This is a genomic window from Micromonospora sp. NPDC051300 (assembly GCF_044455315.1).
GTDB lineage: Bacteria > Actinomycetota > Actinomycetes > Mycobacteriales > Micromonosporaceae > Micromonospora > Micromonospora robiginosa.
This window is the reverse complement of the sequence record NZ_JBITEP010000036.1, coordinates 1-55,227: the sequence shown is the minus strand read 5'-3', so window position 1 is coordinate 55,227 and position 55,227 is coordinate 1. Positions and strand designations below refer to the sequence as shown.

At 73.7% G+C, this 55,227-nt stretch carries 56 protein-coding genes (1 of these 56 only partly in view); 27 read left to right on the top strand and 29 right to left on the bottom strand.

Annotation, left to right across the window (positions count from 1 at the left end):
• Positions 1-189, top strand: the 3' end of a protein-coding gene (locus ACIA5A_RS27725) for a helix-turn-helix transcriptional regulator (protein ID WP_396767370.1). It extends 726 nt beyond the left edge of the window; 189 of the gene's 915 nt are visible here — the last part of the coding sequence; its start codon lies off the left edge, out of view; the stop codon is at positions 187-189.
• A 7-nt stretch (positions 190-196) separates the two neighbouring features.
• Positions 197-652: an Rrf2 family transcriptional regulator gene (locus ACIA5A_RS27720; protein ID WP_278106867.1), complete on the top strand. Its 456-nt coding sequence runs from the start codon at positions 197-199 to the stop codon at positions 650-652.
• Here the strand turns inward: ACIA5A_RS27720 and ACIA5A_RS27715 are convergent, their stop codons facing one another.
• From ACIA5A_RS27715 to ACIA5A_RS27680, 8 genes are all read right to left on the bottom strand, one after another.
• Positions 653-847 (bottom strand): hypothetical protein, encoded by a 195-nt coding sequence (locus ACIA5A_RS27715; RefSeq protein WP_396767369.1) that lies wholly within the window; start codon positions 845-847, stop codon positions 653-655. It abuts the gene before it with no gap.
• Positions 848-889: 42 nt separating this feature from the next.
• Positions 890-1,267 (bottom strand): nitroreductase family protein, encoded by a 378-nt coding sequence (locus tag ACIA5A_RS27710; RefSeq protein ID WP_396767368.1) that lies wholly within the window; start codon positions 1,265-1,267, stop codon positions 890-892.
• Positions 1,261-1,824, bottom strand: a complete 564-nt coding sequence (locus tag ACIA5A_RS27705; RefSeq protein WP_396767367.1) for a flavin reductase family protein — start codon at positions 1,822-1,824, stop codon at positions 1,261-1,263. Before ACIA5A_RS27705 ends, ACIA5A_RS27710 begins: the two co-directional genes overlap by 7 nt.
• The gene (locus ACIA5A_RS27700) at positions 1,821-3,155 is read right to left on the bottom strand and encodes an LLM class flavin-dependent oxidoreductase (RefSeq protein WP_396767366.1); all 1,335 of its coding nucleotides are present in this window, start codon (positions 3,153-3,155) and stop codon (positions 1,821-1,823) included. Before ACIA5A_RS27700 ends, ACIA5A_RS27705 begins: the two co-directional genes overlap by 4 nt.
• Before the next feature lie 11 nt (positions 3,156-3,166).
• Positions 3,167-4,018 carry an ABC transporter permease gene (locus tag ACIA5A_RS27695; RefSeq protein ID WP_396767365.1) on the bottom strand — a complete coding sequence of 284 codons (852 nt, stop codon included), beginning with the start codon at positions 4,016-4,018 and terminating at the stop codon, positions 3,167-3,169.
• Complete coding sequence (locus tag ACIA5A_RS27690; RefSeq protein WP_396767364.1) at positions 4,011-4,826, bottom strand: ABC transporter ATP-binding protein; 816 nt, start codon at positions 4,824-4,826, stop codon at positions 4,011-4,013. The genes ACIA5A_RS27695 and ACIA5A_RS27690 overlap by 8 nt, the downstream gene beginning before the upstream one ends.
• Positions 4,823-5,854, bottom strand: coding sequence for an ABC transporter substrate-binding protein (locus tag ACIA5A_RS27685; RefSeq protein ID WP_396767363.1), 1,032 nt, complete (start codon positions 5,852-5,854; stop codon positions 4,823-4,825). Before ACIA5A_RS27685 ends, ACIA5A_RS27690 begins: the two co-directional genes overlap by 4 nt.
• Before the next feature lie 138 nt (positions 5,855-5,992).
• A complete protein-coding gene (locus ACIA5A_RS27680; protein WP_396767362.1) occupies positions 5,993-6,133 on the bottom strand; it encodes a putative leader peptide in 141 nt (46 codons plus the stop codon).
• 181 nt (positions 6,134-6,314) lie between these two features.
• On the opposite strand from ACIA5A_RS27680, the gene ACIA5A_RS27675 reads away from it, so the two are divergent.
• The gene (locus tag ACIA5A_RS27675; RefSeq protein ID WP_064498970.1) at positions 6,315-6,488 is read left to right on the top strand and encodes a DUF4236 domain-containing protein; all 174 of its coding nucleotides are present in this window, start codon (positions 6,315-6,317) and stop codon (positions 6,486-6,488) included.
• Positions 6,489-6,604: 116 nt separating this feature from the next.
• Entirely contained in the window at positions 6,605-7,123 is a 519-nt protein-coding gene (locus ACIA5A_RS27670; protein WP_396767361.1) for a potassium channel family protein, read from the top strand.
• Here the strand turns inward: ACIA5A_RS27670 and ACIA5A_RS27665 are convergent.
• Positions 7,089-7,988 (bottom strand): hypothetical protein, encoded by a 900-nt coding sequence (locus ACIA5A_RS27665; protein ID WP_396767360.1) that lies wholly within the window; start codon positions 7,986-7,988, stop codon positions 7,089-7,091. The genes ACIA5A_RS27670 and ACIA5A_RS27665 overlap by 35 nt on opposite strands.
• Before the next feature lie 48 nt (positions 7,989-8,036).
• Positions 8,037-8,558 (bottom strand): VOC family protein, encoded by a 522-nt coding sequence (locus tag ACIA5A_RS27660; RefSeq protein ID WP_396767359.1) that lies wholly within the window; start codon positions 8,556-8,558, stop codon positions 8,037-8,039.
• A gap of 50 nt (positions 8,559-8,608) precedes the next feature.
• Here ACIA5A_RS27660 and ACIA5A_RS27655 point away from each other — a divergent pair, with 50 nt between their 5' ends.
• Together ACIA5A_RS27655 and ACIA5A_RS27650 are read left to right on the top strand one after the other, a co-directional pair.
• Positions 8,609-9,079, top strand: a complete 471-nt coding sequence (locus tag ACIA5A_RS27655) for a MarR family winged helix-turn-helix transcriptional regulator (protein ID WP_396767358.1) — start codon at positions 8,609-8,611, stop codon at positions 9,077-9,079.
• Positions 9,080-9,127: 48 nt separating this feature from the next.
• On the top strand, positions 9,128-10,684 hold the full coding sequence (locus ACIA5A_RS27650) for a tetratricopeptide repeat protein (protein ID WP_396767357.1): 1,557 nt from the start codon (positions 9,128-9,130) through the stop codon (positions 10,682-10,684).
• Positions 10,685-10,688: 4 nt separating this feature from the next.
• Here the strand turns inward: ACIA5A_RS27650 and ACIA5A_RS27645 are convergent, their stop codons facing one another.
• Together ACIA5A_RS27645 and ACIA5A_RS27640 are read right to left on the bottom strand one after the other, a co-directional pair.
• Positions 10,689-12,110, bottom strand: a complete 1,422-nt coding sequence (locus ACIA5A_RS27645; protein WP_396767356.1) for a sensor histidine kinase — start codon at positions 12,108-12,110, stop codon at positions 10,689-10,691.
• Positions 12,107-12,763, bottom strand: a complete 657-nt coding sequence (locus ACIA5A_RS27640; RefSeq protein WP_181572466.1) for a response regulator transcription factor — start codon at positions 12,761-12,763, stop codon at positions 12,107-12,109. Before ACIA5A_RS27640 ends, ACIA5A_RS27645 begins: the two co-directional genes overlap by 4 nt.
• A 95-nt stretch (positions 12,764-12,858) precedes the next feature.
• Between ACIA5A_RS27640 and ACIA5A_RS27635 the strand changes: the two genes are divergently transcribed.
• Positions 12,859-14,004, top strand: a complete 1,146-nt coding sequence (locus ACIA5A_RS27635; RefSeq protein ID WP_396767355.1) for an outer membrane lipoprotein carrier protein LolA — start codon at positions 12,859-12,861, stop codon at positions 14,002-14,004.
• 241 nt (positions 14,005-14,245) lie between these two features.
• Positions 14,246-16,462, top strand: a complete 2,217-nt coding sequence (locus ACIA5A_RS27630; protein ID WP_396767376.1) for a HelD family protein — start codon at positions 14,246-14,248, stop codon at positions 16,460-16,462.
• Between the two features lie 56 nt (positions 16,463-16,518).
• Here ACIA5A_RS27630 and ACIA5A_RS27625 read toward each other — a convergent pair whose 3' ends face one another.
• Positions 16,519-16,941, bottom strand: coding sequence for a hypothetical protein (locus ACIA5A_RS27625; RefSeq protein ID WP_396767354.1), 423 nt, complete (start codon positions 16,939-16,941; stop codon positions 16,519-16,521).
• A 270-nt stretch (positions 16,942-17,211) separates the two neighbouring features.
• Here ACIA5A_RS27625 and ACIA5A_RS27620 point away from each other — a divergent pair, with 270 nt between their 5' ends.
• Complete coding sequence (locus ACIA5A_RS27620) at positions 17,212-17,589, top strand: hypothetical protein (RefSeq protein ID WP_246412087.1); 378 nt, start codon at positions 17,212-17,214, stop codon at positions 17,587-17,589.
• 55 nt (positions 17,590-17,644) lie between these two features.
• Here ACIA5A_RS27620 and ACIA5A_RS27615 read toward each other — a convergent pair whose 3' ends face one another.
• The 3 genes from ACIA5A_RS27615 to ACIA5A_RS27605 form a co-directional block, all read right to left on the bottom strand.
• Positions 17,645-18,658 carry a sporulation protein gene (locus ACIA5A_RS27615; RefSeq protein WP_396767353.1) on the bottom strand — a complete coding sequence of 338 codons (1,014 nt, stop codon included), beginning with the start codon at positions 18,656-18,658 and terminating at the stop codon, positions 17,645-17,647.
• 108 nt (positions 18,659-18,766) lie between these two features.
• Positions 18,767-19,546, bottom strand: coding sequence for a DeoR/GlpR family DNA-binding transcription regulator (locus tag ACIA5A_RS27610; RefSeq protein ID WP_396767352.1), 780 nt, complete (start codon positions 19,544-19,546; stop codon positions 18,767-18,769).
• A gap of 36 nt (positions 19,547-19,582) precedes the next feature.
• A complete protein-coding gene (locus tag ACIA5A_RS27605; RefSeq protein WP_396767351.1) occupies positions 19,583-21,592 on the bottom strand; it encodes a beta-galactosidase in 2,010 nt (669 codons plus the stop codon).
• Between the two features lie 228 nt (positions 21,593-21,820).
• Between ACIA5A_RS27605 and ACIA5A_RS27600 the strand changes: the two genes are divergently transcribed.
• Genes ACIA5A_RS27600 through ACIA5A_RS27585 form a run of 4 tightly spaced genes read left to right on the top strand, consistent with a single transcriptional unit; the run spans position 21,821 to position 27,231 of the window.
• Positions 21,821-23,152 (top strand): ABC transporter substrate-binding protein, encoded by a 1,332-nt coding sequence (locus tag ACIA5A_RS27600; protein ID WP_396767350.1) that lies wholly within the window; start codon positions 21,821-21,823, stop codon positions 23,150-23,152.
• A gap of 22 nt (positions 23,153-23,174) precedes the next feature.
• Positions 23,175-24,134, top strand: a complete 960-nt coding sequence (locus ACIA5A_RS27595; RefSeq protein WP_396767349.1) for a carbohydrate ABC transporter permease — start codon at positions 23,175-23,177, stop codon at positions 24,132-24,134.
• Positions 24,131-25,015 carry a carbohydrate ABC transporter permease gene (locus ACIA5A_RS27590; RefSeq protein ID WP_396767348.1) on the top strand — a complete coding sequence of 295 codons (885 nt, stop codon included), beginning with the start codon at positions 24,131-24,133 and terminating at the stop codon, positions 25,013-25,015. Before ACIA5A_RS27595 ends, ACIA5A_RS27590 begins: the two co-directional genes overlap by 4 nt.
• Positions 25,012-27,231 carry an alpha-galactosidase gene (locus ACIA5A_RS27585; RefSeq protein WP_396767347.1) on the top strand — a complete coding sequence of 740 codons (2,220 nt, stop codon included), beginning with the start codon at positions 25,012-25,014 and terminating at the stop codon, positions 27,229-27,231. The genes ACIA5A_RS27590 and ACIA5A_RS27585 overlap by 4 nt, the downstream gene beginning before the upstream one ends.
• 3 nt (positions 27,232-27,234) lie before the next feature.
• On the opposite strand, the gene ACIA5A_RS27580 is transcribed toward ACIA5A_RS27585, so the two are convergent.
• Complete coding sequence (locus ACIA5A_RS27580; protein WP_396767346.1) at positions 27,235-27,612, bottom strand: winged helix-turn-helix transcriptional regulator; 378 nt, start codon at positions 27,610-27,612, stop codon at positions 27,235-27,237.
• A gap of 79 nt (positions 27,613-27,691) precedes the next feature.
• On the opposite strand from ACIA5A_RS27580, the gene ACIA5A_RS27575 reads away from it, so the two are divergent.
• The 3 genes from ACIA5A_RS27575 to ACIA5A_RS27565 all read left to right on the top strand — a co-directional run bounded on the left by ACIA5A_RS27575 (position 27,692) and on the right by ACIA5A_RS27565 (position 29,857).
• On the top strand, positions 27,692-28,102 hold the full coding sequence (locus tag ACIA5A_RS27575) for a RidA family protein (RefSeq protein ID WP_396767345.1): 411 nt from the start codon (positions 27,692-27,694) through the stop codon (positions 28,100-28,102).
• A 115-nt stretch (positions 28,103-28,217) separates the two neighbouring features.
• Positions 28,218-28,610: a YciI family protein gene (locus ACIA5A_RS27570; protein ID WP_396767375.1), complete on the top strand. Its 393-nt coding sequence runs from the start codon at positions 28,218-28,220 to the stop codon at positions 28,608-28,610.
• Positions 28,611-28,612: 2 nt separating this feature from the next.
• A complete protein-coding gene (locus tag ACIA5A_RS27565; RefSeq protein ID WP_396767374.1) occupies positions 28,613-29,857 on the top strand; it encodes an RNA polymerase sigma factor in 1,245 nt (414 codons plus the stop codon).
• 68 nt (positions 29,858-29,925) lie between these two features.
• Here the strand turns inward: ACIA5A_RS27565 and ACIA5A_RS27560 are convergent, their stop codons facing one another.
• Together ACIA5A_RS27560 and ACIA5A_RS27555 are read right to left on the bottom strand one after the other, a co-directional pair.
• On the bottom strand, positions 29,926-30,495 hold the full coding sequence (locus ACIA5A_RS27560) for a hypothetical protein (protein ID WP_396767344.1): 570 nt from the start codon (positions 30,493-30,495) through the stop codon (positions 29,926-29,928).
• Positions 30,496-30,978: 483 nt separating this feature from the next.
• Positions 30,979-32,385 (bottom strand): cellulase family glycosylhydrolase, encoded by a 1,407-nt coding sequence (locus ACIA5A_RS27555; RefSeq protein WP_396767343.1) that lies wholly within the window; start codon positions 32,383-32,385, stop codon positions 30,979-30,981.
• A 257-nt stretch (positions 32,386-32,642) separates the two neighbouring features.
• Here ACIA5A_RS27555 and ACIA5A_RS27550 point away from each other — a divergent pair, with 257 nt between their 5' ends.
• Positions 32,643-33,605, top strand: coding sequence for a TIGR03557 family F420-dependent LLM class oxidoreductase (locus ACIA5A_RS27550; RefSeq protein WP_396767342.1), 963 nt, complete (start codon positions 32,643-32,645; stop codon positions 33,603-33,605).
• A 177-nt stretch (positions 33,606-33,782) separates the two neighbouring features.
• Positions 33,783-34,418, top strand: coding sequence for a GAP family protein (locus tag ACIA5A_RS27545; RefSeq protein WP_396767341.1), 636 nt, complete (start codon positions 33,783-33,785; stop codon positions 34,416-34,418).
• On the opposite strand, the gene ACIA5A_RS27540 is transcribed toward ACIA5A_RS27545, so the two are convergent.
• From ACIA5A_RS27540 to ACIA5A_RS27515, 6 genes are all read right to left on the bottom strand, one after another.
• Positions 34,415-35,209, bottom strand: coding sequence for an endonuclease/exonuclease/phosphatase family protein (locus ACIA5A_RS27540; RefSeq protein WP_396767340.1), 795 nt, complete (start codon positions 35,207-35,209; stop codon positions 34,415-34,417). The two genes, ACIA5A_RS27545 and ACIA5A_RS27540, sit on opposite strands and share 4 nt — an antisense overlap.
• Before the next feature lie 4 nt (positions 35,210-35,213).
• The gene (locus tag ACIA5A_RS27535) at positions 35,214-36,704 is read right to left on the bottom strand and encodes a phosphatase PAP2 family protein (protein WP_396767339.1); all 1,491 of its coding nucleotides are present in this window, start codon (positions 36,702-36,704) and stop codon (positions 35,214-35,216) included.
• 76 nt (positions 36,705-36,780) lie between these two features.
• Positions 36,781-37,782, bottom strand: a complete 1,002-nt coding sequence (locus ACIA5A_RS27530; protein WP_396767338.1) for a YihY/virulence factor BrkB family protein — start codon at positions 37,780-37,782, stop codon at positions 36,781-36,783.
• The gene (locus tag ACIA5A_RS27525) at positions 37,775-38,782 is read right to left on the bottom strand and encodes a diacylglycerol/lipid kinase family protein (protein ID WP_396767337.1); all 1,008 of its coding nucleotides are present in this window, start codon (positions 38,780-38,782) and stop codon (positions 37,775-37,777) included. The genes ACIA5A_RS27530 and ACIA5A_RS27525 overlap by 8 nt, the downstream gene beginning before the upstream one ends.
• 92 nt (positions 38,783-38,874) lie before the next feature.
• Complete coding sequence (locus tag ACIA5A_RS27520) at positions 38,875-39,450, bottom strand: Clp protease N-terminal domain-containing protein (protein ID WP_396767336.1); 576 nt, start codon at positions 39,448-39,450, stop codon at positions 38,875-38,877.
• A complete protein-coding gene (locus tag ACIA5A_RS27515) occupies positions 39,450-39,686 on the bottom strand; it encodes a helix-turn-helix domain-containing protein (RefSeq protein WP_396767335.1) in 237 nt (78 codons plus the stop codon). The genes ACIA5A_RS27520 and ACIA5A_RS27515 overlap by 1 nt, the downstream gene beginning before the upstream one ends.
• 103 nt (positions 39,687-39,789) lie before the next feature.
• Here ACIA5A_RS27515 and ACIA5A_RS27510 point away from each other — a divergent pair, with 103 nt between their 5' ends.
• The 6 genes from ACIA5A_RS27510 to ACIA5A_RS27485 all read left to right on the top strand — a co-directional run bounded on the left by ACIA5A_RS27510 (position 39,790) and on the right by ACIA5A_RS27485 (position 46,331).
• On the top strand, positions 39,790-40,590 hold the full coding sequence (locus ACIA5A_RS27510) for a PP2C family protein-serine/threonine phosphatase (protein ID WP_396767334.1): 801 nt from the start codon (positions 39,790-39,792) through the stop codon (positions 40,588-40,590).
• 69 nt (positions 40,591-40,659) lie between these two features.
• Positions 40,660-41,223: a TetR/AcrR family transcriptional regulator gene (locus tag ACIA5A_RS27505; RefSeq protein ID WP_396767333.1), complete on the top strand. Its 564-nt coding sequence runs from the start codon at positions 40,660-40,662 to the stop codon at positions 41,221-41,223.
• Positions 41,220-42,044 carry an oxidoreductase gene (locus tag ACIA5A_RS27500; protein WP_396767332.1) on the top strand — a complete coding sequence of 275 codons (825 nt, stop codon included), beginning with the start codon at positions 41,220-41,222 and terminating at the stop codon, positions 42,042-42,044. The genes ACIA5A_RS27505 and ACIA5A_RS27500 overlap by 4 nt, the downstream gene beginning before the upstream one ends.
• A gap of 65 nt (positions 42,045-42,109) precedes the next feature.
• Positions 42,110-42,940, top strand: a complete 831-nt coding sequence (locus tag ACIA5A_RS27495; protein WP_396767331.1) for a universal stress protein — start codon at positions 42,110-42,112, stop codon at positions 42,938-42,940.
• Between the two features lie 128 nt (positions 42,941-43,068).
• Positions 43,069-45,471 carry a phosphoketolase gene (locus tag ACIA5A_RS27490; RefSeq protein WP_396767330.1) on the top strand — a complete coding sequence of 801 codons (2,403 nt, stop codon included), beginning with the start codon at positions 43,069-43,071 and terminating at the stop codon, positions 45,469-45,471.
• On the top strand, positions 45,468-46,331 hold the full coding sequence (locus ACIA5A_RS27485) for a universal stress protein (protein ID WP_396767329.1): 864 nt from the start codon (positions 45,468-45,470) through the stop codon (positions 46,329-46,331). Before ACIA5A_RS27490 ends, ACIA5A_RS27485 begins: the two co-directional genes overlap by 4 nt.
• Positions 46,332-46,378: 47 nt before the next feature.
• Here ACIA5A_RS27485 and ACIA5A_RS27480 read toward each other — a convergent pair whose 3' ends face one another.
• Positions 46,379-48,718, bottom strand: coding sequence for a heavy metal translocating P-type ATPase (locus tag ACIA5A_RS27480; protein WP_396767328.1), 2,340 nt, complete (start codon positions 48,716-48,718; stop codon positions 46,379-46,381).
• 168 nt (positions 48,719-48,886) lie between these two features.
• Between ACIA5A_RS27480 and ACIA5A_RS27475 the strand changes: the two genes are divergently transcribed.
• Positions 48,887-49,897, top strand: a complete 1,011-nt coding sequence (locus ACIA5A_RS27475; protein WP_396767327.1) for an Acg family FMN-binding oxidoreductase — start codon at positions 48,887-48,889, stop codon at positions 49,895-49,897.
• 93 nt (positions 49,898-49,990) lie between these two features.
• Positions 49,991-51,658: a GAF domain-containing sensor histidine kinase gene (locus ACIA5A_RS27470; RefSeq protein ID WP_396767373.1), complete on the top strand. Its 1,668-nt coding sequence runs from the start codon at positions 49,991-49,993 to the stop codon at positions 51,656-51,658.
• Positions 51,659-51,660: 2 nt separating this feature from the next.
• Here ACIA5A_RS27470 and ACIA5A_RS27465 read toward each other — a convergent pair whose 3' ends face one another.
• Positions 51,661-52,296, bottom strand: coding sequence for a response regulator (locus tag ACIA5A_RS27465; RefSeq protein ID WP_396767326.1), 636 nt, complete (start codon positions 52,294-52,296; stop codon positions 51,661-51,663).
• Between the two features lie 181 nt (positions 52,297-52,477).
• Here ACIA5A_RS27465 and ACIA5A_RS27460 point away from each other — a divergent pair, with 181 nt between their 5' ends.
• A complete protein-coding gene (locus tag ACIA5A_RS27460; RefSeq protein WP_396767325.1) occupies positions 52,478-53,452 on the top strand; it encodes an Acg family FMN-binding oxidoreductase in 975 nt (324 codons plus the stop codon).
• A gap of 19 nt (positions 53,453-53,471) precedes the next feature.
• On the opposite strand, the gene ACIA5A_RS27455 is transcribed toward ACIA5A_RS27460, so the two are convergent.
• Positions 53,472-54,473, bottom strand: a complete 1,002-nt coding sequence (locus tag ACIA5A_RS27455; protein WP_396767324.1) for an NAD-dependent epimerase/dehydratase family protein — start codon at positions 54,471-54,473, stop codon at positions 53,472-53,474.
• 247 nt (positions 54,474-54,720) lie between these two features.
• Positions 54,721-55,227 (bottom strand): transposase (locus ACIA5A_RS27450; RefSeq protein ID WP_396767323.1); only part of this gene is annotated, 507 nt, incomplete at its 5' end.

Below are 55,227 nucleotides of genomic sequence, written 5' to 3'. Positions count from 1 at the left end.
GACGAGCCGATCGCCCGGATCGGCAGGCGGCTCGGTTTCCCCGAGCCGACCAACTTCGGCCGGTTCTTCACCCGGGAGGTCGGGGTGAGCCCGGGAGCGTTCCGGGCGGCCCGGGAACAGCCGCTGCCGGTGCGGCCGGTGCGTCCGCGCCCGCCCGCCGACTCCCCCGTGCCGGCCGGCCGGGCATGATGGCACTGTGCAGATCTCCGCGCGCGGCGACTATGCGGTCCGGGCAGCCCTGAGCCTGGCCACCGCGTACCCCACCCTGCTGTCCACCCAGGCCATCGCGGCGGAGCAGGACATGCCCCGCAAGTTCCTCGAGGCGGTGCTGGCCGACCTGCGCCGGTCCGGGATCGTCCGGGCGCAGCGCGGCGCCGAGGGTGGCTACACGTTGTCCCGGCCGCCGCGCGAGATCAGCATCGGGCAGGTGTTACGCGCCGTCGACGGTCCGCTGGCCGGGGTACGCGGGTTGCGCCCCGAGGAGACGACGTACGAGGGCGCGGCGGAGAACCTGCCCCGGCTCTGGGTGGCGGTGCGCGCCTCGGTGCGGCGGGTGGTCGACGAGGTGAGCCTGGACGAGCTGGTCAGTGGCCGGTTGCCGGCGCACGTGCGCAAGCTGACCGCCCAGCCGGACGCGTGGGAGCCGCGCTGATCAGAGCGTGGTGACCACCTCGTCGTAGGCCAGCCGGGGCAGGCGTTCCCGCCCGGTCTCCGGGGCGGGCCGGCCGATGTTCATCAGCAGCAGCACCCGGTGCCGCCCGTCGGGGAAGAACTCGCGTTCCACCGCGGCGGTGTCGAAGCCGGCCATCGGCCCGGCGGCCAGCCCGGCGGCACGGACGCCGACCACCAGGTAGCCGATCTGCAGCGCCGCGTTGAACCGGGCCTGGGCCTACCGGCCGGCCGGGTCGCCGGTGAACCAGTCCCGCGCGCCGGGGCGGTGCGGGAAGAGTTCCGGCAGTCGGTCGTGCCAGTCCACGTCGGCGGCGAGCACCGCGGTCAGCGGCGCGCCCGCCGTCTTGTCCCGGTTGCCGGCGCTGACGTGCGGCAGCAGCCGGGCCCGGGCCGCCGGCGAGCGCAGCAGCAGCACCCGCAGCGGCTGCGCGTTCATCGCGGTCGGGCCGTTGCGGACCAGGTCGTGCACGGCCCGCAGCTGCGCGTCGTCGACCGGCTCGGCGGTGAACGCGTGGGCCGTGCGGGCCGCCCGGAACAGCAGGTCCTGGGCGGCCCGGTCCAGCGCGAGCAGTTCGTCGGCCGGGGCGGTCACCACGACCCGGGCCAGTCCTCGAGGGTGGTGGTGTAGCGGCCACGGTGGTGCAGCAGCGGGTCGCCGTCCTCGCCGGCGCCGAGCGCCAGCGGCTCGCCCAGCACGATGGTGTGGTCGCCCGCCTCGATCCGCCGGACCACCCGGCACAGCAGCACGGCCAGCGCGTCGCCGATCAGCGGCACCCCGAACGGGCCGGTGCTCCAGCCGGGGTGGGCGGTGAACCGGTCGATGCCGCTGGTGGCGAAGATCTGCGCGATCTCCTGCTGCCCGGAGGCGAGCAGGTGCACGGCCACGTGCTCGGCGTGCGCGACGGTCGGCCAGCTCGACGACGCGCGGCCGAGGCACACCGACACCAGCGGCGGGTCCAGCGAGACCGAGGTGAACGAGGTGGCGGTGAAGCCGGCCGGCGGCAGCGTCGGCAGGAGCCGGTCGCCGCGCAGGCCGGGCGTGGTGACCACGGTGACCGTGGACGCCTGCCGGCGCAGCAGGCCACGGAACGAGTCGACGTCGACCGGGCGCAGTTCGAGCGGGCCGGCGGCCGGCCGGTCCACGGTGGTCACGACGCCACCAGCTCTCGGGCGGCGTGGACGCTCGCCGGCCGGGGCAGGCCGTAGTGCTCGCGCAGGGTGCGCCCGGTGTACGCGGACCGGAACAGTCCGCGCCGGCGCAGCAGGGGTACGACGTGGTCCACGAAGGCCTCCAGTCCGTGGGGTAGCAGCGGTGGCATGACGTTGAAGCCGTCGGCGGCGCCCTGGGTGAACCAGAGCTCGATCTGGTCGGCGATCTGCTCCGGGGTGCCGACCACCACCCGGTGCCCGCGCCCGCCGCCGAGGCGGCCGATGAGCTGCCGCAGGGTGAGCCGGTCGCGCCGGGCCAGGTCGACGACGAGCTGGTAGCGGCTCTGGTGCGACTGCACGGTGGTGGCGTCGGGCAGGTCGGGCAGCGGCCCGTCCAGCGGCAGGCCGGTCAGGTCGAGCCCGGTCATGCCGGAGAGCTGGGCGAGGGCGTGCTCGGGCACGATCAGCGCCTCCAGTTCGTCGGCGAGGGCACGCGCTTCGGCTTCCGTACCCCCGATCACCGGCGCGATGCCGGGCAGCACCTTGACCAGGTCGGGGTCGCGGCCGGCGTCGGCGACGGCCCGCTTGAGCGCGGCGTAGAAGCCCTGGCCGTCGACGAGCGTCTGCTGGGCGGTGAAGACGGCCTCGGCGTAGCGGGCGGCGAACGCGATGCCGTCGGCGGACGAGCCGGCCTGCACGAGCAGTGGCCGGCCCTGCGGCGGGCGGGGCGTGTTGAGCGGGCCGGCCACCCGGAACCGCTCGCCGGTGTGCGCGATCTCGTGCACCCGGTCGGTGTCGGCGAAGACGCCGGCGGCGGTGTCGAGGACCAGCGCGTCGTCCTCCCAGCTGTCCCAGAGCTTGATCGCCACCTCGACGTGCTCGGCGGCCCGGCGGTAACGGTCGGCGTGCGCGGGATGGTCGTCGAGGTTGAAGTTGCGGGCCTCGCGCGCCTGGGCCGAGGTGACGATGTTCCAGCCGGCCCGGCCGCCGCTGAGGTGGTCGAGCGAGGCGAACGCGCGGGCCAGGTTGAACGGTTCGGTGTAGCTGGTCGAGGCGGTGGCGATCAGGCCGATGTGCTCGGTCGCGGTGGCCAGCGCGGCGAGCAGCGTGAGCGGCTCGAAGACGGCCTGGATGTTGTGCCGGACGGCCGGGCCGACGGCCAGCCCGTCGGCGAGGAAGACCGAGTCGAGCGTGCCCCGCTCGGCGATGCGGGCCAGCTCCTGGAAGTGGCGGACGTCGCCGAGGCGGGCGGGGTCGGTGAGCGGGTGCCGCCAGGCGGCCTCGTGGTGACCGACGCCCATCAGGAAGGCGTTGAGGTGCAGGGTCCGGGTCATGGCGGGTCCTCTCAGGCGGTGGTGACGTCGACGCGCCAGGTCGAGAAGCGGCGTTCCCCGGCGACGAGGAGCTGGTTGACCACCAGCCCGATGGCGGAGATGGTGACGATCCCGGCGTACATGTCGGGGATCGCGAAGTTGTACTGCGCGTAGTTCACGAGGTAGCCGAGGCCGGCCTTGGCGCCGACCATCTCGGCGGCGACCAGCACCAGGATCGAGTAGGCCCCGGCGAGCCGGACGCCGGTGAAGATGGTCGGCACGGACGCCGGCAGGATCACCTTCTGGAACAGCCGCAGGTGGTTGAGGCCCATCGAGCGGGCCGAGCGGACAAGCAGCGGGTCGACGCCCTTCACGCCGGCGATGGTGTTCAGCAGGATCGGCCAGGAGCAGGCGTAGAGCACCAGGGCGATCTTGGAGGTCTCGCCGAGCCCGAGGATCAGCACGAAGACCGGCAGCAGCGCCAGCGCGGCGGTGTTGCGGAACACCTCCAGCAGCGGACTGAGCAGGTCGGCGAGGGGCCGGTACCAGCCGATGAGCAGGCCGAGCGGGATGGCGGTGACCACCGCGAGGGCCAGCCCGGTGAGCGAGCGGGTGAGACTGGCGCCGACGTGCTCGGCGAGCTGACCGCTGCGCAGCAGCTCCCACCAGGCGGCGAGGACCTCGGACAGCGGGGGCAGGAAGACCCGGTCGACCAGGCCGGTGCGGGGCACCGTCTCCCAGATCGCGGCCAGCGCCAGCAGCGCGACGCTGCGGTGCAGGGCCCGGCCGCCGAGCGCGAGCAGCCGCCCGGACCGGGCGGGCGTGGCGGCCACCGGGAGCACGGCGGGCCGGGTGGCGGCGGGTCGTGCGGCGACGTCAACCAACGTGGGCCTCCTCGCGGGCGTCGGACTGCGCGGCGCGTACCTCGTCGCGCAGCAGGGTCCAGATCTGGTGCCGGTGGTGACGGAACGCGTCGGTGGAGCGGACGTCCTCTTCCGCCTCCCGGTCGCCGAGTTCGATGTCGATGACCTGCTTGATCCGGCCGGGTCGGGACGTCATCACGGCGACCCGCCGGCCCAGGCGCACGGCCTCGTCGATGCCGTGCGTGATGAACACGATCGTCTTGCCGGTGGCCTGCCAGATCCGCACCAGCTCGTCCTGGAGCGAGTCGCGGGTCTGCGCGTCGAGCGCGGCGAACGGCTCGTCCATGAGCAGCACGTCCGGGTCGTATGCGAGGCTGCGGGCGATGGCGACGCGTTGCTTCATGCCGCCGGACAGCTCGTGCGGGTAGCGGTCGGCGAAGCCGGTCAGGCCGACCAGGTCCAGGTGGTGGGCGACCCGTTCGGCGCGCTCGGCGCGGGGCACGCCCTTGGCCTCCAGGCCGAACGCGACGTTGCCGGCGGCGGTGCGCCAGGGCAGCAGCGCGTACTGCTGGAAGACGATGCCCCGGTCGAGGCCGGGCCCGGTGACCGGGCGACCGTCGACGAGCACCCGCCCGCCGGTCGGGGTGGTCAGCCCGCCGAGCAGGTCGAGCAGGGTGGACTTGCCGCAGCCGCTGGGGCCGACGACGACCAGGAACTCGCCGGGGCGTACGCCGAGGGTGAGGTCGTCGAGCGCGGTGACCGCGCCGCCGCCACGGCGGCCCGGGAAGACCTTGCGCACCCGGTCGAAGAGGATCTTGTCGGTGCTCACGCGCCACCGCCGGGGGTGGCGAACGCGTTGAACCGGTTGGTGTAGAGGTCGGCCGGCTTGGGCCGGGCGCCCTTCAGCTCGCCGGCGTCGGCCAGCCAGTCGATCCAGGTGGCGAACTCCCGGTCGGTGATGACGCCGCCCTTCTCGGCCACGCCGCTGGACTTCCAGTAGTCGACGAGCGTGGCGTCCTCGTTGCGGCCGCGCTTGGCGATGACGGCCCTGAGCCGGGCCACCACCGTCTCGCGCGGTTGGGTGCGCGCCCACTCGATCGCCTTGCCCACACCGGTGACGAACGCGCGGACGGTGTCCGGGTTGCGGGCGATGAAGTCGTCGCGGAAGACGTAGCTGCCGGCGCTGAACGCGCCGAGCAGCTCGTAGTCGGTGAACACGGTGCGGATGCCGCCGCCCGCGACCGCCTTGTCGCGGATCACGCCGCCGAGCACCGCGACGTCGATCTGCTTGGCGCGCAGCGACTGTTCGGTGTTGACCGGCGGCAGCGCGACCAGCTCGACCCGGCCGATCTCGTCGGCGGTCAGGCCGCCCCTGGCGAGCCAGGTGCGCAGCACGGCCTCGGCGTGCGCGCCGAGGGTGTTCATGCCGACCCGCTTGCCGATCAGGTCGCGGGGGCCGCGGATCGGGCTGCCGTCGAGCACGTAGTAGCCCTGGAAGGTCTGCGCGTCGGAACCGTAGTAGCTGACCACGGCCGTGATCGGGGCGTTCGCGGCCTGGAGCTTGACGATCGCGCCGTTGAACGCGCCGCCGAAGTCGCTCTGGCCGGTGGCGGTGGCCTGGATGTCGGCGGGGCCGCCGGTGACGTTGCCGATCCAGTCGAGCTTGACGTCGCCGAGATAGCCGAGGTCGGCGGCGAGTTCGGGGAGGGTCACCTGACCGACCGAACCCTGGTAGCGCAGGGTCGTGGTCTGGGGGCCGCCGGCGGCGGCGTCGGCACCGCATCCGGTGGCGGCGGTGAGGGCGAGCAGGGCGACGGTGGCGGCGAGGGCACGCCGTGGCGATCGGGTCGAGGGCATGGCGGTGTCTCCTGATCTGTCCACGATGCGGTGGAGGGGGCCCACGTGGGGGCGGAGAGCACGCCGCACCGCGCCGGGCCACGATGCGCCGACGGCGGGAACGGACGAGCTGAGGAGGGGGAACGACGAGCGTTCGGCTCAACAGAGCGCGCTCGCGTGCCGGACCAGGTCGACGTGCACGCGAGCGGTGAGGAGAAGCTCGTCCCGCTGCGACATGTCCTCATGCTGCCGACCGTTCTCCACGCCGGTCAACGCTCTTCCACTCAGTGAGACTTTCATCGCTGGCTTTGTTACGACCCGCCTCCACCAGCATTTACCACCCCCTAACACCTACCCGTTGAATAGAGATTGTGCCGGGCGCTACACCCATCGTCCAGAGCGGACCCGATCGGGTTTCACGAATCGTCGATCCGGGCATGTTCGTTCCCGCAGAGGCAGGGAGACGAAGGAGGCACCCCCGATGGGCGTCCAGTTCCGCAAGCGCAAGAAGTACGGGCCGCTGATCCTCCACTTCACCCAGAACGGGTTCTCCTCGTGGAGCATCAAGATCGGCCGCTGGTCCTGGAACTCCAACACCCGCGCCCACCGCGTGGACCTTCCGGGGCCGCTCTCCTGGAAGCAGGACAAGGCCTGACGGTCTGAGACCGTTACGACGAGCGGGGCGCCGGCGGTTCGTCGGCGCCCCCTTCGTCGTCCGGCCGGCTTCGCCGTTCCGCCGACGGCGCCGCCACCACGGCGGACAATCGCGGCATGGTGGACCTGACCCTGCGGCGGATCCGGCGACGCGCCGCGGCGGCCTGCGCGCTGATGCTGGTCGGCTACTTCCTGGCGCCGGTCGAGGCGGACCCGAACGGCCTGCGGCTGGCGCTGCGGTCGGTCGCCACGCTGCTGCTGGTGGCCGTCGTGGCGTTCCTGGTCACCGGCCAGGTCCGCCGGCAGCTCACTCGAAACCAGCCGACCGGCGAGGCGGAGGACCGCGCGCTGACCCGGCTCGCGGTCGCGCTGGTCGCCGGGCTGCTGGTCTTCGCGCTGGCCGACTACGTGGTGGCGAACACCCGGCCCGGTGAGTTCGTCGGGCTGAGCACCCGGATCGACGCGCTCTACTTCGCGCTGGCCACGCTCACCACGATCGGCTACGGCGACGTGCACGCCCAGGGGCAGATCGCCCGGGTGGCGGTCTGCGCCCAGATGGTCTTCAGCATCGGCGTGGTGGCCACCGGCGCGTCGGTGGTGGTCAGGCAGATGACCCAGCGGTCGGGGCGGCGCTGATCAGCACGTCGCCGCCGAGCCGGCCGGGCTCCGGGTCGCGGGTGACCGCGCCGCCGTCGAGCAGCGAGGCGAGCGCGCGGTTGGCGTCGGCGGCCCGGTAGACCGTGGCGGTGGCGGCGAACCGGCGCAGCTCGGTGACCGTGAGCGGGCCGGAGCGGGCCAGCTCGGCGAGCAGTTCGCGGCGCAGCGGCCCGGGTTCCGGGGCGAGGCTGATGTCGAGCAGCCGGCCCGCCGGGTCGGCCGGGTCGCGGTAGCGCACCCCGGCGAACTCGTCGACCGCCCAGAGCGCCTCCTTCAACGCCTCCAGGCCCCGGTCCGAGCCGGTGCCGTAGCCGAGCAGCCGGGCCGGCCCGTCCTCGGGCACCAGCTCGACCTCGGTGACCAGCGGGAATCCGGCGCCGGTCAGCGCCGGGCGCAGCGACCGCCCGGCGTCGGTGACCAGCAGCAACTCGGCCGGGCGACCGGACGCGACGGCGTGAAGCAGCGCCGGGTCGGGCTCGCCGCCGTCGACCACGGCGAGCAGCGGCGCGCCGGCCGCGCCGGCCGCCTTGAGCGCCACGGGCAGCCGGTCGGGGCGCCCGGGGACCACGTGCACGGCGACGTCAGCCGGCAGGCCCGCCTCGGCGGCGCCGAGCCGCGTCGGCAGCGCCGCGTCGCCGTCGGCGAGCACCAGCACGGTCAGCCGCCGCCCGCGCAGCCGGTCGGCGAACTCCCCCACTACGCCCAGCGCGGCCTCCGCGCCGGCGGCGGCGTCACCGGCGTACGCGAGCGCGAGCGTGGCCCGCCGCGCCCGGTGCAGCGCCGCGGGGAGCCAGTGGTCGAGCTGGCGGACGAGCAGCTCGCGCAGGACGGCGTCGGTCGGCATGGTGCCGTTTCTACCGCACCATGCTAGCGGCCCGCCCGGTAACCCCGCTCAGGCCGACACGGAGACGCCCACGCCGCCGCGCGTCTGCCCGCCGTAGCGCTGCCGTTCCCGGTCGAGGTCGAGCCGGCCGATCCGCTTGCGGGCGGCGAGCGCGGCGTCGTCCAGCAGGTTCGCCGGGACGATCCAGACGATCTCGAACTCCAGCCCGTCGGGGTCGCGGCCGTAGAGGCTCTTGGTGGTGCCGTGGTCCGACGCGCCGCCCAGGGCGCCGGCGGCGGCCAGCCGCTCGGCGGTGGCGGCCAGCTCGTCGAGCGTGTCCAGCTCCCAGGCGAGGTGGTAGAGGCCGACGGTGCCGCGACCGGCGGTGGACGCCCCGGCCGCCGCGCCGATCTCGAACAGCCCGAGGTCGTGGTCGTTGGTGGAGTCGGGCGCCTGGAGGAAGGCGGCGCCGCGGAAGCCGTCGGGCGTCATCTCCACCCGGCGGAAGCCCAGCACGTCGCGATAGAAGGCGACGCTGCGCTCCAGGTCACTGACGTAGAGGACGGCGTGGTTGAGCCGGTGGATTCCCATGACACCGACGGTAGCGCGGTTTTGTTGAGCGTTCAACCACTGGCGCTATGATGGGCGTCATGACCCGGTGGCTGGACCCCGACGAGCAGCGGACCTGGCGCGCCTTCCTCGCCGCCTCCCGCACGCTGATGGAGACGCTCGACCGCGAGCTGCAACGCGACGCCGGGATGCCGCACGCCTACTACGAGATCCTGGTCCGGCTCTCCGAGGCGCCCGGCCGGCGGCTGCGGATGAGCGACCTCGCCGACGCCACCGGCTCGTCGCGCAGCCGGCTCTCGCACGCCGCCACCCGGCTGGAGGCCGCCGGGTGGATCCGCCGGGAGGACTGCCCCACCGACCGGCGCGGCCAGCTCGCCGTGCTCACCGACGACGGTTTCGCCACCCTGGCCGCCGCCGCGCCCGGCCACGTCGAGGGGGTACGCCGGCACCTGTTCGACGCGCTCAGCCCGGCCCAGGTCGACCAGCTCCGCCGGATCAGCGAGACGCTCGCCGATCACCTGACCGGATCGGAACCAAACTGATCCACTCCGGGGGTTGTACTTACCGTCGCCGGATGAGCACGATGGGGCGTGTCCTCCGGTTTCGCTGACCTGACCGTCCAGGCGCACCAGTTGGTGTCCGAAGGCGACCTCACCGGCGCCCAGCAACTGCTCGCCGACGCGCTCAGCGACGCCGACCCCCGCCCCGGCAACGCCTCCCCCGAGCTGGCCGAGGCGGCCGGCCTCCAGGCGCGCCTGCTCGTCGCGCTCGGCGAGCCGCACTCCGCGCGGGGCTGGGCCGCGTTCGCGTACGCGGCGGCCACCCGTCTGTTCGGGCGCTCCGACGAACGCACCGTCACCGCCGCCGCCACGCTCGCCGCGGTGCTGCACCGGGTCGGCAGCGACGCCCGCGCCGCCCGGCTCTACTCCGACGTCATCATCGAGCTGACCGCCCGCGACGGGCCGGAGTCGCAGCGGGTGCTCGCCGCGCACGCCGACCTGGCCACGGTGGAATACGCGCGCGGCCAGTGCGAGGTGGCCCGCGACCGGCTCACCGACGCCTGGGAGCTGCACCGCGAGGTCTACGGCGACGGCCACCCCAGCGGCATCAAGATGCTGGCCAAGCTCGGCGCGATGGAACGCGACTGCGGCCGGTACGCCGACGCGCACGAGCACCTGGCGCTCGCCGAGGACCTGTGCCGCGAGCACCTGGCCGTGGACGACCCGCTCGCCGTCCAGGTGGCCGGCCTGGCCCGGGCCGCCGCCGACCCGGACCACGTCTGCCCCGCGCCCGAGCCGCCCGCGCGCCCGACGCCCGTGGTGCCCGCCGCCCGGGTCCCCCCGACCGCCGAAGGGCCGCCCGACCTGCCGCCCTACACCCCGCCCGCGCTCGACGACCCGGTCGAGACGCCGCTCTACCACCCGCCCGGCCGGGTCACCGACCCCGCGCACGTGCCCACGCCCCGCACCCCGCCGGAGGCCGACGGCGACGTGTACGACGACTACCCGTGGCCGCCGGACGAGCCGGCGGAACAGCCCTGGCGGCCGGGCGAGGACGCGCTGCCGCCGACCGTGGTCGGGCTCGCCGACGACGACCCGGCCGGCGTACGCCGGGTGTCGCCGCCCCCGGAGCCGCCGTCGCGCTACCTGCCGGTGCACGTGCCCCGGCCGCCCGTCGCGCCCCGACGCGAACGGCCCTGGCTGCCGCTGGCGGTGCTCGGCGTGGTGGTGGCCCTGTTGCTCGGCACCATCGCGGTCATCGCCGGGGTGTCCGGCTTCGACGGCGACGATCCGACCGCGCCGTCGGGCGCCGCGTCGAGCCGGCCGCCCGCCTCCCCCCGCCCGTCCGCGAGCGCGCAGCCGGCTGCCTCCCCGGGCACCCCGCCGGGGCGGTTCACGCTCACCGACCGGCGCGACAGCATTGTGCTGAGCTGGACCTACCCGCCCGGCGCGGAGGGCCCGGTGGTGGTCGCCGGCGGCCGGGCCGGTCAGCCGCAACGCACGTTCGAGACGCTGCCCGCCGGCTCGGCCGACTACATCGCCTACGGGCTCGACCGCACCACCGACTACTGCTTCACCGTGGCGCTGGTCTGGTCCACCGACACGGTCGCCCGCACCGGCCCGACCTGCACCAAACGGCGGCGCTGACCGGTCAGTCCGGGTCCGGCTCGGTCAGCGCCGGCAGCCGTACCGTCGCCCGCAGGCCCGGCGCGGCGGCGCCCGGTGTCGCGTCGGCCAGCTCCACCGTGCCGCCGGCCCGGCGCACCAGCTCGCGCACGATGGCCAGGCCCAGCCCGGCGCCGCCCGCGTCGCGGGCCCGCGCGTCGTCCAGCCTGGTGAACCGGGCGAACACCCGCTCCCGGTCCGCCTCCGGGACGCCCGGCCCGTCGTCGGTCACCGTCACCAGGTGGTACGCCCCGACCGGGCCGCTCACGGCCAGCTCCACCACGGCGTCGGCGTGCCGCAGCGCGTTGTCCACCAGGTTGACCAGCACCCGGCGCGACTCCCCCGGATCCCCCTCGACCCACCACGCCCCGGCCGGCGCCACCAGCCGCACGGGCGGCGACGGGTAACGCCCGGCCACCCCGCGCAGCAGCTCACCCAGCTCCACCGGGCCCACCGCCGCCGGGCGCCCGTCGTCGGCCACGCGTCGGCGATCCGCCGGCGCCTGCTCGTCCAGGCGGGCCAGCAGCAGCAGGTCGTCGACCAGGCGGCTCAGCCGCTCGGTGTCGGCGAGCAGGTCGTCGGCGACCGCCGGCCAGTCGGTGTCGTCGCCGAGCCGCCGCGCCACCTCCAACTCGGTGCGCATGTTCGTCAACGGGCTGCGCAGCTCGTGCGCGGCGTCCGCGACGAACGCCCGCTGCCGGTCCCGCGACGCCGCCAGCCGGTCCAGCATGTCGTTGAGCGTCACCGCGAGCCGGTGGATCTCGTCCCGCCCGGCCGGCACCGGCAGCCGCTCCGCCCCGGCCCGCCCGGTGATCTCGGCGGCGCCGCTGCGCAACTGCTCCACCGGGCGCAGCGTCGCGCCCACCACCCGCCAGGCCACCACCGCCAGCCCGGCCACCAGCAGCGGGAAGCCGACGAGCAGCAGGTTGCGCACCACGTGCAGGCTGTGCCGCACGTCCGACAGCGACTTGGCCACCAGCACCGTGCGCGGCTCCGCCGGCGTGCCGGCCGGCACCGTCACCACCCGTACCGGCCCGGACATGCCGACCCGCTGCCCGTCCACCACCAGCCGTTGCCGCTGCCCGGGTCGCAGCTCGTCCGGGCCGAGCATCGGCACCAGGCGGTCCGCGTCGATGGAGGCGGCCCGGATCCGCCCCTGCGCGTCCACCACCTGCACCCGAAGCTGCCCGCCGGCCACCGGCAGCGGATCCGGCAACGCGTCCTCGGCGGTCAGCAGCGCCACCGCGTCCGCGGTCCGCAACGCCTCCGCGTCCACCGAGCGCTGCAACGTCCAGCCGAGCGCGCCGAGCAGCAACGCGCCGCCGAGCGCGAATCCGAGCGCCAGGCCGAGCACGCCCAGCGCGAGCAGCCGCGCCCGCAGGCCGGCCCGCGACCACGGGCGGCTCACGTGGCCAGCCGGTAGCCGGCGCCGCGGACCGTCTCCAACCGCTCCCGGCCGATCTTGCGGCGCAGGTAGCCGACGTAGACCTCCACCGCGTTCGGGGCGGTGTCCACCGAGGCGTCCCAGACGTGGTCCAGCAGCTCGGTCTTCGACACCACCTCGCCGGGGCGGCGCATCAGGTAGTCCAGCAACGCGTACTCGCGGCTGGTCAGCACCACCTCGGCGTCGGCCCGGGTGACCCGTCGCCGGGCCGGGTCCAGGCACAGGTCACCGACCGTGAGCACGGCCGGCCGGCGGGGCGCGCCGCGCCGCAGCAACGCGCGCAGCCGGGCCAGCAGCACCACGTACGAGAAGGGCTTCGTCAGGTAGTCGTCGGCGCCGCAGTCCAGGCCGTCGGCCTGGTCGTACTCGCCGTCCTTGGCGGAGAGCATCAGCACCGGCAGCCAGCGCTGCTCGGCGCGCAGCCGGCGCACCACCTCGTAACCGGAGAGGCCGGGCAGCATCACGTCGAGGATCATCGCGTCGTAGTCGCCGTGCCGGGCGGCGTCCAGCCCGGCCGGGCCGGTGGCCGCTACGTCCACCACGAAACCCTCCGCCGACAGGCCCCGGCGCAACGCGCCGGCCAGCCGCGTCTCGTCCTCCACCACCAGCAACCGCACCGGTCCAGGGTGCCACCACCGGGTCACCCGTAGGGGATCTCCTCAGCGTCGTCACAGCGACGATCCCGCAGCATGGAGCGCAGGAGGTGCACACTATGTCCGTGATGAAGAACCGCGCCGTGCTGCGCTGGCTGGTCCCGGTGACCGCGGGGGTCGCCGTGATCGGAGGCGGCGCCGCCGTCGGCACGTTCGCCGCCGGCGCCGACCCGGCCCTGCCGCCGCGCAGCGCCGCCCAACTGCTCGACGACCTGCGGACGTCCCGCCTCGACGGGCTCTCCGGCACCGTCGTGCAGCGCGCCGACCTCGGCCTGCCGCCGATCGCGGCGCTCGCCGGCCAGGTGGGCGGCAACCAGCTCGCCGGCCTGGTCAGCGGCACGCACACGCTGCGCGTCTGGTACGGCGGGGAGGACCGGCAGCGGCTCGCCCTGGTCGACACGCTCGGCGAGCAGGACGTGCTGCGCAACGGGCGCGACGTCTGGACCTGGAGCAGCCGGGAGAACACCGCGGTCCACCGGAAGCTGCCGGCCGACGGCAAGGACCTGCCGTCCGCGCCGGCCACCCCGGCCGACGCCGCGCAGCAGGCGCTGGCCGCGATCGACCCGACCACCGCGGTCACCGTCGGCCGCTCGGCCACCGTGGCCGGGCGGGACGCGTACGAGCTGGTCCTCACGCCGCGTGACCAGGCGTCGCTGGTGCACCAGGTGCGGATCGCGCTGGACGCGAAGGAGCACGTGCCGCTGCGCTTCGAGGTGCTGGCCGACGGGCAGGACGAGCCGGCGTTCGAGGTGGCGTTCACCCAGGTCGACTTCCGCACCCCGGACGCCGACCAGTTCCGGTTCAACCCGCCGCCCGGCGTGAAGGTCACCGAGGAGACGACCGACGCGCGTCCCGGCCCGGCCGGCCGGGCGCTCGGCAAGGACGGCGGGGCGCCGGGCAAGGCCGACGGGCAGCGGCCGGACGTGCGTACCGTCGGCACCGGCTGGACCACCGTGGTGGTCGCCAAGCTCGACGGCGTGGCCGGGGCCGGTGGCGCGAAGGCGGGCGGCGCGACGGCCGGCGCGGACGCGCCGGACGCCGAGATGCTGGCGAAGGTGCTGGGCGACCTGCCGAAGGTCAGCGGCGACTGGGGCAGCGGCCGGCTGCTCAGCGGCAAGCTGTTCAGCGTGCTGCTGACCGACGACGGCCGGGTGGTGGCCGGTCTGGTCACGCCGGAGCGGCTCTACCAGGCCGCGAAGGGCTGATCGATCATCGGGCTCGGGGCCCGGTCGGCGTCCGCCGGCCGGGCCCCGAGCCGTGTCCGGGCTTGGTGCGACGGCGGGCGACGCGGTATCTTTCACAGTTCAGACACACAAAAGGAATGGCATTGAATGCCATTCCTGCTGCAATTCTAGTCAATGAGGAGCCGGCTTGTCAACGCACTCCGACGTGTCGGGTGACCTGCGCCAGGACGACGAGATCGGTCGCGAGCAGGAGTACGTCTCGATGCTCTACGACCGGCTGGACGGCATGCGGGAACAGGCCGCCCGCCGGCTCGACGAGGAGTTGCGCCACACCGGCGGCACCCAGCAGGCGCGCTCGCAGCGCGACGCCACCGTCGCCATGTACGCCGACCAGGTCGAGCAGTTCTCCGCGGTCGAGTCGGGCCTCTGCTTCGGCCGCCTCGACGGCGACGACGCCGTCGCCCGCTACATCGGCCGGATCGGCATCTTCGACACCTCGGGCGACTACGACCCGCTGCTGATGGACTGGCGCGCCCCGGCCGCCCGCCCGTTCTACCTGGCCACCGCCGCCAACCCGCAGGGCGTCCGCCGGCGGCGGCACCTGCGTACCCGCGAGCGCAAGGTGACCGGGCTCAACGACGAGGTGCTGGACATCACCGCCGCCTCCCCCACCGCGCACGAGGAGGTCACCGGCGAGGCGTCGCTGCTGGCCGCGCTCAACGCCGGGCGCACCGGCCGGATGCGCGACATCGTGGAGACGATCCAGGTCGAGCAGGACCGGATCATCCGCGCCGACCTGCCCGGCGTGATGGTGGTGCAGGGCGGTCCGGGCACCGGCAAGACCGCGGTGGCGCTGCACCGGGCGGCCTACCTGCTCTACACGCACCGCCAGCAGCTCTCCACCCGGGGCGTGCTGCTGGTCGGCCCGAACGCCACGTTCCTGCGCTACATCTCCCAGGTGCTGCCGGCGCTGGCCGAGACCGGCGTGCTGTTGCGTACCCAGGCCGACCTGTTCCCCGGCGTGCACGCCCGGCGCGACGAGCCGGCCACCACGGCGGCGCTCAAGGGCCGTGCCGTGCTGACCGAGGTGCTCGCCGCGGCGGTGCGCGACAGGCAGTGGGTGCCGGCCGAGCCGATCGAAATCGAGCTGCCCCAGCGGGAGGTGCTCACGCTCGACCCGGAGACGGTGCGCCAGGCCCGCGACCGGGTCCGCCGCACCGGCCGGCCGCACAACCTGGCCCGGGCCCAGTTCGACATCGAGGTGGTGCACGCGCTCGCCGACCAGGTGGCCGAGCGGATCGGCGCCGACCCGCTCGGCGGGGACAACCTGCTCTCCGAGGCCGACCGGGCGGAGATCCGCCGCGAGCTGCGCGAGGAGCCGGAGATCACGGCCGCCCTGGACGAGCTGTGGCCGGTGCTCACCCCGCAGCGCCTGCTCGCCGACCTGTTCGCCTCGCCGGAGCGGATCGCCACCGCCGCGCCGATGCTCACCGACGACGAGCGGGCCGCCCTGCACCGGGAGCCCGGCGGCTGGACGCCTGCCGACGTGCCGCTGCTGGACGAGGCCGCCGAGCTGCTCGGCGAGGACGAGCGGGCCGCCGCCGCCCGCCGCGAGCGGATCCGCGCAATGGAACGCGAGTACGCCGAGGGCGTGCTGGAGATCTGGCGCGGCTCCCGCTCGATCGACGTGGAGGACGAGGCGGACGGCGGTGAGATCCTCGGCGTGACCGACCTGATCGACGCCGCCCGGCTCTCCGAGCGGCAGGAGGAGTCCGACCGGCTCACCACCGCCCAGCGCGCCGCCGCGGACCGCACCTGGGCGTTCGGGCACGTGATCATCGACGAGGCGCAGGAGCTGTCGCCGATGGCGTGGCGGCTGCTGATGCGGCGCTGCCCGAGCCGGTCGATGACGATCGTCGGGGACGTGGCGCAGACCGGCGCGCTGGCCGGCACGCCGTCGTGGGGCGAGGCGCTCGCGCCGTACGTGGCGGACCGGTGGCGGCTGGAGGAGCTGACCGTCAGCTACCGCACCCCGGCCGAGATCATGGCGGTCGCCGCGGACGTGCTCGCCGAGATCGACCCGGCGCTGCGCCCACCCCGCTCGGTACGTGCCACGGGCGTACCCCCGTGGGACCGGACCGTGCCGGCGGACCGGCTCGTCGCGGAGCTGGTCGAGGCGAGCGGTCGCGAGGCGGCCGGGCTGGCCGACGGCCGGCTCGGGGTGATCGTGCCGACCGGCCGGGTGGCGGATCTGGGCGCGGCGGTCGTCGCGGCGCTGCCCGAGGCGGCGGTGGGCGAGCAGCCGGAGCTGGCGAACCGGGTGGTGGTGCTCACCACCGAGCAGGCCAAGGGGCTGGAGTTCGACTCGGTGCTGGTGGTCGAGCCGGACCGGATCGTCGCCGAGTCGCCGCGCGGGCACAGCGACCTGTACGTCGCGCTCACCCGCGCCACCCAGCGCCTCGGCATCCTCCGGAGGTAAGGAAGGGCCCCCTCTTAACGCCTGCGGTAGAGAGGGGGCCCCTTCTCACCGAACGCTCACCCGGGGTTGGCGCCCTCGTCGGTGACGTTGGCGACCTGGGCGCCCGGGGCCGAGGCGTCGCTCGTGGAGCCGCCGGCGGGGGTGCTCATGCCGCCGGTGGTGGCGTCCCCGGTGGTGGTCGGCGCCACCTTGCCCGGGTGCCGTTCCGGCTGCCGGGCCACCCGGCGCACGCTTGCCGGGCCGGCCGTGCCGCCGGTCGTGGTCACCGCGCCCTGACCCCGGGTCGGGCCGCCGTCACGCAGCACCGTCGGATCCACCGGCACGTGCGCCGGGTCGTCCGGGTCCGACTCCTGGATCACCCGCTGCTCGTCGGTCTGCGGCACCGTGACCTCGTCGAGCGCGCCCTCTCCGTACACCCCGCCGGCGACCCGCTGCTCGGCCTGCCGGGCGGCGTCCTGCCGCATGTCGTCCTCACGCACGTGAACCACCTCGCCGCTCGGGAAATGGGTACGGGTGTGGCGTGCCCGAGGGTCGGGGGCTGAAACCGACGGTGTTTGCGGCGGAAAGCGCCGAGTGTCCGGAACCGGATGGGGGCCGGATCCCGCCGCGCATCCGGCGGTTACCTTGTCTCGGGGGCCGGGTAGACGGAGGGTGCCCCCGCCACAGAGTGCGAACCGTGCCGTGGCCGAACTGCGGTAGCGGGGCGAGGGTGTGCAGATACCGACTCATCAAATCCTGAGGAGGACCAGATGAGCACGCAGGCTGCATCCACCAGGCCGATGAACCGGCCGATGTCCGACGTCCAGAACCGGTCGAGCATGCAGGACATGTCGACCCGGCAGATGCCGTCGATGCACGACGGCCACCGGGAGCAGATGCCCAGCCCGGGCACCGAGACGAAGCAGGCGTTCCTGACCACCGAGTTCTGGGTGTACGCCGCGGCCGCCGCGGTCGTCGTGATCGCCGCGTTCTGGAAGGGCACCACCGCCAACGGCCTGAACATCAACAACCCGAACCAGGCCTGGTGGTACCTGACCGCGCTGACCGGCGCGTACCTGGTCAGCCGGGGCCTGTCCAAGGCGGGCAGCGCGCGCCGCTCCGGCAAGGAGCGTCGAGGCCGGCACTGACCCACGCCGACGGCGACGCCCCCGGGATCCGTCCCGGGGGCGTCGTCGCGTCACGTCACTCCTCGCCGAAGTCGCCGAAGTCCCCGCCGTCGTCGTCGCCGCCGAACGCGTCGTCGATCATCTCGCCGGCGACCAGACCGCCTGCCACGCCCAGCGCGGCGCCCGCCACCACGCCGCCCATGCCCGGGCCCCGACGGCCGTGGTGGCCCGGCGCGCCGTAGTGGCCGGGGGCGCCGTAGTGGCCGGGCGCGCCGTAGTGGCCCTGCCCGCCGAAGCCCTGGGCGCGCAGGCCGCCGTAGCGCGAGGTGGTCTCCCGCAGCCAGCCGTCGACGACCGGCGTCCAGTCGGTGCGGGCGGCGTCGCTGTGCGGCACGGAGTATCGCCCGAAGACGTCCTGCCCGCCGGTGAAGAAGCCGCCGCGCTTGTCGCACTCCAGGATCACCTCGACGCCCTGCTGGCTGGTCACGAACGTCAGCTCGACCTCGGTGACGGTCTGCGCGTACTGCGGCGCGGCGAAGAACTCGATCTCCTGGTAGAACGGCAGCGTCTGCGGCACACCGTAGATGTGGCCGCGCTCCAGGTCGGCGTGCTTGAACCGGAAGCCCAACGCCTGGAACGCGTCGAGGATGCGTTCGTGGATCGGCAGCGGGTGCACCGACACCTGGTCCAGGTCGGACTTGTCCACGGCACGGGCCACCGCCACCTCGGTGCGCAGGCCCATCGTCATGCCGTGCAGCCGCTGGCCGTAGACGTTGGTCACCGGCGTCTCCCACGGCACCGGAAGCTGGAACGGGATGGCGAGCTGCTGCTTGGGGGCCAGCTCGAACGCGCCGCTGACCGGCCTCCGGTGGAACTCCATGACGCCCGCGTACTCGGTGTCGCCGCCCTCGATCTCGACCCGGGTGACCAGGCCGACACTGATCTGCTCGATCCGCGCCGGTGCGTCGCCGCCGACCAGGTTGACGTGCCCGTCCAGGGCCAGCCCGGGCCGGGTGTTCGGGTTGGCGAGCACCGTGTCGACGCTGGGGCCGCCCACACCGAACGCGCTCAACATCTTCTTGAAGACCATCGGTCACTCCCGCGGGGACGGCGTTCCGACATGGACCGTCGGACGCTTGGTGAGGGGACCCTAACCGCTGTCGCTGGGAAGTGCCTGAGAAGCGCGGGCGCGTCGGCGTCAGGACGTGGGGTCGACCACGATCAGCTCGCCGACCTGCTCGCCGAGTTCCCGGCGGGCGTCGGCGGACAGGCCGGCGTCGGTGACCAGCACGTCGGCCTCGCCCAGCGGGGCGATGGTGGCGATGCCGATGGTCTCCCACTTGGTGTGGTCGGCGAGCACGACCAGGCGGCGGGCCGCGCCGATGAGCCGGCGGTTCACCGCCGCCTCCAGCAGGTTCGGGGTGGTGAAGCCGGTACGCCGGCTCATCCCGTGCACGCCGAGGAAGAGCAGGTCGACGTTGAGCGCGGCGATGGCCGCCTCGGCGACCGGGCCGGTCAGCGCGTCCGACGGAGTGCGGATGCCGCCGGTCAGCACCACGGTCTGGTCGGGGCGGGGGTTCTGGTAGAGCGCGTCGGCGACCGGGATCGAGTTGGTGACCACGGTCAGCCCGCGTACCTCGGCCAGCCGGGCGGCCAGCGCGGCGGTGGTGGTGCCGGCGGAGAGCGCGACGGCCATGCCGGGCTCGACCAGGTCGGCGGCCCGGTCCACGATGGCCTGCTTCTCGGTCCGCTGCCGCACCGACTTGGCGGCGAAGCCGGGTTCCTCGGTGGAGCCGGGGCCGGCGAGCGTCGCGCCGCCGTGCACCTTATCGATCAGGCCGCGTTCGGCGAGCACCTCCAGGTCCCGCCGGATGGTCATGTCCGACACGCCGAAGCGGCTCACCAGGTGGCTGACCCGCACGCCACCGCGCTGGCGGATCAGTTCCAGGATGGCGCTCTGCCGTTGCTGGGCGAGCATGGGGACCTCCTCGGCACGCGAGCGGCAGGGTACCGGTCAGGTGGTCGCGGGCTCGGACACGAGGTCCTCGCGGACCACCGCCACCTCGCCGGGCGGCACCGTCAGCTCGCCGTCGCACCGCGCGCCGCCGAGCAGCTCGACGCCGGTGACCGGCAGGCGGGCCGGCTCGCCGGTGTGGTTGACCACGAACAACCAGCTCCGCTCCGCCGAGCGGCGGCGGACCACCTCCACCCCGACCGGCGCGGTCGCCGCCGGGCGCACGCCGGCCTCGGCGAGCAGCCGGGCCACCAGCCCGTCGGTCGCCGCGTCGTCGAGCCGGGTGCCGACGTACCAGGCGGCGCCCGCGCCGACCGCGTGGCGGGTCAGCGCGGGCACGCCCGGCAGGGGCCCGTCGGCGTACGCGGCCAGCACGTCCGCGCCCTCGGCGTGCAGCCACTCGGTCCACACGTCGGCGTGCGAGCCGTCGTCGAGGCGTACCGTCTCGCCGTCGCGCAGCGGGAAGAACTCCTCGGTGCGGACGCCGAGCAGGTCCCGGAACGCGCCGGGGTAGCCGCCGAGCCGGATGTGGTCGTGCTCGTCGACGACGCCGCTGAAGTAGGTGACGAGCGCGGTGCCGCCGGCCTCGACGAACGCGCGCAGCGCGGCGGCGTCCACGTCGCGGGTCAGGTAGAGCGTGGGCACCAGCACCAGCCGGTAGCCGGACAGGTCGGCGGTCGGGTGCACCACGTCGGCGGTGACGCCGGCGCGCCAGAGCGCGCCGTGCAGCGCGGTCACCCGGTCGGTGTAGGTGACGTCGACGCTGGGGTGGGAGTCGAGTTCGACGCCCCACCACGCCTCGTAGTCGAAGAGCACGGCGACGTCGGCGTCGACGCGGCTGCCGCGTACCTCGGCCAGCGCCCGCAGGTCGGCGCCGAGCCGGCAGACCTCGCGGAACACCTTGGTCTCCGGCCCGGCGTGCGGCACCAGCGCGGAGTGGAACTTCTCCGCGCCGGCGCGGGAGGCGCGCCACTGGAAGAAGAGCACCCCGTCGGCGCCGCGCGCCACGTGCGCAAGGCTGTTGCGGCGCATCTGCCCGGGCGTCTTGGCCACGTTGCGGGGCTGCCAGTTGACCGCGCTCGTCGAGTGCTCCATGAGCAGCCAGGGCGCGCCGCGGGCCACGCCGCGGGTGTGGTCGGCGGCGAACGCGAGGTCGACCTCGGGACGCGGGTCGGCGGCGTTCAGGTAGTGGTCGTTGGCGACCACGTCGACGTCGTCGGCCCAGGAGTGGTAGTCCATGTGCCTGATGCCGGTGCCGACCATGAAGTTGGTGGTGATCGGCTGCGGCACGAGCCGGTCCAGCATCTCCCGTTCGGCGCGGAGCTGGGCGCGCTGCTCGTCGGAGGAGAAGCGCAGGAAGTCGAGCTGCTGGGTCGGGTTGGCGAAGGTCGGCGCGGCGCGCGGCGGGTTCACCTCGGCCCAGTCGTGGTAGCGCTGGCTCCAGAACGCGGTGCCCCAGGCGGCGTTGAGCGCGTCCAGGTCGCGGTAGCGCTCGCGCAGCCAGCGCCGGAACGCCTCGGCGCTGACGTCGCAGTAGCAGTGCACGTTGTGGCAGCCCAGCTCGTTGGAGACGTGCCAGAGCACCACCGCCGGGTGGTCGGCGTACCGCCGCGCGACCGCCTCGACAAGCGCGAGGGAGCGTTCCCGGAAGACCGGCGAGCTGGGACAGTACGCCTGCCGGCCGCCGGGCCACAGCACGGTGCCGTCGGCGCGGCGGGGCAGCGTCTCCGGGTGCCGGTGGGCCAGCCACGGCGGCGGGCTGGCGGTGGCGGTGGCCAGGTCGACGTCGATCCCGCCGTCGTGCAGCAGGTCGAGTGCCCGGTCCAGCCAGCCGAACTCGTACGTGCCGGGGGCCGGCTCCAGCAGGGCCCAGGAGAAGATGCCGACGGAGACCAGGTTGACCCCGGCGCGACGCATCAGCTCGATGTCCTCGGCCCAGACGGTCTCGGGCCACTGCTCCGGGTTGTAGTCCGCGCCGTAGAAGATTCCGTCGCCCTGCCAGTTCCGCATGAGAGCAGAGGGTGCCCCGGTCGGGGAGCCAAGTCAACACTTTCCAACATCGACACGGATTACAACGTTTACCGGCTCTTTCCCCTGCCACCGCCCAATTATCACCGTCCTTTTGCCCTCTTGACACCGCCGTACCAAGGGGTAGCTTCAACCGCCACCGGCTATTTCTGTTCGGACGTGTGGATTCTCGGTGGATCTCGTAGCACACCTCTCCACGCAGGAGGCGCAATGTCCCGTCCCCGCTCCCAGGCCGAGTACCTCGCCCGGCTCGTACCCCCGTCCGTCGCCGGCCTGAACCGGCGCTCGCTGCTGGCCGGCGCGGCCGGCGCGGGCGCGCTGCTCGGCACCGGCGCGCTCGCCGGCTGCGGCGACTCCGACTCCGACTCCGGCGGCGACGCCAAGAGCGTCTCGCTCGGCTCGAACCAGTCGGACCCGAAGCCCAAGGACGTCGTCGCCAAGGTGATGGACGGCTTCAAGACGTCCTCCGGGGTGACCGTCAACATCAACACGGTCGACCACAACACGTTCCAGGAGAACATCAACAACTATCTCCAGGGCAAGCCGGACGACGTGTTCACCTGGTTCGCCGGCTACCGGATGCGGTTCTTCGCGGCCAAGGGCCTGGCCGGCGACCTCAGCGACGTCTGGGGCAAGCTCGACGGCTACACCGACGCGTTCAAGAAGGCGTCCACGGGCGACGACGGCAAGCAGTACTTCGTGCCGGCGTCGTACTACCCGTGGGCGGTCTTCTACCGCAAGTCGGTCTGGCAACAGCGCGGCTACCAGGTGCCCAAGACGCTCGACGACCTCAACACGCTCGGCGCGCAGATGAAGAAGGACGGGCTGAACCCGATCGCGTTCGCCGACAAGGACGGCTGGCCGGCGATGGGCACGTTCGACATCCTCAACCTGCGGATCAACGGCTACCAGTTCCACGTCGACCTGATGGCCGGCAAGGAGGCCTGGACCTCCGACAAGGTCAAGAAGGTCTTCGACACCTGGGCCGGCCTGCTCCCCCTGCACCAGCCCGACTCGCTGGGCCGCACCTGGCAGGAGGCCGCCCAGTCGTTGCAGCAGAAGAAGAGCGGCATGTACCTGCTCGGCCTCTTCGTCGGCCAGCAGTTCAGCGGCGCCGACCTGGAGGACCTGGACTTCTTCACGTTCCCCGAGGTCGACTCCACGATCGGGGCGAAGGCCCTGGACGCGCCGATCGACGGCTACATGATGGCCCGCAAGCCGAAGTCCAAGGACGCCGCCACCAAGCTGCTGACCTACCTCGGCTCGAAGGACGCCGCGAACATCACGGTGAAGAACGACCCGAGCACGCTGGTGGCGAACAGCGGCGCGGACACCGCCGGCTACACCGCGCTGCAGAAGAAGGCCGCCGAACTGGTCGGCTCGGCCACCGAGATCGCACAGTTCCTCGACCGGGACACCCGGCCGGACTTCGCCTCCACCGTGATCATCCCGGCGCTCCAGCAGTTCATCAAGAACCCGAAGGACATCGGCGGGATGCTCACCAGCGTCGAGAACCAGAAGAAGTCGATCTTCACCAGCTGACGGCGGAAGGGGGAAGGACACCATGTCCGACCTGCCCCTGATCCAAGCGGATCGCGCCGTGCCGCCACCGGCCGCGACCACCACCACGGGTGGTGGCCGCGGCCGCCGGCTACGGCTTCTCTCCCGCACCGACCGCGTGGTGATCACGCTGATGGTGCTGGTGCCCCTGCTGCTCGTCCTCGGCCTGGTCTGGCTGCCGGCGGCGGCCACCGTGCTGCTCTCCGGCACGAACTGGGACGGCATCGGCCCGCTCGGCGAGATCGACTGGGTCGGGCTGAAGAACTACGACGACGTGGTCAACAACTACCCGCCGTTCGTCCCCGCGGTGCAGAACAACCTGCTCTGGCTGGCCGCGCTCTTCGTGGTGGCCACCCCGTTCGGCATGTTCCTCGCCGTGCTGCTGGACAAGGAGCTGCGCGGCAGCCGGTTCTACCAGACCGCGCTCTACCTGCCGGTGGTGCTCTCGCTGGCGCTCGTCGGCTTCATCTGGCAGCTCATCTACAGCCGCGACCAGGGACTGCTCAACGGCGTGTTCGGCGGCGACACCGACTGGTACGGCGACCCTAACGTCAACATCTGGGCGGTGCTGGTGGCCGCCGGCTGGCGGCACGTCGGCTACATCATGCTGCTCTACCTGGCCGGCCTGAAGGGCGTCGACCCGTCGCTGCGGGAGGCCGCCGCGGTCGACGGCTCCTCGGAGACCAGCACGTTCTTCCGGGTCGTCTTCCCGGTGATGCGCCCCATCAACATCATCGTGCTGGTGGTGACCGTGATCGAGTCGCTGCGCGCGTTCGACCTGGTCTGGGTCATCAACAAGGGCCGCAACGGGTTGGAACTGATCTCGGCGCTGGTCACCCAGAACGTGGTGGGCGAGGCGAGCCGCATCGGCTTCGGCTCCGCGCTGGCCACCATCATGCTGGCCGTCTCCCTGGTCTTCATCACCGTCTACCTCTGGACCGTCATGCGGGAGGGCAAGCGATGACCACCGCCGTCTCCCCCCGGCGCCGCCGGCCGGTGCGGCCCGCCCGGGTCGTCCTGCACGTCTTCCTGGGTACGGTCGCCGTCGGCTGGCTGTTCCCGCTGTTCTGGGCGGTGCTCACCTCGTTCCGCTCCTACCAGTACACCGCCGTGCACGGCTACGTGTCGTTCGGCGGCTGGACCATCGACAACTACGTCACCGCCTGGGAGACCGCCGAGTTCGGTAAGCACTTCCTCAACTCGGTCTACATCACCGTCCCCGCGGTGCTGCTCACGCTCTTCCTCGCCTCGTGCGTGGCGTTCGTGATCGCCCGGTTCAGCTGGAAGCTCAACATCGCGCTGCTCGGTCTCTTCACCGCGGCGAACCTGCTTCCGCAGCAGTCCCTGCTGATCCCGCTGTTCCGGATGTTCACCGAGATCCCGCTGCCGGCCTGGATGAGCGACTCGGAGCTGCTCTACGACAGCTACTGGGGGCTGATCCTGGTCAACGTCGCGTTCCAGTGCGGCTTCTGCGTCTTCGTGCTCAGCAACTACATGAAGGCGCTGCCGCACGAGCTGTACGAGGCGGCGATGGTCGACGGGGCGAGCGTGTGGCGGCAGTACTGGCAGGTGACCATGCCGCTGTGCCGGCCGGCCCTGGCCGCGCTGGCCACGCTGGAGGTGACCTGGATCTACAACGAGTTCTTCTGGGCCACCGTGCTGATGCGCAGCGGCGACAAGTTCCCGGTGACCAGCTCGCTGAACAACCTGCGCGGCCAGTTCTTCACCGACAACAACCTCGTCTCGGCCGGTTCGGTGCTGGTCGCGATCCCCACCCTGGTGATCTTCTTCCTGTTGCAGAAGCAGTTCGTCCGGGGCCTGACGCTGGGAGCCTCCAAGGGATGACGATCGTCCACCTGCGCCGCGCGCGGACCAGCCTGGTGCTCGACGCGCGCGGTCCGGGGCTGCCCCGGGTCGTGCACTGGGGTGCCGACCTCGGACCGCTGTCCCCGGACGACCTGCCCGGACTGGTCGACGCCACCGTCCCGCCGGTGGTGCCGAGCAGCTTCGACGAGCCCACCGTGTTGTCGCTGCTGCCCGAGGCGAGCGCGGGCTGGAGCGGCCGGCCCGGGCTGGCCGGCCACCGCGACGGCCGGGACTGGTCCACCGCGTTCCGCCTGGTCGACGTCGACGTGCACGACGTTCCCCCACCGCCTCCACAGCCGGACGGCACCGCAGGCGGGCACGAGGTGTTAAAAGGGGCCCCTTTACCCGCACCAGGCGTTAATAGGGGGCCCCTCCTTGCGACTGTGCGGGCGGTGGACGAGGGCGCGGGGTTGAGCCTGACCGTCGAGATCGCGCTGGACGCGGCGGGGTTGCTGACGGTGCGGCACCGGCTGCGCAACGACGGCGACGGCCGCTACGAGCTGCGCGAGCTGACGCCGGTGCTGCCGGTGCCGGCGGTCGCCACCGAACTGCTCGACCTGACCGGGCGCTGGTGCCGGGAACGCGCGCCGCAGCGGCACCCGTGGCCGATGGGCGCTTGGGTCCGCGAGGGGCGACACGGCCGCACCGGGCACGACGCCACGCTGCTGCTGGTCGCCGGCACGCCCGGCTTCGGCTTCGGGCACGGCGAGGTGTGGGCGGTGCACACCGCGTGGAGCGGCGACCACGTCACGGCGGCCGAGCGACGCCCGACCGGCGACGCCACGCTCGGCGGCGGCGAGCTGCTCGCCCCCGGCGAGATCGTGCTGGAGCCGGGCGAGGAGTACGCCACCCCGCTGCTTCACGCGGCGCACTCCGCCGACGGGCTGGACGGGCTCAGCGACGTGCTGCACACCAGCCTGCGCGCCCGGCCGGGTCATCCGCGCACGCCCCGGCCGGTGACGCTCAACGTCTGGGAGGCGGTCTACTTCGACCACGAGCTGGACCGGCTGCGGGGGCTCGCCGACCGGGCCGCCGAGGTGGGCGTGGAGCGCTTCGTGCTGGACGACGGCTGGTTCCGCGGCCGGCGCCACGACCTCGCCGGGCTCGGCGACTGGTGGGTCGACGAGCAGGTCTGGCCGGGCGGGCTGCAACCGCTCATCGACCACGTACGCGGGCACGGCATGCAGTTCGGGCTCTGGGTCGAGCCGGAGATGGTCAATCCCGACTCCGACCTGTTCCGCGCCCACCCCGACTGGGTGCTCCAGGCGCCCGGCCGGCTACCCCCGGCGTGGCGGCACCAGCAGGTGCTCGACCTGGCCCATCCGGACGCGTACGCGTACCTGCTCGGCCGGCTCGACGCGGTGCTGGGCGAGCACGACGGCATCGACTACCTGAAGTGGGACCACAACCGGGACCTGACCGAGGCCGGGCACGGCGGTCGGCCCGGCGTGCACACGCAGACCCTGGCGGTCTACCGGCTGCTGGACGAGCTGCGCGCCCGGCATCCGGGCCTGGAGATCGAGAGCTGCTCGTCCGGCGGCGCCCGGGTCGACCTGGAGATCCTGCGCCGCACCGACCGGGTCTGGGCCAGCGACTGCAACGACGCGCTGGAACGCCTGGCCGTCCAACGCTGGACCGGCCTGCTGCTCCCGCCGGAGCTGATCGGCACGCACATCGGCCCGGACCGCTCGCACACCACCCACCGGGTGCACGACCTCGGCTTCCGGGCGGTCACCGCGCTCTTCGGCCACCACGGCATCGAGTGGGACATCAGCGCGATCGACGCGTCCACGCGGGCCGAACTCGCCGCCTGGGTGGCGCTGCACAAGCGGCTGCGCCCGCTGCTGCACGGCGGCCGGGTGGTCCGGGTCGACCACCCGGACGATGCCGTGCAGGCCCACGGCGTCGTCGCCCACGACCGCTCCGAAGCGGTGTACGCGGTCAGCCGGGTCGCCACCTCCGTCGCGCAGGTCCCCGGCGCGGTGCGACTGCCGGGGCTGGACCCGGCCCGGCGCTACCGGGTGCGCCCGCCGGCCGGGGTGCCGGAGCCGGCCCTGCTGGAACTGACGCCGCCGGGCTGGCTGGCGTCCGACGCCGGGGTGACGCTGCCCGGGTCGGTGCTGGCCACGGTCGGCCTGCACCTGCCCGCGCTGCACCCGGAGCAGGCGCTGCTGCTGGAGGTCACCGCGGTCTGAGCGTCAGTCCACCGCGGCGTCGAACGCGCGCCGGGCCTGCTCGATCCGCGGTAGCTGCGCGTCGGCCCAGTCGAGGAGCGCGTCGATCGGCGCGCGCAACGTCTTGCCCAGCGGGGTGATCCGATACTCCACCGCGACCGGCCGGGTCGCCACGACGTGGCGTTCGACGATGCCGTTGCGTTCGAGGCGCCGCAGCGTCGCGGTGAGCGACTTCTGCGTCACCGCCGGGATCGCGCGACGCAGCTCGTTGAAGCGGCACGGGCGCTCGCACAGCTCGTTGAGGACGCTGAGTGACCACTTGTCGAGCACCTGGTCGAGCAGCTCGCGGTGGGGTGCGTCGATCCGCAGCTCGTCGGCGCGGGGGGTGGCGGTATCGCGCATGAAACCAGATCTCCTTGAAGTGTCCTCCGTCAACTAGGTATCAATAGTAAACCGCTACACCGCATTCGGAGGAGACCTGATGTCCGTAACCCTGCTCAGCCCCGACGATCTTCAGCCGCACACGCCCTACCACCACGTCGCGGTGGCCACCGGGTCACGCCACATCCACGTCAGCGGCCAGATCGCCCGGCTCGGCGACGGCACGCCCGTCGCGCCCGGCGACCTCACCGGGCAGGTCGCGCAGGTGCTGCGCAACACCGGCCGCGCCCTCGCCGGCGTCGACGCCTCGTTCCACGACGTGGTCCGGCTGACCTTCTACGTCACCGGATGGACGCCCGAGCAGATCGGGCCGTTCATGGCCGGGATCGAGTCGGTCGCCGAGGAACTGGACCTGCCCCGTCCGCTGCCGCCGGCGTCGCTGATCGGCGTGGCTCACCTCTTCGAACCCGACGTGCTCGTCGAGCTGGAGGCGACCGCGGTCGCGGCGTGACCACCATTCTCGGATTCTTCGCCCGCCGATGTAGAGAACCGGGGTGGCGGCTTCTACCCGTGGGTGGAAGCACCGACAATCGGTGCTCGGGCGTGAGGAGCGAGTCGTGAAGTACATGCTGCTGATGCAGTTCAGTGCCGCCGGGGCCGAGTTCCCGTCGGTGGACACCTGGACCCCGGCGGAGTTCCGGGCGCACATCGACTTCATGGGCGAGGTCAACGCCAAACTCGTGGCGGACGGCGAGTTCGTGCAGGGCGAGGGGCTGGGCGGGCCGCCGCAGGCCCGCATCGTCCGGGCCGGCGAGAACGGCGCGCCGGTGGTCACCGAGGGACCGTTCGCGGAGACCAAGGAGTTCCTGGCCGGCTTCTGGATCGTCGACTGCGAGACCCCGCAGCGGGCGGTCGAGATCGCCGCGTTCATCTCCACCGCGCCCGGTCCCGGCGGCCGGCCGCTGAACATGCCGATCGAGGTGCACCCGGTGATGTCCGGCCCGCCGCAGGAGATGTGACCCTGGTCGACCACGCCGTCGAGGACCTGCTGCGCGAGCTGGCGCCGCAGGTCCTCGGCGTGCTCGCCCGCCGCTTCGGGGACTTCGCCACCGCCGAGGACGCGGTGCAGGAGGCGCTGCTGGCGGCCACCCGGCAGTGGCCCGCCGACGGGCTGCCGGAGCATCCGCGCGGCTGGCTCACCCAGGTCGCGTACCGGCGGATGATCGAACTGGTGCGGGCCGAGACGGCCCGGCGGGACCGGGAGGAACGCGCGGCTAGGCGCTCCGGCGACGACCGGCGGACCGCGCCGGCCGCCGACGAGCCGCTGACCGGCGACCGGGACGACACGCTGGTGCTCCTCTTCCTCTGCTGCCACCCGACGCTGACCACCCCGTCGGCCATCGCGCTGACGCTGCGCGCGGTGGGCGGCCTGAGCACCGCCGAGATCGCCCGCGCGTTCCTGGTGCCCGAGGCCACCATGGCGCAGCGGATCAGCCGGGCCAAGCAGCGGATCAAGGACTCCGGCCTGCCGTTCCGGCTCCCCGAGCCGACCGACCGGCAGGCCCGGCTCGCCGCCGTGCTGCACGTGCTCTACCTGATCTTCACCGAGGGACACACCGCCACCCTCGGCGACGACCTGCGGCGCGTCGACCTGTGCGAGGAGGCGATCCGGCTGGCCCGGGAGATGCACCGCCTGCTGCCCACCGACAGCGAGGTGGCCGGGCTGCTCGCGCTGATGCTGCTCACCGAGGCGCGCGCCGCCGCCCGCACCGGCCCGTCCGGCGAGCTGATCCCGCTGGCCGAGCAGGACCGGTCCCGCTGGGACACCGCCGCCGTCGCCGAGGGCACGACACTGGTCACCGATGCGATGCGCCGGGGGCCGGTCGGGCCGTACCAGCTCCAGGCCGCGGTGGCGGCGCTGCACGACGAGGCGCCGGACGCGGCGGCGACCGACTGGCCGCAGATCCTCGCGCTCTACCGGGTGCTGGAACGCCTCACCGGCAGCCCGGTGGTGGCGTTGAACCGGGCCGTCGCCACCGCCATGGTGCACGGCCCGGCCGCCGGGCTGGACGCGCTCGCCGGTCCGGCGGCGGACCCCCGGCTGGCCGGCTCGCACCGGCTCGACGCGGCCCGCGCCCACCTGCACGAGATGGCCGGTGACCGGGACGCGGCGGTGACCCACTACCGGGCCGCCGCCGCGAGGACGACCAGCGGCCCCGAACAGGAATACCTGCTGACCCGCGCCGCCCGCCTGGCCTCCGCCTGACCGGGTCTCCACGTCCCGCCCCGCCCGGCCGCCACCGTCCACCACCCTCCCGCTTGGGACGGGTGGGGTCAGCCAGCGCGGCGGGTGGTGTCGCGGAGTGCCAACGCGACGGTGGCGAAGAGCGCCGCGCCGCAGCCGACGCCCGAGACCAGGCCGACCGCCGCCGCGTCACCACCGAGGGCGTAGGTGAGGAAGCCGGCCAGGCCGAGTGCGGTCATCACGGCGCCCAGCCAGTGGTAGCGGGGCATCCGCCACACGGCGGCGAGGCCGAAGAAGTGCACGCCGACGACCACCGCGACCCAGGCCACCGACACCTCGGGCCGGTCGAACACATTGTTGATCACGGCGAGGCCGCCGAAGAGCGCGACCGCCTCCAGCGCCACCACGATCCAGTAGCGGCGGTCCATGAAGCCCGCCGCCTCCGGTCCCTGCGCGGCCGGCGGCGCCTGCCGGGCGACCCGGAACAGGCCGACCAGGAGCAGCGCGGCGACCAGCAGGCCGGCGATCCGCACCACGAGCGGCCACGGCGCGGGCAGGCCACCGCTGTTGACCATGATGAAGACGGTCCCGAACGAGATGGCCACGAGCGACCCGATCACCAGCCCCGACGGCCGTCCCCTGGTCCCCGGCTCACTCATCGTGTCCCCTCCCGACTGTCGCACCGGACCGGTCGGCCCGACGCGCGCCAGATCGTACGGCAGCCCGGCCGGTACGCCCGCACCTCGCCCCGGTGGTCAAGGGATACGGGAACTCCGACGATGCCCCGCCCCGGAGACACCCATACCGTCCCACCCACGCCCCAGCCGGCGAGCGGGTGGAACGTCATGGGTGTGTCAGAGTGCCGGAGACACCCGTACCGTTCCACCCACGCCCCGCCGGGGCGGCGAGTGGAACGGTACGGGTGTCGGCGCGGCGGCATCGAGGCTGCGGCGGCGGAGGGCTGAGTCGTCGCTGCCCTCAGCTCGACAGGTGCCGACGGGAGGCTGGCCGGTGGGCCGCCGACGACCCGACCGCGCCGACTGGCCGGTGGGCCAGCGACGATCCGACCGCGCCGAGCTGAGGGCGTACCGGCAGGACGGTGGCCGGGTCCGTGCGGACCCGGCCACCCCATGCGCGGTCGGTCAGCTCGCGGCGCAGGTCACCGCGGGCGTCGCGTTCGTGCCGTTCCAGCTCGCGATGAAGCCGAACGTGGTGCTGGCGCCCGCGCCGAGCCGGCCGTTGTAGTCGACGTTGCGGGCGGTGTAGGTCGATCCGCTGCCGCTGAGCGTGGCGTTCCAGGACTGGCTGACGGTCTGGCCGTTGGCGAACGTCCACGTCGCGGTCCAGCCGTTGATCGCGGCGGAGCCGGCGGTCACCTTGATGTCGCCCTGGAAACCGCCCTGCCACGAGTTGACCACGCTGTAGCTGGCGGTGCAGCCACCGGCCGGCGGGGGCGTGGTGGTCGGCGGCGTGGTCGGGCTCGGGCTGGTGGTCGGGCTCGGGCTCGTCGTCGGGCTCGGGCTCGTCGTCGGACTCGGGCTCGTCGTCGGGCTGGGCGAGCTGCCGGCGTAGACCGACGCCTCGCGGGAGGTGGCGGTGATGCCGTTGGCCCCGGCGAAGATGCGCTGGCCCCAGCTGGTGAGCTGGTTCGGGTTGAAGCCGGTCGTCATGTCCAGGTATTCCACGCCGCCGCCGTTGCCGCTCCACGACCAGCCGAGGTAGCCGATCCGGTTGGCCTGGGCGTAGGACATGATGGTGTCCTCGTCGGGGTTGCCGTCGGAGTGGTTGAAGCCGAACTCGCCGACCACGACGGGCAGCCCGGCGTTGCGGAACCGGCCCAGGTAGTCGGTGATCTCCGCGGCGGTGTCGAAGACGCCGTACATGTGGATGGAGAAGACGGTGTTGCGCTGCGGGTCGGCGTTGAACACGGTGCCGGCGTTGTCGCGCATGGTGAACGACCAGTCCTGGCCCCAGTTCGGGCCGTCCACCATGATCGTGTGGGTGAGGCCGCCGGCCCGCAGCCGCTTGATGGCGTTCGAGGTGTCCGTGGTCCAGGCGCCGTAGCCCTGGTTGCCGAACGGCTCGTTGCCGATGTTGACGATGACGTACTTCTCCTGGCCCTTGAGCACGTCGGCGATGCTCAGCCAGTAGTCGGTGGCCTTGGCCAGCGTGGTGGCCGCGCCGTCCTCGCCGTAGCCGGTGGTGTCGTGCGCCTCCAGCACGCAGATGAGGCGGTTGGCCTTGCACAGCGAGATCACGTTGGCCACGTCGGCGGCGCTGTTCTTGGTCCAGCGGTCGCCGGTGGCCAGCACCACCCGGACGGTGTTCGCGCCGAGCGCCTTGATGTTGGCGAACGAGCTGGTCTGCTGCGGGTACCAGGTGTGCGCGTGGTTGACGCCGCGCATCACGAACTCGGTGCCGTTGGCGTCGTAGAGCCGGCCGTTGGAGACGGAGAAGCCGGTCGCGGCTTGCGCCGGCTGCCCGAAGGCGAACACGGCGGTGAGTGCCGTCAGCAGGGCGGCGCCCGCGACGGAAAGCATCTTCTTCATGGCTGTCCTCAAGAGGTGGCGACATCCCGGACGCCGCCATCAGCGTAGGCCGATGAACCCTCGAAGGCAACCGGTTAAGTCCTGCGGCGGCCCGCCTTGCACGGGCCGCCGCAGGGGCGGTCATCCCCACCACAGGATGGTGCGCCTCCCGGCCTGAACCGGTTAAGGCGGACTGTAGGCAGCATCAAACCGCCCGTCAAGGTTGACTCTCGCCCGGCGGGGTATCCCGGGACGATCCACCCGGAAGGAGAGGCGCCATGGTGAACGTCGGCTACACCCTGATGTGCGAGCAGGCCGGCCCGAAGGACCTGGTCGACCACGCCGTACGCGCCGAGGCGGCCGGCTTCGACCACCTGGTCATGTCCGACCACTACTACCCGTGGCTGGAGTCGCAGGGCCACTCCTCGTACGCCTGGTCGGTGCTCGGCGCGGTCGCCCACGCCACCACCCGGCCCGAGCTGCTGTCGTTCGTCACCTGCCCGATCCGGCGCTACCACCCGGCGGTGGTGGCGCAGAAGGCCAGCACCATCGGCGTGCTCTCGGACGGGCGGTTCACGCTCGGCCTCGGCGCCGGGGAGAACCTGAACGAGCACGTGGTCGGCGGGTGGCCGCACGTGCAGCAGCGGCACGAGATGTTCGAGGAGGCGTTGCAGATCATCCGGCCGCTGCTCAACGGCGAGACGCTGACGTTCTCCGGCAACCACTTCGACGTGCCCGACGCGTACGTGTGGGACCGGCCCGAGCACCCGGTGCCGATGGCGGTGGCCGCGTCCGGCCGGCAGTCGGCCACCCTCGCCGCCGAGTACGCCGACGCCATGATCGCCACCGACCCGCTGTCGCACCTGGTCGACATGTACGAGGAGGCCGGCGGCGCGGGCCGCCCCCGCTACGGCCAGGTGGCGATCTGCTACGGCCCGGACGAGGACGAGTGCCGCAAGATCGTGCACGACCAGTTCCGCTGGTTCGGGATGGGCTGGAAGGTCAACGCCGACCTGCCGAACCCGGACGCGTTCGCGGCGGCCACCCAGTTCGTCCGCGAGGAGGACGTGGCCGAGGGCATCTCCTGCGGCCCGGACACCGAACGGCACGTCGAGGCGTTCAAGAAGTTCGTCGACGCCGGCTTCACCCACGTGGCGCTGGTGCAGGTGGGCGGCGACAGCCAGCCGATGTTCCTCGACTGGGCCCAGGAGGAGCTGCTGCCCCGGCTGCGCGAGCTGTGACGGGAAGGTCGACGACATGCGTATCGGGAACACCGAGATCCGGCCCGCCGGTGGCGGGTTCGGCTGCCTCCTGATGATCCTCTTCTCGATCGTGGCGTCGGTGGTGCTGACCGTGCTGCTCAACCTGATCCTCTAGAACCGGCCGCCCGGCCGCCCCGGCGGCAACACAATGAGCGCATGAACCTGCTGACCGTGCTGCCGCTGACGCTGGTGATGATCGCCGGGCCGCAGCTCATCAGCGCGGTCTTCCTGGCCGCCAGCCGCGACCCGCGGCGCAGCTCGGTGGCCTATCTCGCGGGCGCGGCGCTGGGCACGCTGATCCCGCTGACCGTCTGGTACGCGGTGTTCCGCGTGGTGCGCCACGCCGCAGGCAACGGCACGAAGGACAGCGGCAGCCGGCACCTGATCGACTGGATCGTGCTGGCGCTGCTGCTGGTGCTCATGGTGATCACGTTCGTCAGGCGCGGGCGGAACCAGCCGCCGGGCTGGATGCGCAAGCTGGAGGACCCGCGGCCCGCGTTCGCGTTCGGTCTCGGCGTGCTGCTCTTCCTCGCCATGCCCAGCGACGAGGTCACCATGGCGTCGGTCGCCGGCAGTCTGGCCGGGCACGACAGGCCGTGGTGGCACCTGCTGCCGTTCCTGGTCCTCACCGTGCTGCTGCTGGCGCTCCCGCTGCTCGCGCTGGTGCTGCTGGGCGGTCGCGCCGAGCGGCTGCTGCCGAGGATCCGGGACTGGTCCAACGCGCACTCCTGGATCATCAGCGAGCTGGTAATCCTGATCTTCGTGGCGATCGTGGTGTCCGACCTGGCCTAGGCGTCGACGTCCAGCTCGGCCAGGACCGGATAGTGGTCGGAGGCGGTGTCCGCGTCGCCGCCGCGGATCACCCGCACCGCGCGTACCCGGTCGGCCAGCGCCGGCGTGGCGAGCAGGTAATCCAGCCGCATCCCGGCGAACTCCGCGCCGCCGTACCGGGTCGGCACGGTCAGCCCGCCGGGTCCGTCGCCGCCCGTGCGCGGCCAGAGGTCGACCAGACCGCCGTCGAGCAGCCGGGCCACCGCGCGGGTGTCCACGGTGAGCCCATCGCGACGCAGGTGCCGGCGCCGGTACGCGGCGGCCAGCCCGGCCAGCCGCTCGGCGTGGTCGACGGCCGGCTCCAGGGTGTTCAGGTCCCCGACGAGCAGCGCCAGGTCTCCCCCGCCGCGCCGCATCGCGGCCGCCAGCCAGCCCGCCTCGATCCGCCGCCGCCAACCCGAGTACGGGTTCAGGTGGGTGCTCACCACGGTCAGCGGTCCGGCCGGCGTGGCGATCCGCACCCGGGCGGCGGCGTGGTGGAACGGTCTGCGTACCGACCCGGCGGCCAGCACCCGAAGCGGCGGGCGGACCAGCACCGCCACCGACTGGCCGAACCAGGACCGGCCCAGATAGGGCGTCAGCCCGGCCCGCCGCGCCAGCGCGCCCAGCGTGCGGTCCAGCCCGCGCAACTCCTGCAGGGCCAGCACGTCCGGGCGCTGCGCGGTGACGACCGAGAGGATCCGGTCCCGGCGGTCGGTGCCGTCTCGGTCCCGACCGCCGGTGCGGATGTTCCAGGTCATCACCCGCAGCATCGGGTCATTCCGGCCGGCCGGCCTTGGCCAGCTCGTCGTCCAGCTCGTCGACCTGCTCGGACTCGATCTCCGGCTGGTTGCCCTGCGCCACGTCGGCGTTCGGCCGGACCACCCACCAGAGCAGCGACAGCCAGAGCGTGCCGAGGATGATCGCGCCCATGAAGTCGGTCGGGTGGTGCATGCCCCGGTACATCCGGGAGGTGGCCACGCCGACCGGCATGATCACCGCCATCGCCACGAACAGCCACCGCCACCACCTGTCGGTGCGCGGGAACACGATGATCGCCATGGCCACCCAGAGGCAGATGGTCGCCGCGATGTGCCCGGACGGGAACGACGAGGTGGGCATCTGCCCGTCCAGGTTCTCCACCGGCGGGCGGGGCCGCTCCACGACCCGCGCGCTGGCCAGGAAGAGGCTCAGCTCGCCGAACATGGCCAGCACCACGAACAGCACCGGCCGCCAGCGCCGCCACACGGCCAGCACGATCGGGCAGAACACCAGCGAGACCAGCAGGATGGCGTGGGTGTCGCCGAACTTGCTCCACCACCAGCTCAGGTCGGTGAGCGTGTCGGTGTGCCGGGCGGCGAACCAGCGCGGCACCTCGGTGTCGAGCCAGTCGAAGACCGTGCCCTTGGCGTGGTAGCTGACGTACATGCCGAACGCGTACAGCGCGCCGAAGACGATCACCCAGCCGACCAGCAGCTCGGCCACCGACGAGCGGGGGTGCTCCAGCACCTTCTCCTCGTCCGGGGCCAGGGCGATCTCCTCGCCCGCCTCAGGCTCCAGGCCCTCGGTCAGCGGCGGGACCGGCCGGCCGCGCTCGCGCCGCCACAGCCGGAAGGCGTACGCGGTGACGCCCAGCCAGGCCGCGCCGAGCAGCCAGCCGCCCAGCACGTCGGAGACGAAGTGCACGCCCAGCGCGATCCGGGTCAGCCCGACCAGGAAGATCAGCACGGCGGCGATGGCGATGGCCGGCTTGCGCCAGCGCGGCGCCATGGCGGGCAGGAACACCAGCAGCAGCGCGCCGTACGCGACGAACGAGCCGAGCGCGTGGCCGCTGGGGAAGCTGTTGCCGGGCGCGCTGGCGATCGGCACGTCCACCACCGGGCGCAGCCGCCCGACCAGCGCCTTGAGCGACGGGTCGAGGATCAGCCCGCCCACACCGGTGGCGATCAGGTAGACCGCCAGCCGGGACTGGCGGCGGATCAGCAGGCCCACCACCGCGATGGTGATCAGCCAGATCAGCACCGGCCGGCCGCCCAGGTCGGTGATCGCCTGGAGCACGGTGACCAGCGGACCGTGCGGGGCCACGAGGTTGTTGAACCACTCGGCCGCCTCGTGGTCGGCGTGTTGCAGCGGGCTCCAGCGGAACCGGACGAGCATCAGCAGCACGCCGAACGCGACGCCCGCGCCGGCCACCGCGAGCAGCCCGACCAGGCTCCGCTCGGCGAAGTGGCCGAGCGGCCGGCGCCCGGATTCCTTGACCGCGGTCACACCGCACCTCCCTTTTCTTCTGCGAGGCGCGCTGTACCCGATCGGCGTGGCTCTCACACGCCGCGTCGGCGCGGCGTCAGAGAGCGGTCATCTCGCCGGTGTCCAGCAGCTCCTGGCGCTGCGCCTCCGGCTCCCACAGGTCCGGCTGGGCCGGCTCCTCCACGCCGATCCGCATCGCCTCCAACTGGGCGGCGAAGGCCAGCCCGCCGAAGAGCGCCATCCCGGTGAGGTTGGCCCAGAGCAGCAGCGCCATCATGCCGGTGAGCGCGCCGTAGGTCTGGCCGAACCCGCCGCTGTACTTGACGTACGCGGCGAGCAGCAGGCTGGCCACCCACCAGATGGCGATGGCGATGCCGGCACCGAAGAAGAGCCAGGACAGACCGGGCTGCTTGCGGCGCGGCGCGTGCCGGAACAGCGCCGCGACGGCGAGCACGGTCAGGCCGAGGCTCAGCGGCCAGCGGATCACGTCCCACACCACCGTCGCGAGGTCGCCCCACTCGTAGTGTGCGCGCACCGAGTCACCCATCGCGCCGCCGCCGACCAGGATCAGGAACCCGGTCAGCGCGGGCACGCCGGCGACAAGCGCGAGGACGGCGGCGCGCACGTACTTGGGGAACGCCGGGCGGTCCCGCTCGACCCCGTAGATCCGGTTGGCGCCCCGCTCGATCTGGGCCATCGTGGTGGTCAACGCGACCAGCCCGGTGATGAGGCCGAGCGTCAGCGCCAGCTCGCCGGCGTCCTCCGAGCGGTCGGAGTCGGTAAGCAGCTCCTGCACCACCGTCTCGCTCTGGCCCGGCGTGATCGCCAGCACCGTGTCGGCGACGACCTTGCCGCCCTCGTCCGCGCCGAGATCGGTGATCAGGCCGGTGAGCGCGATCAGGAACGGCACCACGGCCAGGCAGAGCTGCAACGCCAGGGCCCGGGAGTGACTGAAGCCGTCGCCGTAGCGGAACCGGATGAAGGCGTCCCGCAGCAGGCACCAGCCGCCGTGCCGGCGCAGGGTGTGCCAGGCGTCGTCGGCGGACAGCTCGTTCTGGGTCATCAGCCGCGTCTCGGGGACGAGCTTGGTGCTACTCACGGCGCACCTCCTCGACCAGTTGCTCACCGCGCTCGGCGGCGGCCTTGGCGTCCTCGGCGAGGTCGGGGTGGTCCTCCGGCTGCGGCACGCAGAGCCAGAGCGACTCGGGCCGGATGGTGGCGGTGAGTGAGCGCCCCGGCTCGATGAGGTCGCCGTCGAGCTGGCGGGGCTGGGCCCGGTTGCTGGCGATCTCGACGGTGCGGGCCCGGAACACCTCCATCCGGGGCACGCTGCCGGTGCGGCGGACCAGCGCCCAGCCCATGGCGAGCCAGTGGCCGATCGTGCGCGGGGTCAGCACCGCCACGTCGAGCCAGCCGTCGTCGGGCTCGGCGTCGGTGAGCAGGCGCACCCCGCCCTGGAGGCGACCGACGTTGGCGATCAGCACCGAGCGGGCGCGGCGGCGCAGCGGCGGCCGGCCGTCGATGCGCACCGAGACGCGCATCGGCCGGTCCCGCAGGTGGCGGGCGGCGCCGACCAGGTAGGCCGGCCAGCCGATCCGCTTCTTGGTGGTCTCGGAGGTGGAGTCGAGCATCTGGGCGTCGAAGCCCATCCCGGCCATCACCGCGAAGCACTGGTCGTCGACCACGCCGACGTCGAGCCGGCGCATCCCGCGCTCGACCGCGACCTCCAGCCCGGCGGCGAGGTCGTTGCTGAGGCCGAGGTTGGCGGCGAGCAGGTTGCCGGTGCCCTGCGGCAGCACGGCGAGCGCCACGTCGGTGCCGGCCAACGCGGTGACGCAGGCCATCACGGTGCCGTCGCCGCCGCAGGCGAAGACCACCTCGGCCCCGGCCTTGACCGCCTCCTCGGCCTGGCCGCGCCCCGGGTCCTCGACCGTGGTCTCGTGCCAGGTCGGGGCGGGCCAGCCGGCCGCGTCGAGCGCGCCGTCCACGATCCGCCGGAACTCGTCCAGGTCGGCCACCTTCACCGGGTTGACCACCACGGCGGAGCGCGGGGTCCGGTTCTCGGCGGTCACCGGGCGCTTGTCGTCTGCACCGTCCACGGCGTCAGTGTGCAGCACGTCGAGCCTGGCGGCGACCCGGCGGGCGGGGTGGTTGCGTGGACCGCAAACAGGTTTGAATCCGCGACCCCGTGTCAGGCCGCCTCGCGCAGCGCCGCCTCGACCCGCCGGCGCAGGTCGTCGAGGTCCGCGCCGGCCTCGGCGAGCACCTGCGCGCCCAGGCCGCCGCCCTCGCGGAGCAGGCCGAGCAGGATGTGCTCGGTGCCGATGTGCCGGTGGCCCAGTCGCAGCGCCTCGCGCAGCGACAGCTCCAGCACCTTCTTGGCCCGGGGCGAGAGCCGGCCGGTGCCGTGCCGGCGGCGCCACCAACGGCGCGGGCGCGGCGTCGCCTCGCGCAACGCGTCGGGGCCGAAGGACTCCTCGATGCGTGCCACGATCGCGGCGAGGTCGATGCCGATCTCACGCAGCGCGGCGGCGTCCGCCGCGCCGAGCCCGTCGACGCCCTGCGCGGTGTGCCGGGAAACCGCCGCGCGCAGGGCGTCGGCGTCGATCCCGTCGGCGGCGAGCAGCCGGACCGCCAGGTTGTCGCGGTCGGCGAGCACGCCGAGCAGCAGATGCTCCGTGCCGACCGGACGCCGGCCCTCGGCCTGGGCCTCGACCAGCGCGTGGCGTACCACGGTTCGGGCCCGGTCGGTGAATCGTTCGAACATCACGCCTCCCAGCTCTGGGGCACCGCCGGTCGCCCGGCGTGCTTCTTGTGGACCGCCTGCCGGCTGACCTCGAGCGCGTCGGCGATCTCCTGCCAGGACCAGCCCTGCCGCCGGGCGTTGTCCACCTGGACCACCTCGAGCCGTTCGAGCAGCCGGCGCAGGGCGAGCACCGCGCGCAGGCCGACCTTGGGGTCGGTGCTGCCGGCCGCCGCCGCGAGTTCCGTCGCATGACTCATGCTGTCAATGTAGGTTGACAAGACCAGATTCGTCAACCCTGGTTGACAGACGACACGTCGCCGCCTGCCCACCGGCAGATCACGCCGGTGTTACTTTCCGTAGGTGTTCCGTCGCCGTCCGCTGGACCGGCAGGTCGAGGCCGCCCGCCGACCGACCGCCGGGCGACACACCCTGGAGATCGCCGGGGGCAGCGTGGTCGGGCACCGCTACCCGGAGAACTACGACGTGCTGCACGTCGACGAGACGCTGCCGCTGGCCGTGGTCTGCGACGGCATGGGCGAGGGCGAGGGCAGCCGGGCGGCCGGCACGACCGCGGCGCGCACCTTCGTCGACCAGGTCCGCGCCGCCTGGCCGGTCGTCGACGCCGCCGGCCTGCGCGCCGCCACGACCGAGGCGCACCGACGGGTACGCCGGGCCGGCGCGGGCCTGGCCGGGCTGACCGGCTGCACGCTCACCGCACTGGTGGTCGAGCCGACCGACGGCCAGGGCTGGTTGGTGCAGATCGGTGACTCGCGGGCGTACCGGCTGCGCGAGGGACTGCTGGAACTGGTCACGGTCGACCACACGATGGCCTGGCTCGGCCTGCTGCACGGCTGGTGGGCGGCCGGTTCGCCGGAGGCGTCCCGGGCCCGCTACCAGTTGCTGCGCTACGTGGGCCACCCGGACGGGCCGGAACCGGACCTGCTCTGCGTCCCGATGCGGCGCGGCGACACCTGGCTGCTCTGCACCGACGGGGTCAGCGACCAACTCGGCTACCACCGGTTGCGGGACCTGCTGGCCGCCCGGCGCGACCCGGCGCGCACCGTCCGGGCCCTGCTGGACGCCAGCCTCGCCGCCGGCGGGGAGGACAACGCCACCGCCGTGGTGCTGCGCGTGCACCCGGCGCTCCCCGCGCCACGCTGACCGCCGCGCCCCGGCGGAGTGACCGGAGCCACGTGCGACGTCCTGACATTCTGTGCAAGAATCGTCAGCATGTCAGAGGCCCGGTTGGAGACGATCCTGACCGCCGCGTACGCCTGCTTCACCCGGCACGGCATGCGCCGCACGACGATGGACGACATCGCGGCCGCCGCCGGGATGTCCCGGCCGGCGGTCTACCAGTACGTGCGCAACAAGGACGACGCCTACCGGCGGCTGGCCGAGCGGCTCTTCGCCGACTCGCTCGACCGGGCCCGCCACGCCGCCACCACCGCCGACGGCGACCTGGCCGCCAGGCTGCACGACGTGCTCGCCGCCAAGCTGGAACTCACCCTCACGCTGCACCGGGACAGCCCGCACGCCACCGAGCTGCTGGACGCCAGCGGAAAGCTCACCGGCGACCTCGTCGAGGCGTACACCGCCGAGATGACCGACCTGCTGGCCGACACGCTGGCGGACGCCGCCGGGCCGCGGGCCCGCGTGGTGGCCGACGTGCTCGTCGCGCTCACCCGCGGCCTGGAGGCCGACCTCACCGACCCCGACCTGCCCCGGCAGCGGCTGCGCGACGGCGTCGCGCTGCTCGTCGCCGGCCTACCCCACCAGGGAGACCCCGCATGACCGCCGTCCTGATCACCGGCACCTCCTCCGGCATCGGCCGGGCCACCGTCGCGCGCCTCGCCCGCCGGCCCGACCTCACCGTGTACGCGACCGCGCGCAAGGTCGACGCGATCGCCGACCTGGCCGACACCGGCGCCGAACTGCTCCCCCTCGACGTCACCGACGAGGCGTCCATGCGCGCCGCCGTGCAGGCCGTGGAAGCCGCCCACGGCCAGGTCGACGTGCTGATCAACAACGCCGGCTACGGCGAGTACGGCCCGATCGAGGAGACCCCGATCGAGCGGGTACGCGCCCAGTTCGAGACGAACGTCTTCGGGCTGGCCCGGCTCACCCAGCTCGTGCTGCCCGGCATGCGTCGCGCCGGCCGGGGCCGGATCGTCAACGTCAGCTCGATGGGCGGCCGGCTGGTCTTCCCCGGCGGCGGCTACTACCACGCCAGCAAGTACGCGGTGGAGGCCGTCTCCGACGCGCTGCGCCAGGAGACCCGCCCGTTCGGCATCGACGTGGCGGTGATCGAGCCGGGCCTGATCCGCACCGGCTTCGGCGCGGTCGCCGCGTCCACGCTCGGCGCGACAGCCGACCCGGCCGGGCCGTACCACCGGATGGTCGCCGCGGTGGACGCGTCGATGGCGAAGTCCTACCGCAACCCGATGCTCGCCGCCCCGGCGGACGCGGTGGCCCGGGTGATCGAGCGGGCCGTCGTCGCCCGCCGCCCGCGCACCCGCTACCTGGTCACCGCCGCCGCGTGGGCGATGGTGCACACCCGCCGGCTGTTCGGCGCCCGGCTCTTCGACGCGGTCAACCGCCTCCAGTTCCGCTGACCCGCTCCGGCCGACCGACCGCCCGACTACCGTGGGTGAGGAGCGCGGTCGGGAGGTGAGCCGGCATGGCCGCACCCAGCCACGGCGCGGTGGTGGTCGGCGTCGGCCGGACCGCGCAGGCCCTGTCGGTGGTCCGCACGGCCGCCGCCGAGGCCGCCGCGCACCGCCGGCCGCTGCACCTGGTGCACGCGTTCAACTGGGCGGCCACCTCCGGGCCCGCCCCGGCCGGCGGCACCCGCATCGACGCCGAGAGCGTGCTGGAACGCGCCGGCACGATCGTCGCCGACGCCGCGCCGGAGGTGCCGGTCAGCGGCGAGATCGTGGAGGGCTCACCCGTCGAGGCGCTGCTGCGGGCCGCCGACACCGCGTTCCTGGTCGCGCTCGGTGACGGCGGCATGGCCACCTGCCCGGCCTGCGTACCGGCCGACGCGCCGGCGGTCGAACTGGCCGCCCGCGCCGGCTGTCCGGTCCTCGTCGGCCGGTCCGAGCCGGCGCCGCCCGGGCCGCTGCTGGTCGGCTGGGACGACTCGCCCGGTTCCCGCGCCACCCTCGGGTACGCCTTCGACTGCGCCGAACGCCGGGGCGCCCGGCTGCTCGCCGTCCGGGTGGTCGAGCCGGAGCGCCGCGACGGCGACGACGGCGTGCTGGAGGAGGCGGTCAACCGGCACGCCGCCCGGCACCCCCGGGTCGCCGCCGACTGCCGGACCGTACGCGGCGACCCCCGCGACGTCCTGCTCGACCGGTCCCGCTCGGCGCAGCTCGCCGTGGTCGGGGCGCGCGGCGACGGCCCGGTGCAGTCCAGCCTGGGCGCGGTCAGCCAGGCGCTGCTCTACCACTCGCCGGCCCCGCTGATCGTCGTCCGGGGGCTCGACCCGGGCGCCGGGGACGGGTCATGACGCCCGCGCGACCCGGGACCTACGGCCCTGACCGCCGCCCCCGCGCGGCGGCGAGAGTGGACGCGCCGGGGACGGTGGTTTCCTCCCCGAGTGGCAGACGACCCCGAGCCACGAGAGGCTAACGCAGCATGGACACCGCGCTGGACCTGCACAGCCCCCTGACCGACGACGAGCTGCGCCGGCTGGACGCCTACTGGCGGGCGGCGAACTACCTGACCGTCGGGCAGATCTACCTGCTCGACAACCCGCTGCTCCGCGAGCCGCTCAAGCCTGAGCACGTCAAGCCGCGCCTGCTGGGGCACTGGGGCACCAGCCCCGGCCTCAACCTGCTCTACGCCCACCTCAACCGGGTCATCGTCGAGAAGGACCTGTCCGCCATCTTCGTCACCGGCCCCGGTCACGGCGGTCCCGCGCTTGTCGCCAACACCTGGCTGGAGGGCACCTACAGCGAGCTGTACCACCACATCCCGCGCGACGAGGCCGGCATGCAGCGGCTGTTCCGGCAGTTCTCCTTCCCCGGCGGCATCCCCAGCCACGTGGCGCCGGAGGTGCCGGGCTCGATCCACGAGGGCGGCGAGCTGGGATACGCGCTGAGCCACGCGTACGGGGCCGCGTTCGACAACCCGGACCTGCTGGTCGCCTGCGTGATCGGCGACGGCGAGGCGGAGACCGGCCCGCTGGCCGGGAGCTGGCTGTCGAACGTGTTTCTCAACCCGGCGCGCGACGGCGCGGTGCTGCCGATCCTGCACCTCAACGGCTACAAGATCGCCAACCCGACCGTGCTGGACCGCATCCCCACCGACGACCTGCTCGACCTGATGCGCGGCTACGGCTACCAGCCGTACGTGGTCGAGGGCGACGACCCTGCCGCCGTGCACCAGATCCTCGCCGCCACGCTCGACCGGGTGGTCGACGAGATCGCCGAGATCCAGCGCCGGGCCCGCTCCGGCGGCGAGGTCGAGCGCCCCCGCTGGCCGATGATCGTCCTGCGCACGCCGAAGGGCTGGACCGGGCCGGCGGACGTCGACGGCAAGCCTGTCGAGGGCACGTTCCGCGCCCACCAGGTGCCGATCGCCGAGGTGCGCGACAACCCGGCGCACCTGGCCGAGCTGGAGCGCTGGCTGCGCAGCTACCGGCCGGAGGAGCTGTTCGACGCCACCGGCGGCCCGGTCGCCGAGCTGGCCGCGCTGCCGCCCACCGGCGACCGGCGGATGAGCGCCAACCCGGTCGCCAACGGCGGCAAGCTGCTCCGTGACCTGGACCTGCCCGACTTCCGCGACTACGGCGTCGAGGTCGACGAGCCGGGCGCCACGGTGGCCGGCGCGACCGGCACGCTCGGCCCGTGGGTCCGCGACGTGATCACCCGCAATCCGCAGACGTTCCGCCTGTTCGGCCCGGACGAGGTCGCCTCCAACCGGTTGGGCGCCGCGTTCGAGGTCACCGACCGCGCGTTCGTCGGCCGCCGGGAGCCCGGCGACGACCACCTCTCGCCGGACGGCCGGGTGATGGAGGTGCTCTCCGAGCACCTCTGCGAGGGCTGGCTGGAGGGCTACCTGCTGACCGGCCGGCACGGCATCTTCACCAGCTACGAGGCGTTCATCCACATCGTCGACTCGATGGTCAACCAGCACGCCAAGTGGCTCAAGGTGACCCGGCACATCCCCTGGCGGGAGCCGATCGCCTCGCTGAACTACCTGCTCTCCAGCCACGTCTGGCGGCAGGACCACAACGGCTTCTCGCACCAGGACCCGGGCTTCATCGACCACGTGGTGAACAAGAAGGCCGAGGTGGTCCGGGTCTACCTGCCGCCGGACGCCAACACGCTGCTCTCCACCATGGACCACTGCCTGCGCAGCCGGCACTACATCAACGTGGTGGTGGCCGGGAAGCAGCCGGCGCCCAACTGGTTGACCATGGCCGAGGCGGTCCAGCACTGCCGCCGCGGCCTGGGCATCTGGGACTGGGCCAGCACCGACGACGGCGCCGAGCCGGACGTGGTGCTCGCCTGCGCCGGCGACGTGCCGACGCTGGAGACGCTCGCCGCGGCCGACCTGCTGCGCCGGCACCTGCCCGACCTGAGGGTGCGGGTGGTCAACGTGGTCGACCTGATGCGCCTGCAACCGCCCTCGGAGCACCCGCACGGCCTGCCGGACAACGAGTTCGACACCATCTTCACCCGCGACAAGCCGGTCATCTTCGCCTACCACGGCTACCCGTGGCTGATCCACCGGCTCACCTACCGCCGGGCCAACCACGAGAACCTGCACGTGCGCGGCTACAAGGAGGAGGGCACCACCACCACGCCGTTCGACATGGTGATGCTCAACGACCTGGACCGCTTCCACCTGGTCATCGACACCATCGACCGGGTGCCGGGGCTGCGCTCGCGCGCCGCGCACCTGCGTCAGGAGATGGTGGACACCCGGCAGGCCTGCCGCGACTACACCCGCGAGCACGGCGAGGACGACCCCCGGGTCGCCGAGTGGCGGTGGATCCGCGAGACCGACCCGGCCCTGAAGGGTGACGCATGAGCGACGACGAGATCCTGGTGGGCTACGACGGGTCCACCGACGCGTCGGTGGCGCTGGACTGGGCGCTCGACGAGGCGGGCCGCTCCGGCCGGCCGGTACGGCTCGCGTACGTCTTCGAGTGGCTGACCGTCGCGGGCTGGATCGGCCCCGGCGTGGCGCCCGGGATCTGGCCGGACGAGAACGCCCGGCGGCAGGTCGAGGAGCTGGTCCGCCGGGCGGCGGCGGACGCCGCCGCGGACCGGCCCGGCGTCAGCGTGCACGGCGAGGTGTTCGACGGCCCACCGGCGTTGGTGCTCCAGGAACGCTCCGCCGAGGCGGGCATGCTGGTGCTCGGCAGCCGGGGCCACGGCGGGTTCGGCGGGCTGCTCGCCGGCTCCACCGCGGTCTCGGTCACCGCGCACGCGCACTGCCCGGTGGTGGTGGTCCGCGACGGCCAGGCCGCCACGTCCGGGCCGGTGGTGGTCGGCTCGGACGGCTCCGACTCGGCGGGGCGGGCGCTCGGCTTCGCCGTCGAGCGGGCCGCCCAGCGGGACGTGCCGCTGCGGGTGCTGCGGGCCTGGTCGCCGCCGGGCGACAGGTGGTCGCCGCCGGACTTCGACCCGGAGGACATCGCCGCGAGCGAGCGGACCGCCGTCGAGGCGGAGCTGACCGAGTGGCGGGAGGCCTTCCCCGACGTGCCGATCGAGATCTCGGCGGTGCCGGGCAGCGCGGCGTCGCTGCTGGTGGAGGCGAGCCGGCCGGCGCAGCTCGTGGTGGTCGGCAGCCGGGGCCGGGGCGGCCTGCGCGGCATGCTGCTCGGCTCGGTCAGCCAGCAGCTCATCCAGCACGCCCACTGCCCCGTCGCGGTGGTCCGCGAGTGAAAGGCGGGGCCCCCTGTTAACGCATTCGGCATAACAGGGGGCCCCTCCTAACGCTCCGACGGACCGTCGGCGGGATTGAGAGAGAAGTAGTCCTCCTCCTCCTGAGCCAGGTGCAGGCGCAGCACGGCGTCCAGGCCGTAGAGCGCGGACAGCAGGTCGGGCGCCTCGTCGGCGGGCACCCGGCCGTCCAGGGTCGCCAGGTGCCCGCCGATCCGCTCCACCAGCCGGACGATCTCCACGTGCGCCCGGCTCATCGTCGAGGTCGCCTCGTCACTGCCCAGCGGACCGGCCAGCGCCGGATAGAGCTGCCGCTCCTCGGCCCGCTCGTGCGGCAGCACCTCCTCGGTCAGCCGCCGGTGCACGTCGCGCAGCGCCGGACCGCACGCCGGGTCGTCCGGGCGGGTCGCCACCAGGTCGGCGGTGTCCCGCAGCCGGGCCAGCACGTCGCGTACCCCGCCGTGCTCGCGCTGATAGCGGTCGAGCAGCTCCCGGGTGTGCGGGGGAACCTCCCGCCGCCGCAGGCCGCCGCCGAGGGCGCGCAACGCGTTGAGGATCACCAGCACGTCGATGCCCTCCTGGAGGAACGCGCCGGCGACCGGGGGCAGCCGGCCGGCGGCGGCCACCAGCATGGCCAGCACCGCCAACCCCATCCCGACGGTGGCGCTCTGCACCGCGATCCGCCGGGCGTACCGGGCGATCTCGACGGCGTCGGCGAGCCGGTCCAGCCGGTCCACGGTGAGCACCGCGTCGGCCACGTCGGCGGAGGCGGTCGCCCCGGTCCGGCCCATCGCCACGCCGACGTGCGCCTCCGCCAGCGCCGGGGCGTCGTTGACCCCGTCGCCGACCATCACGGTCACCGCCCGCGCCGACTCGGCGCGTACCCGATCGGCCTTCTCCCCCGGCGAGCAGCGCGCGATCACGTCGTCCACGCCCACCACCTGCGCCACCTGGCGGGCCGTGCGCGGCCGGTCGCCGGTCACCATGACCAGCCGGGTCAGCCCCGCCTCGCGCAGCCGCCGCACGGTCCGCCGCGCGTCCGGGCGCACCGGGTCCTCCAGCAGGATCGCGCCGAGCGGCCCGCGCTCGTCGCTGACCCAGACCGTGGAGCGGCCGGACAGCTCGGCGCGCTCGCGCACCCGGTCCGCCCACGGCGGCGGCTCGCCGTCGAGCTGGCCGACCCGGACCGCGCGGCCGTCGACCCGCCCGGCCACCCCGCGCCCCGGCTCCTCGGTCACCCCGGTCGGCTCGACCAGCCGCAGCCCCCGCTCGCGGGCCTGCCGGACCAGCGCGGCGGCCAGCACGTGCGGCGAGAGCTGCTCGACGGAGGCGGCCAGCCGCAACACCTCGTCCCGGTCGCCGCCCGGCGCCACCACGGTCTCCGCCGCCCGGGGCCGCCCGGCGGTGAGCGTGCCGGTCTTGTCCAGCAGCAGGGTACGGGCGCGGCCGAGCTGCTCCAGCGAGCCGCCGTCGCGGACCAGCACGCCCCGGCGGGCGACCCGGGACAGCCCGGACACCACCGCGATCGGGGTGGCCAGCAGCAGCGGGCACGGGGTGGCCACCACCAGCACCGCCACCGCCCGCACGAACTCGCCGGACAGCAGCCACGCCAGGCCGGCGAGCAGCAACGTGAACGGCACGAACGCGGCCGCGTACCGGTCGGCGAGCCGCACCATCGGGGCCTTGCGGGCGGTGGCCTCGCCGGCCATCCGGACGATGCCGGCGTACGTGCTCTGCGCCGCCTCGCGGCTGGCCCGCAGCCCGAACGCGGCGCCGGCGTTGACCACGCCGCTGGCCACCTGCTCCCCGGCGGCGCGGCCGACCAGGCGGGACTCGCCGGTCACCACCGACTCGTCGAGCGTGGCCGCCTCCTCGACCGTCCCGTCCACCGGCACCACGTCACCGGGGCCGACCAGCAGCCGGTCACCGGCCGTCACCCGGTCCAGCTCGACCACCTCGATTCCGCCGTCCGGGGTGCGCCGCCGGGCCTGCCGGGGCGCGCGTTCCAGCAGCGCCCGCAGGTCCCGGGTGGCCCGGCGGCGGGCGTACTCCTCCAGCGCCCGCCCGGTGGCGACCATCAGCGCGATCACGGCCCCGGCCAGGTACTCCCGCACCAGCAGCGCGCCGAGCAGCGCCAGCACGGCGATCACGTCCACGCCGAACTGCCGGCGCCACAACTGGCGCAGCACGGCCCAGGCGGCCGGCGCCAACGCGACCACGGTGACCGCGGCCCAGACCAGGTCGGCCGCACCCCGCGCCCCCGCGCCCCGGAGCGCCGCGCCGCCCAGCACCGCCGCCGTGAGCAGCGCCAGCGGCGCCCACTCGGCGGTCACCGCCCGCCGGGCGCGGGCCGGCCGTTCGGGTACGCATTCGCGCGGTTCCGTCCCCACGTGCGGATCGTCTCAGTGCGGAAGCGGCGCAGGTAGGGCGATTGCGGGTAATCCGGAAGGTCGAACGACCCGTGCGAGGCGTCCGGGCATGGCCGAGGATGGAGCGGCAACCCCACCCGAGCGCCCCGCACGTGGGGCACGATGGGAGAAACAGGAAAGGTCGTGACGATGAGCCACGAGACGCCGGCGACCGATCGCCCGCTGACCACCGCGCTCGCGGAGGCCGCCGGAACGGCCGGCCACGCCCCGTCGGTGCACAACACCCAGCCGTGGCACTGGACGGTCCGGCCCGACGCGCTGGAACTGCGCGTGGTCAAGGAACGGCACCTCAGCGCCATGGACCCGGAGGGCCGGCTGCTGGTGGTGAGCTGCGGCGCCGCGCTGCACCACGCCCGGCTGGCGCTGGCCGCCGAGGGCTGGACCCCGGTGGTGGAACGCCTGCCCGACCCGCACCAGCCCGACCTGATGGCCCGGCTCACCGGGCTGCGCCACACCGGCGCCGACCCGGACGCCATGCGCCTGGTGCAGTGCATGCAGGTGCGGCACACCGACCGGCGGCCGGTCAGCGACGAGCCGATCCCCGCCGCCGTGCTCGGCGACATCGACCGGGCCGCCACCGGTGAGGGCGTGAACCTGCAACTCCTCGACGACATGCAGAAGATCGAGCTGGCCAGCGCCGCGCAGCAGGCCGCCGCCGTCGAGGCGGACAGCCCGGAGCTGCGCGAGGAACTGGCCTACTGGATCAACCGGGCCGGCACCGGCACCGGCCTGCCGCCGGAGGTGCTGCCCGACCAGCCGGCGCAGACCACCGTGCCGGGCCGCGACTTCGGCCACCCCGGCTCGCTGCCGATCGGCCCCGGCCACGACAAGGCCGCCGTCTACGCCATCCTCTGGGGCTCCGAGGACGAGTCGGAGAGCTGGCTGCGCGCCGGCGAGGCGCTCTCCGCCGCCTGGCTCGAAGCCACCCGGCACGGGGTCTCCCTGGTGCCGCTCTCGGGCGTGGTGGAGGTCGACGGCACCCGCGAGGTGCTCCGGCAGATGCTGGCCGGTCTCGGCCACCCCTACCTGAGCATGCGCCTCGGCGTGGCCGACCCGGAGCACGCCGGCCCGCCGCACACCCCCCGGCTGGACGCCGCGCAGACCGTCGACACCTCGGCGGTCCGCGACCACCCGGCCTGACGGGTCTCGTCGCGGTGCGCCACCGGGCGATAGCATCGCCCGGTGGCCGCCGCACCGAACCCCCGGCACGAGCACGTCACGCCGTCGCTCGGCCTGAGCCCGCTGTCGCGGGTCCGCCTCGACGAGCTGCTCCAGGAGATGCTCGACCGGGTCGGCGAGGTGGTCACCAGCCGGGAACGGCTGCGCGCGCTGCTCGACGCGGTGGTCGGCATCGGCTCCGACCTCGACCTGCGCAGCACGCTGCAACGGATCGTGCAGTCGGCGTGCGAGCTGGCCGGCGCCCGCTACGGCGCGCTCGGCGTGATCGGCCCCGACCGGATGCTGCACGACTTCATCGTCCACGGCATCGACGCCGAGCTGCACGCCCGCATCGGTGAGCTGCCGCACGGGCGGGGCGTGCTCGGCATGCTCATCGACGAGCCGAAGCCGCTGCGCATGCCGGACATCACCCGCCACCCCCGGTCCTACGGCTTCCCGCCGCACCACCCGCCGATGCACAGCTTCCTCGGCGTGCCGGTGCGCATCCGCGACCACGTCTGGGGCAACCTCTACCTGGCCGAGAAGCAGGGCGCCGCCGAGTTCACCGAGGACGACGAGGAGATCGTGACCGCGCTCGCCGCCGCGGCCGGCGTGGCGATCGAGAACGCCCGCCTCTACGCGCTGGCGCACCGGCGGGAACGCTGGCTGGCCGCCGCCGCCGAGATCACCTCGGTGCTGCTGGGTGAGGTGCGCCGCACCGACGCGCTGTCGCTGGTGGCCCGCCGCGCCCGCGAGGTCGCCGAGGCGGAGCTGGCGCTGGTCCTGCTCTACGACGAGGACGAGGCGCAGTTCACCGTCGAGGTGGTCGACGGCGCCGACCCGATCGCCCGGGAGCTGGTCGGCGCGGTCCTGCCGGCCGCCGAGACCAGCTTCGCCGGATCGGCCACCGAACGCCGCCACGAGCAGGTCGACGACCTGGCCGCGGCGGCGCCCTGGCCCCGCCCGGTGGTCGCCGGCCCGGCCGTGGTCTCGCCGCTCGCCGCCGGTGACACGCTGCACGGCGTACTGGTGATCGCGCACCGGCCCGACCACGGCCCGGCCGCCGACGACGACCTCGCGCTGCTCGCCAGCTTCGCCGGCCAGGCCGCGCTGGCCATGGAACGCGCCCGTGGGCAGGAGGAACGGGAGCTGCTGGTGGTCCTGGAGGACCGCGAGCGGATCGCCCGCGACCTGCACGACGTGGTGATCCAGCGACTGTTCGCCACCGGCCTGCAACTGCAGAGCGGGGCGATGAACGCCCGGCCCGAGACGGCCAAGCGGATCAACCAGGCGGTCGACGACCTGGACGCCACCATCCGCGACATCCGCCGCACCATCTTCGAGCTGCGCACGCCGATGAGCGCGGCGCTGCGCACCGAGATCCGCGAGGCGGTAGAGGTGGCCGCCGAGTCGCTGGGCCACCGGCCCGACCTGGAGCTGGTCGGCCCGATCGACAGCGCCGTGCCGGACGACCTGCGCCCCGAGCTGGTCGCCGTGCTGCGCGAGGCGCTCTCCAACGCGGTCCGGCACGCCCACGCCGACCGGGTGGCGGTCCGGGTGGCGGTCGACGCCGGCCGGGTCGACGTCACGGTCACCGACGACGGGGTCGGCTGCGACCCGGAGTCGGCCCGCAGCGGCCTGGTCAACCTGCGCGAGCGGGCGGAACGGCTCGGCGGCGGGTTCACGCTGCGCCGGGTCGAGCCGCACGGCACCGAGCTGCGCTGGACCGTCCCGCTCGACTGAGGTCAGTGCTTGCCGAGCAACCGGGTGGCCAGCACCGCGGCCTGGGTGCGCCGCTCCAGGCCGAGCTTGGCCAGCACGCTGGAGACGTAGTTCTTCACCGTCTTCTCGGCCAGGAACATCTTCCCGGCGATCTCGCGGTTGGTGAGCCCCTCCGCGACGTACTCCAGGATCCGCCGCTCCTGCTCGGTGAGCGACTTCAGCTCCCGCGGCTGCTCCACGCCGCTGCGGATGCGCTCCAACACCCGGGTGGTGATCGCCGGGTCGAGCAGCGACTGCCCGGCCGCCACCCGGCGGACCGCGTCCACCAGGTCGGTGCCGCGGATCTGCTTGAGCACGTAGCCGGCCGCGCCGGCCATGATCGCCGCGAACAACGCCTCGTCGTCCTCGTACGACGTGAGGATCAGCCCCTTGATCGACGAGTCCACCGCGCGGACGTCGCGGCAGACGTCGATGCCGTTGCCGTCGGGCAGCCGGGCGTCGAGGATCGCCACGTCCGGGCGGAGCGCCGGAATCCGTCGCGTCGCCTCCTGGGCCAGGCCGGACTCGCCGACCACCTCGATGTCGCCGCTGCTGGTCAGCAGATCGGCCAGGCCACGACGGACGACCTCGTGGTCGTCGAGCAGGAACACCCGGATCATCAGTCCTTTCTACCCGCCGCGCCGGCACCCCGCACGGGCCGAAGGTCCCGTCCGTCGCGCGCCGGTCCGGGACGGACGGACCCGCCCAGGTGGGGACCTCCGGCCCTGATCGCGTCCCGTCCCGGTGGCGCACCGTGGGGGTGGACCGACCGGAGGGGCGCCGCACGGAGGGAGCACGACCATGACCACCGGATACACCGTCGGGCAGCTGCGGGCCGCGGTCGCCGACGCGGTACGCGCGCCGTCGCTGCACAACACCCAACCGTGGCGGTTCCGGCTGCGCGACGGTGGCATCGAGGTCGCCGTCGACCCGCTGCGCGGACTGCCGGCCACCGATCCGACCGGCTGGGGCGCCCGGATCGCCTGCGGGGCGGCGCTGTTCAACCTGCGGCTGGCGCTCGCCGTGGCGGGCACCCCGGCAACCGTGCGGCTGCGCCCGTACCCGACCGACCCGGACGTGGTGGCCCGGCTGCTGCCCGACGTGCCGCGCCGGCCCACCCCGACCGAGCAGAGCCTGTACGGGGCGATCGCCCACCGGTTCAGCAACCGCGCGCCGTTCTGGCCGGACCCGGTGCCGGCCGAGGCCCGCTGGCGTCTCGGCGAGGCGGCCCGCGCCGAGCAGTGCTGGCTGGAGCTGGTCATCGGCGCCAGCCCGGTCAACGCGCTCGCCGAGGTCGCCCGCAGCGCGCACCGGGTGCTGGAACGCGACCCGGCGTACGTGGCCGAGCGGGTCGAGTGGATCCGCTCCGAGCCGGCCCCGGACGGGGTGCCCGCCGCCGCCGGCGGGCCGCAGAGCGAGCCGCAGGACCTGCTGCCGCAGCGCGGCTTCGGCGGTCGCAACCGCGCCCCCGGCCGCGACTTCGAGCCGGAGCCGCTGGTGGCGGTGCTGGGCACGCCCGGCAACACCGGCGCCGACCAGGTCGTCGCCGGGCAGGCGCTGCAACGGGTGCTGCTCACCGCCACCGACGCCGGGCTCGGCGTGTCGATGCTCTCCCAGCCGATCGAGGTGCCGGCGGCGCGGGAGGCGCTGCGGCTGTCGCTGGGCCGGTTCGGCACCCCGCAGATGGTGATGCGGATCGGGTACGGCCAGCCGGGACGCGCTACCCCGCGCCGGCCGGTCGACGAGGTGCTCGACCTGCCGGTCGTGCCGGCCTGACCTCGTTCCCGCCGCCTGCTCAGGCGGGCAGGCCGGCCAGCAACGCCGCCTCCCGCTCCGGGGCCAGGCCCACCGGGGCCCGCGCCGGCCTTCCGGCCCGCGCCGGCACCCGCCCCACCTCGCGCAGCCACCGCCACGTGTCGGCCACCGTCTCGGCCACCGGTCGGCAGACCAGCCCCGCCGCGTACGCCCGCTCGACGTCCCGCTCCTGCAACCAGCGGTACTCGTGCCCACGCGGGATCCAGATCGGCAGGTCGTTCCACGGCTCCACCCCGGCGGCGAGGATCGTCGCCGGTTCCGTCCAGCGCAGCGTCGCCGTCGACCCGGTCGTCGCCACCACCGCGTCGAGCAGCTCACCCATCGTCGTGTGCCCGCTGCGACTGACCACGTTGTACGCCCCGCCGACGCCCTCGACGCCCCGGTCCAGCAGCCAGTTCGTCAGGTCGCGGACGTCGACGTACTGCACCGGCAGGTCACGCGGGCCGGGAGCCACCATGTCACCGCCACGCTCCGCCCGCCGCAGCCACCACGGCAACCGTCCGATGTCCTCCCCGGGCCCGAGGATCAGACCGGCCCTCACCAGGAGCGCCCGGTCGCCGTACACCTCCACCGCCGCCCGCTCCCCGCCGGCCTTGTTGCTCGCGTAGTCGCCGAAGTCCGCGTCCGGCTCCGCCACGACGGTCGGTGCCTCCTCCCCGGTGCCCAGGCCGACCGGCGGCGCGTACACCGAACCGCTGGAGACGTAGACGTAGTGCGGCACCGCGCCGACCACCGCGCGGGCCGCGTCCCGGACCGCCCGGGGCGCGCCGTCCCAGGTGTCCACCACCAGATCCCACTCGCCACCGGCGAGCGCGGCCAACCCGCCGGGCGCGTCCCGGTCCCCCCGCAACAGGTGTACGCCGCCCGGCGCGGCCCCGCTCACCCCCCGGTTGAAGACGGTCACCGCCCAGCCACGGCGGACCGCCTCCGCCACCACCGCCCCGCCCACGAACCCCGTACCACCCAGCATCAACAGTCGCATGCGCCCCACCCTCCCCCACGGAACCCACCCCGTCCCGCCCTGTTCACGGTGAGCGGATCTGCCCACGGCAGAACCCACCCCTCCCGCCCCTCCCCACCCCGTCGATCTTGCACTTTCGGCCCCCGAGATGCCGGTTCCGCCCTGATATGAACGGGCAACAACTGCAAGATCTGTGAAGGTGTTTGTCAAGCGGCTTCGAGGGAGTGTGTCGATTTCCGTGTTTGGGCCTGTGGTGTGATCGAGATTGTTAGATGGCGATCCGGTCGCCGTAGGCGAGGATAAGGGCGTTGAGGGCCTTGGCCCAACCGTAGACCCGGCCGGTGATGCTCCCGCCGCCCTTGCGTTTCTGCTGGACGACGAGGTAGAGGACCTTCATCGCGGCCTGCTCGGTCGGGAAATGCCCCCGCCGGCGGGCGGCCTGCCGGAACCGTGCGTTGAGGGACTCGATGATGTTGGTGGTGTAGAGGACCTTGCGGACCTCGTGGTCGTAGTCCAGGAACGGCACGAACTGCGGCCAGGAGGTGCGCCAGAGCCGGATCACGGCGGGGTATTGGTCGCCGAACTCGGCGGCGAACGCCTCGAACCGGGCCTCTGCCGCGGTGACGGTCGGAGCCGTGTAGATGTCCCGCAGAGCGGGGGTGATCTTCTGCCAGTCCTTCCGGTTCGTATAGCGCAGGCTGGCCCGCACGAGGTGCACGACGCACTGCTGATGCACCGCCTGCGGCCAGACCTGCTCGATCGCGTCGGTCATGCC

Bases quoted from the DNA above. Each gene is read 5' to 3' on its own strand.
- ACIA5A_RS27700 (WP_396767366.1), bottom strand. From the start codon at position 3,155: ATGACCCGGACCCTGCACCTCAACGCCTTCCTGATGGGCGTCGGTCAC.
- ACIA5A_RS27685 (WP_396767363.1), bottom strand. From the start codon at position 5,854: ATGCCCTCGACCCGATCGCCACGGCGTGCCCTCGCCGCCACCGTCGCC.
- ACIA5A_RS27680 (WP_396767362.1), bottom strand. From the start codon at position 6,133: ATGAAAGTCTCACTGAGTGGAAGAGCGTTGACCGGCGTGGAGAACGGT.
- ACIA5A_RS27675 (WP_064498970.1), top strand. From the start codon at position 6,315: ATGGGCGTCCAGTTCCGCAAGCGCAAGAAGTACGGGCCGCTGATCCTC.
- ACIA5A_RS27670 (WP_396767361.1), top strand. From the start codon at position 6,605: ATGGTGGACCTGACCCTGCGGCGGATCCGGCGACGCGCCGCGGCGGCC.
- ACIA5A_RS27665 (WP_396767360.1), bottom strand. From the start codon at position 7,988: ATGCCGACCGACGCCGTCCTGCGCGAGCTGCTCGTCCGCCAGCTCGAC.
- ACIA5A_RS27660 (WP_396767359.1), bottom strand. From the start codon at position 8,558: ATGGGAATCCACCGGCTCAACCACGCCGTCCTCTACGTCAGTGACCTG.
- ACIA5A_RS27655 (WP_396767358.1), top strand. From the start codon at position 8,609: ATGGGCGTCATGACCCGGTGGCTGGACCCCGACGAGCAGCGGACCTGG.
- ACIA5A_RS27635 (WP_396767355.1), top strand. From the start codon at position 12,859: ATGTCCGTGATGAAGAACCGCGCCGTGCTGCGCTGGCTGGTCCCGGTG.
- ACIA5A_RS27630 (WP_396767376.1), top strand. From the start codon at position 14,246: ATGCTCTACGACCGGCTGGACGGCATGCGGGAACAGGCCGCCCGCCGG.
- ACIA5A_RS27620 (WP_246412087.1), top strand. From the start codon at position 17,212: ATGAGCACGCAGGCTGCATCCACCAGGCCGATGAACCGGCCGATGTCC.
- ACIA5A_RS27615 (WP_396767353.1), bottom strand. From the start codon at position 18,658: ATGGTCTTCAAGAAGATGTTGAGCGCGTTCGGTGTGGGCGGCCCCAGC.
- ACIA5A_RS27610 (WP_396767352.1), bottom strand. From the start codon at position 19,546: ATGCTCGCCCAGCAACGGCAGAGCGCCATCCTGGAACTGATCCGCCAG.
- ACIA5A_RS27605 (WP_396767351.1), bottom strand. From the start codon at position 21,592: ATGCGGAACTGGCAGGGCGACGGAATCTTCTACGGCGCGGACTACAAC.
- ACIA5A_RS27600 (WP_396767350.1), top strand. From the start codon at position 21,821: ATGTCCCGTCCCCGCTCCCAGGCCGAGTACCTCGCCCGGCTCGTACCC.
- ACIA5A_RS27595 (WP_396767349.1), top strand. From the start codon at position 23,175: ATGTCCGACCTGCCCCTGATCCAAGCGGATCGCGCCGTGCCGCCACCG.
- ACIA5A_RS27590 (WP_396767348.1), top strand. From the start codon at position 24,131: ATGACCACCGCCGTCTCCCCCCGGCGCCGCCGGCCGGTGCGGCCCGCC.
- ACIA5A_RS27585 (WP_396767347.1), top strand. From the start codon at position 25,012: ATGACGATCGTCCACCTGCGCCGCGCGCGGACCAGCCTGGTGCTCGAC.
- ACIA5A_RS27580 (WP_396767346.1), bottom strand. From the start codon at position 27,612: ATGCGCGATACCGCCACCCCCCGCGCCGACGAGCTGCGGATCGACGCA.
- ACIA5A_RS27575 (WP_396767345.1), top strand. From the start codon at position 27,692: ATGTCCGTAACCCTGCTCAGCCCCGACGATCTTCAGCCGCACACGCCC.
- ACIA5A_RS27570 (WP_396767375.1), top strand. From the start codon at position 28,218: ATGCTGCTGATGCAGTTCAGTGCCGCCGGGGCCGAGTTCCCGTCGGTG.
- ACIA5A_RS27560 (WP_396767344.1), bottom strand. From the start codon at position 30,495: ATGAGTGAGCCGGGGACCAGGGGACGGCCGTCGGGGCTGGTGATCGGG.
- ACIA5A_RS27555 (WP_396767343.1), bottom strand. From the start codon at position 32,385: ATGAAGAAGATGCTTTCCGTCGCGGGCGCCGCCCTGCTGACGGCACTC.
- ACIA5A_RS27550 (WP_396767342.1), top strand. From the start codon at position 32,643: ATGGTGAACGTCGGCTACACCCTGATGTGCGAGCAGGCCGGCCCGAAG.
- ACIA5A_RS27545 (WP_396767341.1), top strand. From the start codon at position 33,783: ATGAACCTGCTGACCGTGCTGCCGCTGACGCTGGTGATGATCGCCGGG.
- ACIA5A_RS27540 (WP_396767340.1), bottom strand. From the start codon at position 35,209: ATGCTGCGGGTGATGACCTGGAACATCCGCACCGGCGGTCGGGACCGA.
- ACIA5A_RS27520 (WP_396767336.1), bottom strand. From the start codon at position 39,450: ATGTTCGAACGATTCACCGACCGGGCCCGAACCGTGGTACGCCACGCG.
- ACIA5A_RS27515 (WP_396767335.1), bottom strand. From the start codon at position 39,686: ATGAGTCATGCGACGGAACTCGCGGCGGCGGCCGGCAGCACCGACCCC.
- ACIA5A_RS27505 (WP_396767333.1), top strand. From the start codon at position 40,660: ATGTCAGAGGCCCGGTTGGAGACGATCCTGACCGCCGCGTACGCCTGC.
- ACIA5A_RS27500 (WP_396767332.1), top strand. From the start codon at position 41,220: ATGACCGCCGTCCTGATCACCGGCACCTCCTCCGGCATCGGCCGGGCC.
- ACIA5A_RS27495 (WP_396767331.1), top strand. From the start codon at position 42,110: ATGGCCGCACCCAGCCACGGCGCGGTGGTGGTCGGCGTCGGCCGGACC.
- ACIA5A_RS27490 (WP_396767330.1), top strand. From the start codon at position 43,069: ATGGACACCGCGCTGGACCTGCACAGCCCCCTGACCGACGACGAGCTG.
- ACIA5A_RS27485 (WP_396767329.1), top strand. From the start codon at position 45,468: ATGAGCGACGACGAGATCCTGGTGGGCTACGACGGGTCCACCGACGCG.
- ACIA5A_RS27475 (WP_396767327.1), top strand. From the start codon at position 48,887: ATGAGCCACGAGACGCCGGCGACCGATCGCCCGCTGACCACCGCGCTC.
- ACIA5A_RS27465 (WP_396767326.1), bottom strand. From the start codon at position 52,296: ATGATCCGGGTGTTCCTGCTCGACGACCACGAGGTCGTCCGTCGTGGC.
- ACIA5A_RS27460 (WP_396767325.1), top strand. From the start codon at position 52,478: ATGACCACCGGATACACCGTCGGGCAGCTGCGGGCCGCGGTCGCCGAC.
- ACIA5A_RS27455 (WP_396767324.1), bottom strand. From the start codon at position 54,473: ATGCGACTGTTGATGCTGGGTGGTACGGGGTTCGTGGGCGGGGCGGTG.